This is a genomic window from Streptomyces xingningensis, from assembly GCF_054957865.1.
Genome location: NZ_JBDJPF010000055.1, coordinates 1 through 49,758 on the forward strand (window position 1 = coordinate 1; position 49,758 = coordinate 49,758).

Sequence of the window (49,758 nt, forward strand, 5' to 3'; positions counted from 1 at the left end):
CCCACGGCGCGAGCCGTAGGAATCCCCCTCGTTTACGAGGGGGAGGATGTCAACGCCATCTTCTACGGCATCCAGATCATCTGGGAGCGGGACGCGGGCGTGCTCACCAAGTTGCTGGTCACCCCCACCCCGAGGGCGGCCCTGGTGACGGGCAAGGCATTCGCCGCGGGGGTGCGGGCGCTGGCCCAGGCGGTGGTCGTCCTGGTCCTGTCGGCCCTGCTGGGGGTGGGGCTGACCGCCAACCCGCTGAACCTGCTCGGGGTGGCGGCCGTCCTCCTGCTGGGTGCGGCGTTCTTCTCCTGTCTGTCGATGACGATCGCGGGACTCGTGCTGACCCGCGACCGGCTGATGGGCATCGGGCAGGCGATCACCATGCCGCTGTTCTTCGGCTCCAACGCCCTCTATCCGATCGAGCTGATGCCGCACTGGCTCCAGGCGATCAGCCGGGGCAATCCGCTCAGCTACGAAGTGGACGCCCTGCGCGGCCTGTTGATCGGCACACCGGCCCATCTGGGCCTGGACTTCGCCGTTCTCATCGCCGCGGTGGCGGTCGGTGTCACCACCGCCTCGGCCCTGCTGGGGCGGCTGGCCCGGTGACGGTCAGATGCCCTGGGAGGCCATTTCGATGGCGGACCGGTAGTTGAGCGCGGTCGCCACCACACAGGCGCGGTACGTCCGGTCCGTCTTGACCACCAGGTAGTAGTCCCGCAGCTGCTTCCAGTAGCTCACCAGATAGCCCAGTCCCGGAAGGAACTTCGGAGGTCTGGGCACCAGCGCGAACGCCTCCGAGCACTTGAGGATCTCGCCGGTGGCCTGCGACAGGACACCGGCCACATCGCCGTTCATATTCCAGCCCGCGGCCAGCTCCGGCGTCCAGATGGCGCCTGCCACCTCGCGCAGCCGGGTCTGTTCCTCGGATGTCGGGTCGCCGTCCGACACCACGATCCTGGCGGCGTCCCGGACGGTCGCACCCTGGCTCGCCCGGGCCGTACCCATCGGGCCGACGACCAGCATGGCCCCGGCGAGGACGGCCGCCGTCGCCGACAACACTCGCTTCACCGAACTCCCCCTTCGGTCACGCGAGTCCGGGGGGACCCGCCTGTGCCTGAAGCTGGCATGACAGGGTTGCCCCGTCAACGGGACGGACGGTGCCGGTCCGGACGGTCAGCGGCCCGGCCGCCGGTAACGGGCCACCGTCAGCGGGAAGAAGACCGCGTCCGCACGAGGACCACCGCGGCCAGCGCTCCGGCCATGGCCACCCCGGCCGCGACCAGCGTGAGCTGGTTGAGTCCGGCCACGAAGTCGGCACGCGCCGCCCGGGCGACGGGTCCATGCGTCCGGGCCTGGAGCAGGGCACCGTAGACGGCGGTGGCGATCGTCATTCCGGCCTGGCTCGCCGTGGTGTTGACGCCGGCGGCCATGCCGAGCCGGCGGTCATCGGCGAGGTCCATCGCCAGGGATCCCAGGGCGGGCAGGGTGAGGCCGAGGCCGAACCCGGTGATGGCCATCCCGGGGGCCAGTTCCCGCCAGCCGGATGCGGGAGTGAGCCCGTGCATCACCACCAGCCCCGCCGCGACGAGGAAGAGCCCGGTGGAGGGCAGCAGCCGGGCGGGCAGCCGGTCCATGAATGTGCCGGCCAGTGGACTCACCAGCAGAATCGGCACATTGACCGCGAGGAAGCACAGACCGGCCTTCATCGGCGAGTAGCCGAGCTGGTCCTGGAAGTACAGCGAGAGGTAGAAGAGCAGCCCGAAGAAGCCGCCGTTGGCGCACAGGGTGGCGATCTGGGTGCCGGTGAAAGAGCCGCGACGGAAGAGCGACAGGTCGAGCATGGGGTCCGGATGCCGCTTCTCGACGGCCGGGAAGGCCACCAGCGCCGCCCCCGCCCCGGCGAACAGCAGGAGCGATCCGGTGCTCGTCCAGCCGTGGTCACCACCACGGAGGAGGGCGAGGGTCAGCAGCAGCAGCCCGGCGGTGAGGGTGAACAGGCCGCCCAGGTCCATACGTTGGCCGGTACGGAGTTCGGCCTGGCGCGGGATCTTCACCCGGGCGACGGCCAGCACGAAGAGCACCACGGGCACATTGACGAAGAAGATCCATCGCCAGCTCAGCCCCGAGACCAGGGCTCCGCCCAGCAGCGGGCTGAGCACCACCACTGCTCCCGCCACGGCGCCCCGGATCCCGAACGCCGCGCCCCTGGCCTTGCCCTGGTAGCACTGGGCGATCAGCGCCAGTGTCATGGCGAAGATCACCGCACCGGCGGCGCCCTGCACCGCACGCGCGGCGATCAGGAAGCCCGGCGTGGTCGCGAGACCGCAGGCCACCGAAGCCGCGCCGAAGACCAGCACTCCCCCGGTGAACATCCGCCGCCTGCCGAACCGGTCCCCCAGGAAGCCCGCGACCAGTTGGAAACAGGCCAGGGGAAGGGTGAAGGCATTGAGCACCCACTGGGCGTCGACCAGCTTCGCCCCCAGGTCCTGCCGCAGGTCCGGCAGCGCGACCACCACCACCACCGTGCCATCGAGCATCAGCATCGCGACGGCCGCCACAATCGCGGCCAGCGGCCACCAGTCCGGGGTGACCCGCGGCTGTCCGGCGGTCGGCGCCGGAGGGGAGACGGTCGATGGGTCTCGCATAGTCATGGGCAGCATCCTCCATGCATCAACTAGCAATGATAGAGAAGAATCTAGCGTTGCTAGACACTATCTGGCAATGCTAGGGAGCACTCTGGACAGGGAGGGGGTGCCGTCATGACCAAAACGTCACCACGGATCAACTGCCGCAGGGTCTACGAGGAGTCCTCGCCCGAGGACGGCACGCGGGTGCTGGTCGATCGCATCTGGCCCCGCGGCATGCGCAAGGAGGACGCGCACCTCGACGAGTGGCTGCGCGAGGTCGCCCCGTCCACCGAACTGCGCCACTGGTACGGCCATGAGCCCGGCCGCTTCGCCGAGTTCCGCCGTCGGTACCTCGATGAACTGCGGGACCCCCGGCGGCGGCAAGCACTGGGGCGGCTGCGCGAGCTGGCCGCCCAGGACCGGCTCACGCTGCTGACGGCCACCCGCGATGTCACGCACAGCCAGGCCGCGGTGCTCGCGGAGCGGCTGGCGTCGGCGCGTCATTGAGTCGGCGCGTCATTGAGCAGGGTGCCGCCGTCGGCGGCCGCGAAAATCCGGTGGCCCGCGCCCGGCGACCGGGATAGCGTCCGGGGCATGTACTTCTCTCAGATCTGCCACTGACACGGCCGAGGGCGGCATCGCCGCTCCCTCATCGGATCCGGCGCTCCTCATATCACGGAGCGCTTCCTCGTCGTGCCCCTTTCACTGCAGATCTGAAAGAGAGTGATCTCCCTTGTCCCGTCGCCGTGCCCATATCGCGATGGTCGGCATCCCCGCCGTCAGTCATGTCCTGCCCGGACTTGAGGTCATCCGGGAGCTGGTGGCCCGTGGCCACCGGGTGACCTATGCCAATGACCCGGTGGCGGCCGAGCTGGTGACCTCCACCGGCGCCGAGTTCACGGCCTGTTCCTCCACTCTGCCGGTCGCCGACAACTGCTGGCCGGAGGACCCCGTCGCCGCGATGGGTCTCTTCCTCGACGACGCCATCCAGGCGCTGCCGCAGCTGAAGGCCGCCTATGACCGCGATCCGGCCGATCTGTATCTGTACGACATCGGCGCCTATGGCGCTCGCGCCCTGGCCGAGGCGCAGGGCCGCCCGCTGGTCCAGTTGTCACCGACGTTTGTGTACTGGGAGAACGCCGAGGCCGAGTTCGCGGGACCGCTGAGGCAGCTGCCCGGTTTCGCCGACTACCAGGCGAAGTTCGGGGCCTGGCTGGCCCGTTGCGGAGCCACCACCACGGGTGTGGACGCCTTCTCCGGGCGGCCACCGCGGGCTCTGGCGCTGATCGCCGAGGCCATGCAGCCGCATGCGGACCGGGTCGACCGCGAGGTGGCGACCTTTGTCGGCCCCTGTCTCGGCGAGCGGGCGGTGCAGGGTGGCTGGACCCGGCCGGCCGGCGCCGGGAAGGTCCTGCTGGTCTCCCTCGGCTCGGCCTACACCCGGCAACCGGAGTTCTACCGCCGGATCCTGGCGGCCTTCGGGGATCTGCCGGGGTGGCAGGTGGTGCTGCAGATCGGGAAGCACACCGACCTCGCAACGCTGGGCGAGATCCCGTCCAACGTCGAAGTGCACTCCTGGGTACCGCAGTTGGCCATCCTGGAGCAGGCCGATGCCTTTGTCACCCATGCGGGGATGGGCGGTTGCGGCGAAGGGCTGTACACCGGCGTACCCATGATCGCCGTCCCGCAGGCGGCCGAGCAGTTCATCAACGCCGACCGGCTGGCCGAACTGGGCGTGGCCCGCCGCATCGACACCGCGGACGCTACGCCCGAACTGCTGCGCACGGCCCTGGCCGAGCTCACCGGCGACCCGGAGGTGGCCCGCCGTTCGGCGCTGCTGCGGGCACAGACCCGGGCCGCGGGCGGCGCCGTGCGCGCCGCGGACCTCATCGAGGGCATGCTGGGCTGAGCCCAAAAGCCGGACGGCCCGGGAGGAGATTTCTCCTCCCGGGCCGTCCGGGCGTCAGGCGGGTGCCGTTACTTCAGCGCGCTGCGCTGCTGCCACTGGGGCCAGGTCTCCTGCCAGACCTCGAGGCCGTTGCCGACATCGGTCTTGTTCGGGTTGGCGGTGTTCTTGACCTCGACGGTGGAGCCGACGGGCAGGAAGTCGTAGACCGTCTTGGCGTCCTCGGTGGTCATGCCGAAGCAGCCGTGGCTGTTGTTCTCCACGCCGACCGACTGGTTCCAGGGGGCGGAGTGCAGGAAGGTCCCGGAGGCGGTCATATGGGTGACCCACTGCGAGTCCAGCATCCACTCGTTGCCGTGGCCGATGGTGGAGGAGTCCATGGTCTCGGCCGCGTTCTTGCTGCGCACCGTGTGGATGCCGCCGCGGGTGGGGTCGTCCGGGGAGCCGGCCGAACCCTTGACGCTGCCGACCGCCTTACCGTCCTCGTACATGGTGAGGGTGTGCGAGGGGACGTCGATGACGGCCTTGTGGTCGGCGCCGATGGTGAAGCCGAAGTCGTAGTCCCGGACGAACCAGCCGCCCTCGCCGGAGTCGATCCCGGCCAGCGAGCCCTTCACGGAGACCTTGGTCCCGGTGGGCCAGTAGGTCTTGGGCCGCCAGTCGATGCGGTCCGCGCCCGAGTAGTCGGTGACCCAGCCCCAGGCACCCTCGACCTTGGTCGAGGTGGTGACCTTCAGGGCCTTCTCGATCTCGGCGCGCTTGCTCTTGTCGATCTTGTGATCGAAGAGGATCGAGACCGGCATGCCGGTGCCGACGGTCTGCCCGTTCTCCGGGGTGTTGGTGAGCTTGTTGACGCTCGGGGCCTGCTGGGTGCGGAAGGACGAGGTTCCGGAGGACTTGCGGCCCTTGTCCGACTCGGTGGCGGTCTTCACGGTGTAGGTGGTCTGCGGTCTGACCTTGCCGTCCGACTTCCACGAGGCACCGTCGCCGGCCAGCTGCCCGGCGATCTTCTGCCCCTTGTCGTCCTTGACCTCGACGGAGGTGAGCTTGCCGCCGGTCGCCTGCACCGAGATCGGCGAGCCGAGCCTGGCCTCCTTGCCGGCGGCGGCCGGGCTGACGGTGACCTTGGCCTCCGGCCCCGGGTCGGCGGCCTTGTCGGAACCCCCCGACGAACACGCGGTCAGCACCAGGGAGCCCATCAGGGCGGATATCAACAGGACGGGGCGACGGCCCAACCTGGCGTGCACGTGAGCAACCTCCAAAACAGCGACTCGATCGATGACGGGCCCGGCTTCGCCGCCGGTGCATGCGCGGGCGAAGCAGCCCCCCGCCACCCTTTACAGATGATCCGAACGCCATTTCGGTTCCCGAAGTTCCTGATGAAAGCGGATATTTGTCCAGCTGACTGGATGTGCGCGGCGAACCCCTGAACTTTCGCCGCGCACATGTCAAAGCCGTTCCGTCGTGTGCGGACCCCGGCCGGTCAGACGAGGACCATGCCGCCGTCCACCGTGAGGACCGTTCCGGTGGCGAACGGCTGGGTGAGCAGGAACAGGTACGCCTGGGCGAGATCCGCGGCCTCGCCGACGCGTCCCGTCGGGTTGGTCGCGGCAGCCGAGGCGTACAGCTGTTCCCGGTCGGCGTCGCTCAGGGCCGCCGACCACATCGGGGTCCGTACGACGCCGGCGGAGACGGCATTGACCCTCAGCGGGGCGAGTTCGACCGCCAGGGCGCGGGTCAGGGCGTCGACGGCGCCGCTGACACCTGCGGCAACCGTCCAGCCCGGCGCGGGCCGATCCTTGGCGGTGCCGGTGGTCAGCGTGATCGAGCCGCCGGCCCGCAGGTGCGGCCGGGCGGCCCGGACAGCGGACAGGGCGCCGAAGAAGCGGAGCGAGAACAGGCCTTTGGCCGCGTCGGGGTCCAGCCCCTCGAGGGGGGCGAACCTCGGCGGTTCCCCGGCGGTGAACACCAGATGGTCGAAGTCGCCCAGGTCGTCGAACAGGGCCTCGACCGACGGTGCGTCGGTGAGGTCGGCGACCCGGCCCCGCGAGCCCGGCGGCAGGGTGGCCAGGGCTCGTTCGACGCTGGTCTTCCTGCTGGAGACGACCGTGACCTCCGCGCCCTGTGCGGCAACCGCCCCGGCGGTGGCCAGTCCGATGCCCGAGGTACCGCCCAGCACGACGACCCGCTGTCCGTGCAGTTTCATGAAGACTCTCCGGAGAAGAAAGGTGGCTGAATCGATGCGTCCACGATGGGGCCGGGCAGCCACCCCGGTCCAAGACCTCTTTCCGCCGCTGTCATACCTTGAGGGCATCAGAGGTGAGGTGGAGCGCTGATGGATCTGGATCTGCGCAAGCTGCGGTATTTCATGGCCGTCGCCGAACAGTTGCATTTCGGCCGCGCCGCCGCGGCGCTGCACATCGCGCAGCCCGTCCTCTCCCGCCAGATCAGGGCGCTCGAGGAGGACTTGAAGGTCCAGCTGTTCGTGCGCACCAAGCGGGCCACCGAGCTGACTCCGGCAGGCACCCAACTGCTCGCGGACGCCGCCCCGTTGCTGGCGAATGCCCAGGCGCTGCGCCGCCGTGTCGCCCGTGCCGCCCGCGGGCCCCGGGTGTTCACGGTCGGGTTCGCTCCCGGGCTCATCGTCACCGCCGCGGTCCAGGCTCTGCGTGAGCGCCATCCCGGGGTGACGGTGGACGTGGTGCGCAGCGGCTGGGACGACCAGGCCGACGCGATCCGCGACGGCCGGGTCGATATCGGCTATGTCCGCATGCCCCTCGACCAACGGGGTTTGCGCGTCCGGCCGTTGCTGGCCGAACCGCGCGTGGCGGTGCTGCCTGCCGGTCACCGTCTCGCCGGGAAGGGCGCGATCGGGATCGCCGACCTTGCCGACGAGCATCTGTTGCAGCACCCGGACGTCGTGCCGGAGTGGCGGGACATCGCGTCGGCGTCACACGCCCGGGGCCGCCGGGCGTTGCCCCTCATGCGCACGGTCGAGGAGAAGCTGGAGCACGTCGCCGCCGGTCACGGTGTCGTCGTCCTTCCGCTGTCCGTGGCGTCGTCCTACACGCGTCCGGACATCGTTCACGTCACCGTGGACGGCATCGGGCCCAACCAGGTGTGCCTGGCCTGGGACAGCGCCCGGCGCAGCCCGCTGGTGCAGGAGTTCGCCGCCATTGCCATGGCGCTCCAGGGCGGCGGGTGAGGGTCAGTGCACGGTCACCGTCACCGTGCGCGAGACGGTCTTGCCGTGCGCCACCCGCAGGTGTTCGGTTCCCTTCTTGTTGAGCTTGACGTCGGTGCTGTAGCCGCCACCGCGCTTGACCTTGGTGCTGGCGTGGAGGGTGGTCCACTTCTTGCCGAGCTGGTGCTGGACGGTGAGCTTGGCGTCCTTGGGGATGTTGGTGGTCTTACCGGCGAGGGTGACCTTTTCGCCGACCTTGACCGACTTCTTATTGGCCTTAACCGTTATGGACTCCTTCTTGGCCTTATAGGGCATCGACAGCTCTATGCCCGTGGCCGCGTGGGTGTCGGACGCCACCGTCGAGGCGGCGGCGATTCCACCGGCACCGCCCGCCAGCAGGGCGGCACAGGCGGTCCCGATCAGGGCGGCCCGGAGCCGGTACGGTCTCATGGAGGCATTCACTCGATCTCACCCCACTGTTCGCACAGATCCCCCCTTCGGGGTCGGCCGCTCAAGGCGGCACATTTCCAGTAAACGCCTCTTATCCGTGCGGGACGACCGCGACCGGACAAGCGGCGCGATGCAGTGCGACATGGCTGACCCGGCCGAGCTGGAAGCCCAGCACGCGCTGCCGCCGGGTGGCACCGACGACCAGCAGATCCGCGGTGGCCGACGCCTCGACGAGCACTCGGTGCGCGGGGCCCTCGGGCGTCACGCCGTGCACGGTGACGTCCGGGTGCTCGGCCCGTGGTCCGCTCAGCAGCTCGGTCAGCTCCCGCGCGCACTGTTCCTCGTGGTCGACGGCGTCCTCGGCGGGCAGCGGATAGTGGTCGACCGACTGCCGCGCGGGGTACCGCCAGGCGCGTACGGCCTGGACCTCGCAGCCGCGGACGGCCGCCTCGCGGAGGGCGAACCGCACGGCGGCCCCGGCCTCCGCGGCATCGCCGACCCCGACCACGATGCGCCCGTACTCGCCCCGGACATTACGCTCCTCGCCCCGGACCACGATCACCGGGCAGTGGGCGCGGCCCGCCACCGAGAGGCTCACCGACCCCAGCAGCAGCCCGGTGATCGTGCCCCGCCCGGACGGGCCGGTGACCAGCGCGGCCGCGTGGTGCCCCTCGTCCAGCAGGGCGTTCACCGCCTCCACGGGCAGCACCTCCGCGCCCGCCGCCAGTGCCGGGTTGCGCTCCCGGGCCCGCCGCAGGGCGACGGCGACGATGCGTTCCTCCGCCAGCACCTCGGCGGAGGGGACGCCCTCGGGGGCCGGGAGCCTGCCCTCATAGCGCTCCCACAGCGAGGCATAGACCAGCCGCAGCCTGGTGCCGTGGCGGGCCGCCTCGTCCACGGCCCAGTCCAGCGCCAGCAGGCTGCCGGGGGACCCGTCAACGCCCACGACCAGGGGGAGATCCATCGCTCCCAGCTCCTCACGCCGAGTAGGGCCACTGCTCGCACCTTCGCACCGCCGGCGCCGGTCATCATGCGCTGAGGGGCCGTTCGGCCGAGTCGACGCCGTCGCGCAGGACATGGATCATGGGTGTCATGACCGACACCCGGCGGACCCTGCTCGCCCGGCACGGCGAAGCGCTCGGCCTGTTCACCGACCGGGTGCACGCCGTCCGGCCCGGGCAGTGGGACCTGGCGACGCCGTGTACCGAATGGACCGTGCGCGACCTGGTGAACCACCTCACGGTGGAACAGCTGTGGGTGCCACCGCTGTTGGACGGCGCCGCCATCGAGGATCTCGGCGGTTCCCTGGACGGGGATCTGCTCGGCGACGATCCCGTCGCCGCCTGGGACCGGGCGGCCGGTGCCGCCCGTGAGGCGTTCGCCGCGCGCGGGGCCCTCGGCCGGGCCGTCCGGCTGTCCTACGGCCCCACCACCGCCGACGCGTACTGTTCGCAGATGACGGCCGACGCGATCGTGCACTCCTGGGACCTGTCCCGGGCGATCGGCGCGGAGGAACGCCCCTCGCGGGCGCTGGTCTCCTTCGCGGTGCGCGAATTCGGGCCGTACGCGGCGGACTTGTCGGCTACCGGGCTGTTCGCGGAGCCGGTCCCGGCGCCGTCCGGCGCCGACGCCTGGACCGACCTCCTGGCCGGGCTGGGACGACGCCCCTGACGGCGGTCACAAAGCACTCCGGCCGGCGCAGTTCCATGACGGGGGATGCCAACCGCGTTGATCCGGGCGGAGCGCGGCAACAGCCGGTAGGGTCCGTCCCTCTGACGCACACCCGGTGAAGGGTTCGGGAATGCACGCGGTCCTGCACGCTCTGTCGATGGCCGGGGCCATGGCCTGGGAGATCGGCTGGGCGCTGATCCTGGGCTTCGGGCTGTCGGCCGTGGTCCAGTCCGTCGTCCGCAGGTCCACCGTTGTCGGCGCGCTGGGGGACGACCGCCCGCGGACCCTGGCGCTCGCCGCCGCGCTGGGCGCCGCGTCCTCGTCCTGCTCCTACGCCGCCGTCGCGCTCGCGCGCTCCCTGTTCCGCAAGGGCGCGCACTTCACCGCCGCGATGGCCTTCGAGATCGCTTCGACCAATCTGGTCGTCGAACTCGGCGTCATCCTGGCCCTGTTGATGGGCTGGCAGTTCACCCTCGCCGAGTTCACCGGCGGCCCGCTGATGATCGTCGTGCTGGCGGTGCTGTTCCGGCGTCTGCTGGGCGAGGAGCTGCTGCGTGAGGCGCGCGCGCAGGCCGGGCGGGGGCTGGCCGGGGCGATGGAGGGGCATGCCGCGATGGACATGTCCGTCCGGGGCGAGGGCTCGTTCGTCCGGCGGCTGTTCTCGCCCGCGGGCTTCACCGCCACGGCGCATGTCTTCGTCATGGAGTGGGCGGCGATTCTGCGGGACCTGGTGCTGGGGCTGCTGATCGCGGGGGCGATCGCCGCCTGGGTGCCGGACTTCTTCTGGCGGGCCTTCTTCTTCCACGGCCATCCGCTGGCCGCCAGGTTGTGGGGGCCGCTGGTCGGCCCGCTGGTCGCGATGGCCTCGTTCGTCTGCTCGATCGGCAATGTGCCGCTGGCGGTGGTGCTGTGGAAGGGCGGCATCAGCTTCGGCGGGGTGGTGGCGTTCATCTTCGCCGACCTGCTCATCCTGCCGATCCTCGCGATCTACCGGCGGTACTACGGGGCGCGGATGGCGGTCTTTCTGCTGGGCACCTGCTATGTGGCGATGGTCGTCGCGGGGTGCGTGGTGGAGTTGGCGTTCGGCGCACTGGGGCTGGTCCCCGACCGGGCCTCCGCGACGGTGCCCGCGGGCGGGGTGTCCTGGAACCACACCACCTGGCTCAACATCGCCTTCCTGACGGCGGCCGCCGCCCTGGTGGTGCGCTTTCTGCGCACCGGTGGGGCGGGGATGCTCCGCATGATGGGCGGCCCGCCGCCGGGCTAGGGGGTTGAAGGGTTCCTTGCCCCCTACGCCTGGCTGCTGCGTACCCGGGCGAGGACCAGGGTTCCGCCCGCCACCAGCGCCACCCCGGCCAGCTCCGGAATCAGCCACCACCCGGCGCGTACGTGCTCCCCGTACAGCGTGATGCCCAGCGACAGGCTGACCAGCGCGTCGCCCAGGGTGAGCGCGGGCTGGGAGGCCACCAGGGGGCCCGACGCCATGGCGTTGGACAGCAGGAACAGGGCGAACGCCCCGACCGCAAAGAAGCCATAGGTCTGCCAGGCCGTGCCGAAGGCGCCGGCGCCATGGCGATCGAAGGTGGTGGTCGCGGATTTCATCAGCGCGGCGGTCAGCGCGTACGAGATGGCCGCCGCGCTGCCGAACAGGGCTGCCCGGACCCGGCCCGGAGGGTGTTTCAGGGCGCCGCCCACGCACAGTCCGACCACTGTGCCGGTGCAGACCAGCACCGCCACCCACAGTCCGAGGGAGACCGGCGGGTGCCCGCCGGACGGTGCCGCCGCGGCCAGCGCCAGGCCGACCCCGGCGGCGACCGCGACCACCGCGGCCCAGCCCTGGCCCGGAAGCCGGCGTCGCAGTACGACGCACCCGATCAACAGGGCGAATGGCAGTTCGGTGACAAAGATCGGCTGGACCAGCGCCAGCGATCCCCAGGTGAGGGCCAGTGCCTGGCAGACCGCTGCGCAGATCACCGCCGCGATCCCGCCGAACCACGCGGGACGGCGCATCAGATCGAGCATCAGCCGCAGGCGCAGCCCATCGGTGCCCGGCACGGTGCGGGCGGCCTTGCGCTGCAGGACCGTGGCCGTGGCGTTGCTGACCGCCGTCAGCACCGCGAACACCACGGTCAGCAGCACGGTCATGGGTGTCTCGCAATCCGTTGTCGCCCTACGCCCCCAGCCCCGCGTCACGGGCCGGCGGCGCGGCCTGCACCCGGTTACCGCACTCCAGCTTGGCGAGTATCCGGCTGACGTATGTCTTCACTGTGACCCCGCTCGTACGCATCCGCCGCCCGGCGGCGGCCGCGCGCACGGCGCCTGTCAGCTCGCCGGGCGCCGAGTCCTTCAGCAGGAAACCCGCCCCGTCGTGCCGGCTCCAGCGCCTCGCATCCGTCCGCCGCCGTCGAGGCCCGGGTGTGAACTGAGAACCGCGCGGAATACGGCGATGCCTCAGAGGCTCAACCGCACGAGTGGGACGTTCCTGCCGCACCGCATTTGCGCCCGCCTGTCGTGTAAGTCAGCTGAGGTTTCCATATCACTTACCACTCGTTCGGATGGAGTGATTCACTGCAAAGCTTGGCGAGTTGGCATCTGGGCAGCCCCGGGGCGCGGTAAAAAACCCCGCACCGCATGAGGAGGAAGCCACCGAAAGAGGAACCCCCATGGAACAGCAAGAATTCTACGAGCCTCCTGTCGTGGCGGAGCTCGGCGACTTCGCCGAACTGACCCGCGGGATCATCACCTACGACCACACCGACCTGTACGGCGGCTACTACACGATCGTACGAGGCTGAACACCCGTGGCTGGCGAGGTGTGGTTCGCGGTTCTGCCGGACGGTGAAGCGGGCCTCGCCGCGGCTCGAGCGTTGCTTCCCCGGGTCTCCCGGGTGATCCCGCACGCATCGGGACGACCGTGGCTGCTGGGCGACTGGCCGGACGGTCAGGTGACCATCGCAGCAGCAGGGGAGGCGCGGCTGGCGGTGATCGGGCGCTGCCCGGTCACCGCCGGTGCGCTGGCGGCACGTGCACGGCGGGTGCGGGAGGTCGCGGACGTGGAAGATGCTGTCCGCGGTCTGGCGGGCAGCTACCACGTGGCGGCCTCGGCCGCCGGCCGGGTCCGCGTGCGCGGCAGCGCTTCCGCGGTGCGACGGGTGTTCCACACCCGGGTGCACGGCGTGACGGTGGCGGCCGGCAGTCCGTACAGGCTCGCATCGCTGACCGGTGCGGGGATGGACGAGGCGGTGCTGGCGCTCTCCCTGCTGTCCGTGCCGGTCTTCCATCCCCTGGATGCCTTGTGCGTGTGGCGGGGAGTCCAGGCGCTGAGCCCCGACCAGTGCCTGTTGATCGAACCGGATGGCCGGGCGCGCGCCGGCAGATGGTGGCAGCCGCCGGAACCGGAAGTCCCGCGCACCGAAGGCGCGGAAGCGGTGCGCCGGGCACTGGTCGACGCCGTGGAGAGCTGCACCGCGGACGGCGGCACGATCAGCGCGGACCTCTCCGGCGGTATGGACTCCACCAGTCTGTGCTTCCTCGCCGCCCGGGGCCGGGCACGGCTCGTCACGCTGCACTTGGACGGCGCCGACCCGGACAACGACGACACCATGTGGGCCACACGTGCCGCTGCCGCATTGCCGGACAGCGAGCATCTGAGGCCGGAGCGCGCCCAGTTGCCCGCGTGGCTCGCGGGGCTGGACAGCCTGGACGTCCCCACCGACGAGCCCGGCGGCTGGGTGCGGGACGTCGGCAGATACGCGGCCCTCATCCCCCTGCTGACCGGCCGGGGTTCACGACTGCACCTCGTCGGCATCGGCGGGGACGAGATGTTCTGTGCGCTCCCCCCGCACCTGCACGACTACATCAGGAGTCACCCGCTGGCGGCCGCCGGCCGGATCCAGCGGCAACGGGCAGCGCAGTCGGCGCCGTTGTGGCCCGTAGTGCGCGAGCTTGCGGACCGAAGTACGTACGCGCGGTGGCTGGCCACTGCGACGGAACAGCTCACCGAACCGCCGCCGCCCGCGCGCGGACGCGAGCTCCCCTCCCTGGCCTGGGGACCCGAACTTCGCATGCCCCCATGGGCAAGCCCCGAAGCCGTCGACCTGGTGCACCGCCTCCTCCGCGAGGCCGCCGACGGAGCCGAGCCGCTCGCACCGCAGCGAGGGCAGCACGCCGCCCTCACCCACCTCCAGGCGGGCGGGCGCGGTATCCGGCACATGAGCCAGGTGACCACCGGCCTCGGCCTGGAGTACGCCGCCCCCTACCTCGACGACAACGTCATCGAAGCCGCACTCTCCGTCCGCGTCCACGAGCGCAACACGCCGCACCGCTTCAAGCCGGTCCTCACCACCGCGTTGCGCGGCATCGTGCCCGGTCCCCTGCTGGAACGCTCCACCAAGGGCGACTTCACCGTCGACTACCACGCCGGGCTGCGCGCAAACCGGACCACCCTCCTGCGGCTCTTCGACGACTCCCGGCTCGCCCGGGCGGGACTGATCGATGCCGACGCCGTCCGAGCGAGCCTGCTCGGCCCGCAGACCGGGCCGGACGGGCAGCGCCTCCTGGAGCCCACCCTGGCCTGTGAGACCTGGCTCCGCTCCCGCCCCGACCCCATCGCACCACCGTGCGCCGCCGTCCCCACGGGAGAATGCTCATGACCCTCACCCTGCGTGCCGACGTCTCCGCGACCGACACCGACGACGGCATGGTGCTGCTCGACGAGGCCAACGGCCGCTACTGGCAGCTCAATACGACCGCCGCGCTCATCCTGCGCGCCCTCCTCGGCGGAGCAACGCCCCAGCAGACAGCGCACCGGCTCGGTGAACGCTACCCACAGCTCGCCGCCGAGCGCAGAGACCAGGACGTCACCGCCCTCGTACGCTCACTGCTCGACGCACGCCTGGTGGTGCGGGCATGAGCCAGCAGATGGTCACCACAGCCCGGGAGAGCGTTCCCCTGCTCCACCGCCCGCCCGTGCTCCTCTCCGTCGCGACCGCCCGGCTGCTCATCCGGCTCTCCCCCCGCCACCTGCGCCGCGTGCTCGGGCTGGCACGGCGCGGCGCCGGTCCGGCCACCGCCGACCAGGCCCTCGCTGCCCGGCGCGCCGTCGTCGCGGTCAGCGCCCGCTGCGCCGGAGAGGGCTGTCTCCAGCGCTCCGTGGCCACCGCGCTGCTGTGCAGGCTGCGTGGCACCTGGCCGGACTGGTGCACGGGGGTGCGCACGGGCCCGTTCCGCGCCCATGCCTGGGTCGAGGTGGACGGGCAGCCGGTCGGCGAGCCGCACGCCGCCGGGGCGTACCGCACGCTGATGACCGTGCCGAGCCTGCCGCGCACCCGCTCGTGACCGGCGACCGGCCGACCTCGTCAGGGGCCGTCCCGCCGGGCCCGTCCGGCCGATGCCAGCAGCCAGGCCACTCCGGTCAGGGCGACGACCAGCAGCCCGCCATCGGAGAACACCGTGTAGAGATGCTTCTGTTCATTAGTGGGACGGGGCAGATAGCCGTACTCGAACAGGCTGCGCTGGGTGCCGGTCGCCGTCAGCCGGTACACCAGCCAGACGGCGATGCCGTTCATCGAGTCCCACAGCGCGTGCAGCACCGATACGCCCAGATATGTGACGGCCACCCGGCCGTTGAGGTGGTAGCGGCCGTCCCGGCGGCAGGCGAGCAGTGCCCCGCCGAGGATCGCGGTCCACAGGCCGTGGCCGAACGGGGCCAGCAGCCCGCGCAGGATCTCCGTCTCGATCAGCCCGCGCAGCGACAGGCCCCGGACCGTGAGCAGCGCGTTGAAGGCGTACCCGGAGCTCTCGAAGGCGGCGAAGCCGAAGCCGACCGCTCCGCCGAGCACCATGCCCGCGCGCAGGCCCTGGATGCGCGGATGCCGTCGCAGCAGCAGGATCAGGGCGAGGGCCTTGACCGCCTCCTCGATGAGGCCGACGCCGAGGAAGAGGGTGACCGAGGGGTGCAGCAGGTAGTACTCCAGCACCGAGGCGCCCAGCACCCCGAGCACCCCGCCGACGACAAAACAGCTGATCAGCAGCCCGAGGCCATATTCCAGGCCATGTTTTTCATAGGCCCACAGGGCGAAGCAGCCGGGGACCAGGAAGCTGCCGAGCAGGATCAGGGTCGGCAGCAGATTGGTGTTCTCGGTGGCATAGGTGACCAGGACGGTCAGTACCCATAGCGCCAGGCCGCCGCCGAGGCAGCGCAGCCACAGCCCCGGCCGGAGGCCGGTGGGCGGCGCGGGGCCGGTGGGCGGTGGGGTGGGCACGCCTGCATCACAGCACCGTCGGCCGGGGCCCGCTCGCGCGGTGCGCCGTCCGGGTGAACCGTTCAGTGCCCCAGCAGGCCGTACACGTGCAGTGCCCCGGAGAAGGTGGCCAGATACACCTTGCCGTTGGCGACCGTCGGGGGGACGAACTTGGCGAACAGCCCGACGTCGTCACGGGCGGCGTTCATCCTGCTGTTCCACACCTCCTTGGTCAGGTCGGTCGCCCGGTAGGCCCGCAGGACGCCCGCCACCACCTGCTGGTTGGCGTCCTGGCGGTAGGGATGGGAGCCCCACAGTAGTCCGGTCGCGGGGTCGGCGCCGTGTGCGGACAGGGACAGCAGGCCGCCCGGCATACCCGGTGCTCCGCCGGGCACCCCCGTGGGGTCGGTGGTGGTGCTGGTCGACACGGGGGTCGTCTCGAACAGCCCGCCGGTGAACCGGTAGGCGCGCAGCGCGGCGTTCTCGGGCCATACGTACACCCATGGCCCGTCACCGAAGTCCCAGTGGACCGGGCCGCCGTGGATGTGGTGGGTGTGCGCGTCCGGTGCCACCACCTGGAAGCTCTGCACGATCTGGCTGTCCGAACCGGTGTGGAAATGGCCCATGTTCATGGTGTCCAGCAGATAGAACCTGCTCGACTTGCCGCCGCCGAGCAGCAGTTTGGTGCCGGGCAGAAGCAGCGGACCGGCCGAGCCGAGATCGGCGTCGGTGGCGTTCAGGACCGCGTTGTCGAACGGTGAGAACCAGTCGGCGAGCCTGAGGTCGGGGGTGAGTTTGACGATGCTGTCGCCGAGGTTCGAACCGTCCGGGTGGAAGCCGCCGTTGCCGGTCATGAAGTACAGGCCGCCGTGGTCGTCGACGGCGAGTCCCTGGCCGGCCTGCCAGATGCCGCCGAGCCCGGTGTCGGGCGTGGTGAGGTACACCCCCCTTCGCCGGAGGGTGCCGGCGTCGAAGGCGAACACCCAGCCGTGGTACGGGCTTCGGTCCCCGTACGAGGCGAAGGCCACCTGGATCCGGCCGTTCGCCAGGGTCAGCGCGGCGCGCTGGAGCTGGCGTTCGCTGGTGAAGGTGAGCCGGCCGGACACGCTGCCGTCGCCGTTTCCCGGCACCGTGGCGGTGATCCGGACCGGGCCGCCGAGGGTCTCCCGGCCGGTGTCCAGGTCCAGGGCGTGCAGCGTGTGGTGGTATCCGTCGGGCTCCTTGGTGAAGGCGACCGCATAGAGCACCCGCCGCCCCGCATCGATGACCGGTGTGCTGACCACACCGACCTCGACGGCGATGTCACGGTATCCGGAGGGGCCGATGTGCGGGTCGGGCAGCGGGGCCGAGGGGCCCAACGAGGCGTGCCACAGCGGGGCTTGGGCCTGTGGGTCGTCCCCGTCGAAGGCATACACGCTGTTGTGCATGGTGGCCGCGTAGACGACGGTGCGCCCGCCCTGAGCGGGCAGGCAGAGCGGCTGGGCGTAGATCTCGCCGTCGACCGCGCGGGAGAAGAGCCTGCCGAAGGTCAGCGGGCCGACGCTGTCCGGGCGCAGTGCCGTCTCCAGCAGATTGGCCCCGGTGCGCCGGTTGTCGTTGTGCTGGGTGGTGACCGATGCCGGGGAGTTCGTCACCGTGTCCTCCAGGTGTTCCGGGCGGGCGGGGTGCGCGCTTCCCGGACGGCCCCGGTCACCAGTGCGTGGTGCGGGGAGAACCGGCAGGCGGGGTCGGTGGCGGCGGGGTCGCCGGTCAGCTGGAAGGCCTGGCAGCGGCAGCCGCCGTGGTCGAGTTCCTTGCGCGGGCAGCTCCGGCAGGGTTCGGCCATCCAGTCCGTGCCGCGGAACCGGTTGAACGCCGCGGAGCCGAACCAGATGTCGGCCAGCGAGGCGTCCTTGACGTTCGGCACATCGAGGCCGGGGATCTGGGCCGCCGCGGGGCAGGGCAGCACATCGCCCCGGGGGGTGACGGTGAGCTGGCGGCTGCCCCAGCCGTACATGCAGGGCTTCGGCAGGCCGTCGTGGTAGTCGGCCGTCACATAGACGATCTCCAGCCGGCCGGCCAGCCGGTGGCGCTCGGCGCGCACCAGCGGTTCGGCGGCGTCGAGCTGGGCGCGGGTGGGCAGCAGGGCGCGACGGTTGAGCAACGCCCAGCCGTAGTACTGGGCGTTGGCGAGTTCGAGGCGGTCGGCGCCCAGCCGCTCGGCGAGTTCGATCAGGGCCTTGGTGTGCGCGATATTGGCGCGGTGCAGGACGACATTGAGCGTCAGCGGCAGGCCCGCCTCCTTGACCCGGGCCGCGGCGGCCAGCTTGCGCCGGTGTGCCGGGCGGCCCGCGATGGTGTCGGCCGCCAGGGCCGTGGCGTCCTGCAGGCTGAGTTGGAGGTGGTCGAGGCCGGCGGCGGTCAGGCCGGCCAGCCGCGCGGTGGTCAGGGTCTGGCCGCCGGTGATGACGCTGGTGTAGAGGCCGAGGTCATGGGCGTGCGCCACGAGGTCCGCGAGGTCGCGGCGCAGCAGCGGCTCCCCGCCCGAGAAGTGGGTCTGGAGCACCCCGAGTTCCTGGGCCTCGCCGAGGACCCGGCACCACTGGGCGCGGGTCAGCTCGCCGGAACGGGCCTCGAGGGCGACCGGGTTGGAGCAGTAGGGGCAGCGCAGGGGGCAGCGGTGGGTCAGCTCGGCGAGCATGCCCAGCGGCCTACTCATCGGAGGGCTCGGGTGCATCGGCGTGCTCCGCGTCGGCGATGGCCGCCGGTTCGATGAGGCGGCGCTCGGCGAGCCCGGCCAGGAAGGACCGGACGTCCTGGGCTTCCACACAGGTGTACGCCCTGGACAGCGCGGCCGTGACGCCGGTGACATCGGTGGCGCCGTCGCAGAGCTTGAGGACCGCCGCGGCGGTCTCGTTGAGCAGGAGGACGCCTTCCGGGTGCAGCAGCACTCCGGTGTTCCGTACCGCGTCGTGGGTGAGCCGGACGCCGCCGCGCAGCCGCCATCGGATCCCGTCCGCCATGGTCACTCCGCCCGGGCCGCGTGCTCGAGGGCGTCGAGCATGCTCCAGAGCACATCGCACTTGAACGCCAGGGCATCGAGTGCCGCGGTGCGCTGTGGTGGCGTGGTGCAGTAGGTGGTGACCAGGTGGAGGGCGTGCTCCGCGTCGGCGGCGGCCGCGTCGGGGCGGTCGGTGAAGTAGCCGTGGCCGGTGGGGGCGATCCATGGGTAGTGGGTGCGCAGGGCGGTGAGGCGCTCGCGCATCAGGCCGGGTGAGAACAGCTCGGTGAGCGAGGCGGCGACGGCTTCGGTCCACGGCCGGGTGCGGGCGAAGTTCACATAGGCGTCGGTGGCGAACCGGACGGCGGGCAGCACATGGCGTTCGTCGAGGACTTCGGTGCGGGTGAGGCCGGCGGCTTCGGCGAGGGCGAGCCACTGGGCGTGGCCGCCGCGGCCGTCGGCGGTGCCGTCCTGGTAGGTGATCCGGCGGGTCCAGCGGCGACGGACCTCCGCCACGGGGCAGTTGGCGACGATGGCGGCGTCCTTCTGCGGGAGGCACTTCTGGTAGTACCACCGGTTGGCGATCCACTGCCGCAGCTCCGCGTGGCTGAGTTCGCCGCGGTGCAGCCGGAGGTGGACGGGGTGCCGGTGCCAGTACCGCTCGGCGTGCGCGTGCAGCGCGGCGGTGAAGCCCTCGGTGTCGGCCGTCGCCTGCCCGTCCGTCGCCTGCTCGGTCATGGGGTGCCCCCGCCCGGTGCCGCCGTGGCTACCACTGTCCGGAGTAGGCGGTGACCTCGGCGGCGAGCTCGACGGCGGTGAAGGCGGGGGCGAGCCAGGCGGAGCGCCTCGGGCCGGGCCGCTCCCCGGCGGGGAGTTCACGGGCGTGGGGCGGCGTGGACGGCTCGGCTGCCGGGGGCGCTGAGGCCACCAGCGGTGGGTTCGTCATGGGTTCCCCTCCTCTGCATGGGCGCCGACCGGTTTGGCGGGGGCGCTCTGCCTGGGTTCCAGGGTCGGTCAGTGGGCGCGGAGCGACAATCACTGGATCGGGTGACGTGGCCGGGTCGTCGTCAACGCCGCCGCGAAGGGATCGTCCACCCGGTGCGGGTGGTGCTCGAGTCGTGCCGACCCCGGGGTGTCATTCCGCGAAGCCGACGTGCACATGGTCGTGATGGGTGTCGTCGGAGAAGAACTGGTTGGCGGTGGCCCCGCCGGCCGGTCGCACCGGGCCTCCCACGTTGTAGGACCCGGCGGCCGCGGCATCGCGCATAAAGGCCTCGACGAGGTCGCGGGGCGTCGTCCGGTCCACCACCGCACGGTCGTTGATCCGCCAGACGTCGAAGGCCCGGCCGAACGGATGGTCGCTGGGCCTGCGGGTGCCGAACACCTGGAGCGGGTGCCCCGACCGCACCACGCTGATGTCCATGCGGTAGCCGCCCGCCAGCCGGAGCAGCGCCCGCAGGGCGCTGGGATGCACGGCGCCGCCGCGGACATCGGCCTCGGCGGCGGGCGGCAGCCGGATCCGCGGGTCGGCGAGCACCGCGCGGGCCGCCGCGGAGGGCGGCCGGGCCGCAGGCCCCGGGCTGCCCGGGCGCAGCGCGGTCACCGTCCAGCGGGGCCGGGCCCGGGACAGGCGTACGTCCACGGTCGTACCGCCCGCGTGGACGGGCCCGCCCGGGGTGTGCGTCCACTGCCGGCAGACGACGAGGACGCTGGCGGAGTCGGCCAGCAGGCCACCGTACTGGGCGCAGATCACCTCGAGCGCGGCCTGGTCCGCGGCGGGCCGCAGCGCTCCGGCCTGTCCGGCGAGGGAGGCGGGCAGGCCGAGCGCGGCCACCCGGTCGCGGGCCGGTGCCGCTCCCCCGCCGCCGGGCGGCCAGCCGCCGAGGGCCTGGACGAGCCGGACGGCGCGCAGCTTCACCTCGGGGTCGAGGTCGGCCGGGTCGGGCCGCCAGGCCGGGGTGGCGGGCAGGCCGCCGGAGGAGGTGGCCGCCGTGCCGGGAGCGCCGGGTGACCCGGTGTGCGCGCATCCGGCCGTACTCAGGACGATGCCCGCCGCGCCGCACAGGATGGCCCGGCGTCCGGCTCCCCCGGCGTCACCCATCTATCTCCGGTCTCCGGCGTCCGTGCGCACCGCCGCGGCGAGCAGGACGAACCACACTCCCACGAGCAGCAGATGCGCTCGCTGTGGAATCCCGTGCCAGCCGGGGTGGCCGAACAGCGGCCCGACCGTGGCCACCGCGGTCACCAGGGCGCCGGCCGGCAGCCAGGGGGTCCAGCGGCGGATCAGCGGCCAGCGCGGCCGGCCGGCCCGGGCGGCGACGGTGAACAGGGCCATGGTGCTGAACAGCGCGGCATGGACCAGTGCGCTGGTCGCCGTGTGCCAGGGGTTGACCGCCTCGCAACCGGGTTCCACCGAGGGGGCGCAGCGCATCGGCACGATGGCGTCGGCGGCGGAGGCGATGCCGAAGGCGGCCAGGCACCAGCATCCGGCCGTGGCCCAACGGCCGGCCGGGCGGGACCGGGCCAGCCAGGCGCCCGCCGTCACCAGGGCGGCGGCGATGAGCTCGATGACGCCGAACGGGATGCGGAAGCGCTGGTCGGCGGCGTAGAGCTCGCTGACGTAGGAGTGTCTGGGGTCGAGTCCGGTGGGCAGCAGGAACTCCAGCACCCAGTCGTTGTAGATCACCGCCGCCGTGGTCAGCAGCAGCGGCGCCCAGAGCCGTCGTGTCCTCGGCGGGCGGGCCGCGCACTCCGCCCGCCGGTGGTCACGGGCACCGGCGGGCGGGGGCGCGCCGCGTGGCAGGCCCGGGGCGACGACGGCCTGCCGGAAGGCGGAGGACGGTTCGGACGGCACGGCCCTCCTCCTTGGCTCGCGGCTTCCTGCACCTTTGCAGGCATTAATCACTTTTCATCTCATCTGCGCTCATTGTGTGTCTCAACCCCCTGCGGCCCGCAAGCGGGAGGGTGTCCTCCGAGCGACCTCACGGACGGGTGGCACGGCGTGCAGGGGCTTAGGTTGACCGCGTGGGTCAGTCGCTCAGGTCCTGGGGGGACGCTCTGGCCACCGTGGTCGCCGCGGTGGCCGCCATGCTCGTGGTCGCCGCGCTCGGCCTCTGGGCGGCGGGCGCCGACGAGCTGCCCTCCGGGGCGTTCCCGGCCGTGGTGGCGGCCACCGTGGTCGCCGCGGTCGGCGGATCGGTGGAGCTGACGGGTGGTGCGGGCTTCCTCGGCCGTACGGGTGCCGGCCTGACCGTGGTGCCGCTGTCGGTGACTCTCACCGGGGCGTCGGTGATCGCCGTGCTGTTCCTGCGGCGGGCGGCACGGAGCGGGCCGGAGCTGCTCGGCCGGGCCGCCCGGACGGCCGTGCTGTGGCTGCCGGCGCTGTGGTCGACCGCCCTGGCGGCCCGGCACAGCTTCCGGATCAGCCTGGGCACGTCGGTGCTCAACGACATCGGTGCGGCGTTGGGCGCGACGCCCACCATCGGCTTCCGGGCGGCCGTGGCCCCCACGCTCGGCTTTGGCCTGCTGTGGCTGCTGGTGCTGCTGGCCGTGGTCGTGCCGGCGTCCCGCCGGACACCGCTGTCCGGGCGGCTGGGACGGCTGCGGGACGCGGCCCGGCCCGCCGTCCTCGCGCTGGTGACGGTGCTGCTGGGCTATGTGGCGGTGGGCCTGGTGGTGGGTGTGGTCGGCATCTTCCGGCACGGCCATCCGGCGGAGACGCTCGCGGTGCTGCTGCTCGGCACGCCCAATCTCGCCTGGCTCGCCTTCGGTGTCGGGCTCGGCGGCTCCTGGCAGGGGCAGGTGCCGCAGGGCATCGGGCTGCCGATGCCCGAGGCACCGGCGGCGGTGCTGCGGGGGCACGGCGGCCGGGCCGCCACCGTGGATCTGTCCTCGCTCGGCGAACAGGACGGCCGGGCCTGGGTGTTGGCGCTCCTCGCGGCGCTCGCGCTGCTGGCCGCCGGGTGGCTGACGGCCGTACGCTCCCCCGCCCGCACCCGGCTCTGGCAGCAGGCCGTCCGGCTCGCGGTGACCCTGGCGGTCGCCCTGTTCGTGATCGGCCGGCTCACCCAGGTCTCGGCCCGCTACGGCCTGTCACTGATCGGGATCGGTGAACTGGGCTCCTTCGGCGGCGAGGTCTGGCTGCGCGCGCGAATGCTGCCCCTGACGGGGCTCGGCGTGCTGTGGGGACTGGCCGCCGGCGTGCTGGGCGGGCTGCTCGCCCGGGCCCTGCGGCGGGGCCGCACCGGAGCGAACTGACCTTCCTCGCTGGTGCGTTCGGCGCTTAGGGTTGCTGCCGACTCACTGCCCGGCGATGGATGGGAGCCGAGATGCCCACGGACCCCGGGCAGTTGCCCGTTTTCGTGTACGGCACGCTGCGTCCCGGGCAGCGCAATTACGACGGGTTCCTGCGCGGCCTGACGGCGGCCGAACAACCCGCCCGGCTGCGGGGCGCGATGCTCTACGAGGGGCCCGGCCACCCCTATGCCGTGGCCACGCCGGACGGCGAGATCCGCGGCGAGCTGATCACCCTCGGCCCGGCGGACTACGACACCGTCCTCGACGCCCTGGACACCCTGGAGGGCTGCGCTCCCGGCGGATCCGGCGATCTCTACGAGCGGGTCGAGCGCGGCGTGTCGCTGGACGGCGGCGGTACGGCACGCGCCTGGGTGTACCTCGCCGGGGGCCGGCTGTCCGCGCGGCTGCGGGCCGTGGGCACACCGGTTCCGGGCGGCGACTGGCCGCACAAGTGACGGCGTCCACGCACCGGGTGACGCCCCGTCTCACCTGGTGAGCAATCCCCGGACTCCGGCAACCCGCCCGCGGCTCGCTCCGCCCTGATCGCCAAGTGGACAGGGTGTCGCACCCGGTTCACCTTGTGTTGGGCCAAGGTCACGAGTTGCTCAATCACGGTTAACTCCTTGTTAACAGTCTTTTCATGCACATGCCAATCCAGGCACAGTCTGCGCGGGACCACGGGGTCCCGCGGTGCACCAGTGACAGCACCGCCCCTGCGACCAAGGGCGTCGAACTGTGCGTACATCCCCCACATCCTTCGCAACTCCCGGACGAATACTGGCTGTCGCCGTCGCGGTGGCAGCGGCGGCGACCATGGCCACGGTGGCCACGGCGGCCCCGTCCCGGCCGGTGAGCGAAGCCGCCGTCTCCGCCACGGCCTCCCGGGCCGCGGGCGCGGACGTGGTGAAGGCGGCCCGCTCCGCCGCCGCCGGCCACGCCAAGGACACCGGCGTCGGCAAGCAGGAGACCCTGATCGTCAAGGACGCGCTCATCGATCCCGAGGGCAAGCGCCATGTCCGCTTCGAGCGGGCGTACCGGGGCGTGCCGGTCATCGGCGGCGACCTGGTCGTCCATCTCGGCGCCAAGCAGCAGTACCTGGGTGCGACCAGGGCGATACACCATCAGGTGTCCGTCCCCTCGGTCACCCCCGAGCTGACGAAGGGTCAGGCCGCTGCCAAGGCCGCCCAGTCGGCCGCCGGCACCGCCGGTGCGGCCCGGCTGGTGGTGGACGCCACGGGCGGCAAGGCCGTCCTGGCCTACCGGGTGACCGTGCTGGGCGGCCATGCGGCCGAGAAGGGCGCCATCCGCACCGTGACCGTGGACGCCACCTCGGGCAAGGTCCTGGGCAGCACCCCGCTCAACGACGCGTTCATCTCCCCCAGGCTCAAGGCCACGCTGCGCGAGCAGGGACGGACGGCCGCCCCGCGGCTCGGCGCGGCGAGGACCCCCGGGAAGGCCGGCGCCAGGACCGCCGGCGGCTTCCCGGCCCAAGCCGCCGGAACCGGCGCCGCGATCTTCGACGGCAGCGTCCCGCTCACCACCACCCAGACCGCGCAGAACTCCTTCACCCTCAAGGACCCGAGCCGCGGACAGGCGGAGACCAGGAACGCGGGCGGGCAGGAACTCGGCACCTTCGACGCCGGAAAGGCCTTCACCAACAGCACCAACCGCTGGGGCAACGGCACTTCCGACGACCCGAGCAGCGCGGCGGTGGACGCGCAGTTCGGCGTCACCAGCACCTTCGACTACTACAAGAGCACCTTCGGCCGGAACGGCATCAGGAACGACGGGGCCGGCCCGCATGCCATGGTGCACTTCGGCGCAAAGGTGGGCAATGCGTTCTGGTCCCCCGACTGCTCCTGCATGCTGTACGGCGACGGTGACGGGGAAACGTTCAAGCAGCCGCTGGTGGCACTGGACGTCACCGGCCATGAGCTGACCCACGGCGTGGTCGAGGCGACCGCCAACTTCCAGCCGACCAGAGTGGATTCCCAGCAGAACCAGTTCGGCGAGGCAGGCTCGCTCAATGAGTCGTTCGAGGACATCTTCGGCACCGCGGTCGAGTTCAGGGCCAACAACCCCGGCAATCCGCCGAACTATCTGATCGGTGAGAAGCTCGGCCTGGACCAGGGCTTCCTGCGCCGCCTGGACCAGCCCTCGCAGGACAAGCTCGAGGGCACCGTCGACTACTGGGACTCCGGCTCCTACGACCGTGAGGTGCACGCGGGCTCCGGGGTCTCCTCGCACGCCTTCTACCTGCTGGCCGAGGGCAGCGGCAAGAAGACGATCGGGAGCTTCTCCTATGACTCCCCGACCCATGACGGCTCGGCGGTGACCGGCATCGGCCGGGACAAGGCGGAGCAGATCTTCTACCGGGCGCTCACCCGCTACATGGTCTCTACCACCGACTTCCACGACGCCCGTTCGGCCACCCTGCAGGCCGCCGCGGACATCTACGGCGCGGACGGCACCGAGTACCAGACGGTCGACAAGGCCTGGGCGGCGGTCAATGTGACCGCGGACAACGCCCCGTCGGCGAAGCACTGATGACGACCGCCGGGCGGGCCGGATCCCCGGGGCCCGCCCGGCGCCTCAGTCCGCCGGGGTGAGCGGCTGCTCCGCCCAGATGGTCTTGCCGCCGTCGGCCGTGAACCGGGTGCCCCACCGCCTGCTGAGCTGGGCCACCAGCAGCAGACCCCGCCCGCCCTCGTCAAAGGCGCGGGCCCGGCGCATGCGCGGGGAGGTGCTGCTCCCGTCCGACACCTCGCAGATCAGCGAGCTGTCCCGGATCAGCCGCAGCCGGATGGGCGGTTCGGCGTGCCGGATCGCATTGGTGACGAGCTCGCTGACCACCAGCTCGGTGGTGAAGGACAGCTCCTCCAGACCCCAGTCCTCCAGCCGCCCCACCACTCCCCTGCGGGCGTCGGCCACGGTGGCCGGGTCGTCCGACAGCTCCCAGCTGGCGACCTGCCACGGGTGCAGGGCACGGGTGCGGGCCAGCAGCAGCGCGATGTCGTCGGCGGGCCGCCCGTGCAGCAGCGTCCCCAGCACATCGTCACAGGTCTGGTCCAGCGAGTCGGCGGGCCGGGCCAGGCACTCCCGGAGCTTTTCCAGTCCCTCGTTGATGTCCTGGCCGTGCCCCTCGACCAGGCCGTCGGTGTAGAGGGCGAGCAGGCTGCCCTCGGGAAGCTCCAGTTCATAGGATTCGAAGGGGAGTCCGCCCAGGCCCAGCGGCGGCCCGCTGGGCAGCTCCAGGAAGGCTGCCGTGCCATCGGAGGTCACCAGCACCGGGGCCGGATGGCCGGCCCGGGCCAGCACACAGCGCCGGGACACCGGGTCATAGACCGCGTACAGGCAGGACGCGCCCATCTCGCGCGCCCCCGCCGGGTCGTCCCCCGCCTCCGCGGCCCGGTCCTGGGTGAGCTGGATGACGAGGTCGTCGAGGTGGGTGAGGAGCTCGTCCGGGGGCAGGTCGATGTCGGCGAGCGTACGGACGGCCGCGCGCAGCCTGCCCATGGTGGCGGACGCCTGGAGACCGTGGCCGACGACATCGCCGACGACCAGCGCCACCCGGGCGCCGGACAGCGGGATGACGTCGTACCAGTCACCTCCCACGCCCGCCTGTGAACTGGCGGGCAGATAGCGGGTGGTGACCTCCACCGCGGCCTGGTGCGGCAGCCGGCCGGGCAGCAGGCTGCGCTGGAGGGTGAGGGCGACCTTGCGCTCGCGGGCATAGCGGCGGGCGTTGTCGATGCAGATCGCCGCCCGGGCGGCGATCTCCTCGGCGAGCAGCAGGTCATGGTCGTCAAAGGACTCGGTCGTCCCATGGCGTACGAAGAGCACCAGGCCGATGGGGGTGTCGCGGGCGTTCAGCGGTACGACGATCACGGAGTGGACGCCATGGTCGCGGACGCTCGGGGGCAGTGCCGGGGTGCTGGCCGCCCACTGGAGTACGTCCGGATCGCCGGTCCGGTACAGGGCCGCCTCGTCGGCGGTGAGGGCCCGGGCGGGTGGTGAGAGCGGCGGGTAGAAGTGGGTGTCCCCGGGGCTGATGGCCGTCTCGGAGCCATCGCCGGTCACGGACAGCTGCGCGGCGCGGCGCAGCGTGACCGCGGCGCCGGTCGCCCCCGGCTGCGGGGGTTCGCCCTGGAGCGCGGTCTCCAGCAGGTCGACGCAGGCGAAGTCGGCGAACCGGCCGACGGTCGCCTCCGTCAGCTCGGCGGCGGTGCGGTTCACATCCAGGGTGGTGCCGATGCGGGCGCCCACGTCGTTCACCAGGGCCAGCCGCTGCTGGGCCCGGTATTCCTCCGTGACGTCCAGGGCGGCGATGGACACGCCCTGGGCCCGGCCGGAGTCGTCCTTCAGCGGGGTGAAGAAGCTGGCCCAGACGCGCTCCCGGCCGTCGCCGGGCACCACGATGCTGTTGTCGACGCGTATGGGCTCACCGGTCCTCTTGACCTGGTCCATCAGCCTGGTGAATTCATCGAACGGCGAGCCGAGCTGGAAGTCGGAGAAGCGCCGCCCCCGTATCTCGTCCTCGATGAAGCCGGTGATGCGGAGCATCTCGTCATTGGCCCGCACCAGCCGGTTGTCCTGGTCGTAGACCGCGATCGCGATCGGGAACTGGGCGAATGCCCAGTCCCTGAGCACCGACATCTGGCTCCGGGCGCCCGGAGCGGCCGGGGCGGCATTGGTTTCCATGGGGTTCTTGGGATCCATCCCGTTCTCCGTGCGTGGCTCAGGCGGCTCCCCCCGCCCACACAATTCGGGCTTCTTTGATTGTTCCCGCCCACCTCGGCGATTAAGCGTCCGCTTTGGATATCGGTCTTTCCGCCGATCGGTGGAGGCCATGTCCCCTGGCGGGCCCACCAATTACCGGATACGGCGGCGCGGGCTTGCTTTCTAGCCTTGATGTGCATTCCGCATTGCGGATTTCTCGCCGGACTTTGCCAACTCTCCCGGAGGAGACATGAGTTCTTCCGCTGATTCCGCTGATTCCGCCGACCGCCCCGCGGCTGCCGGGACTTTCCGTTCCTGTGCCAATCCCGGCCGGACCAGGGTGACCGGTTCAGGACGCATCGAGGTGCGCTTCATCTCTCATCTCCGCGTTCCCGGTGGGCCGTTGGCCCGTCCGGTGCCGGCTCCGCCGCCCGAGCGTCCGCTCCCGGGGTGACGGTCCGTGTCCGACAGGGGAACCTCGCCGCCCCGGATGGTCCTGGCGATCTGCTGCCTGGCGGTCTTCATGGTGGGCCTCGACTCCACCGCCCTCAATGTCGCCCTGCCCGCCATCCAGCGGGAGCTGCACGCCTCCGTTTCCGGGCTGCAGTGGACCATCGACGCCTACAACCTGCTGGTGGCATCGCTGATGGTGCTGGCCGGTGCCACGGCCGACCGGATCGGGCGGCGGCGTGTCTTCCTGGCCGGGTTTCTGGTGTTCACGGCGGGTTCGGTGCTGTGCGGTCTGGCGTCCACGGTGGGCCAGCTGGTCGCCTGCCGGGCGGTCCAGGCCTTGGGCGGCGCGATCCTCGGCCCGGTCTGCCTGTCGATCATCACCCATGCCGTCCCCGATGAGCTGCGACGGGCTCATGCGATCGGCGTGTGGACCAGCGCGTTCGCCATGGGAATGGCGGCGGGGCCGCTGCTCGGCGGCGCGCTGGTGTCCGGCGCGGGCTGGCGCTCCGTCTTCTGGATCAACCTGCCGGTGGGGCTGGCCGCGCTGGCGCTCGCCGCCCGGTATGTCCCCGAGTCACGCGCCGAGGTGTCCCGCCGGTTCGATGTGATCGGCCAGCTGCTGGTCGTCGCCCTGCTGGGGCCCCTCACCTTTGCGATCACCGATGCCCCGCACCGGGGCCTGTTCACTGCGCCGGTGCTCGTCTGCGGCACGGTTGCGCTGGCCGCGCTCGCCGGGCTGCTGGGGTACGAGCGCCGCCTCGCGGAACCGCTGATCGATCTGCGGTTCTTCCGCAGCGCCCCGTTCAGCGGTTCGGTGGCCATCTCCCTGTGCGCCTTCGCGACGCTGGGCGGCTTCCTCTTCCTGAGCACGCTCGACCTGCAGAACGCCCGCGGGTTCTCCCCGCTGGCCGCCGGGCTCCGGGTGCTGCCGATGCCGGTGATGACCGTGATCTGCGCGCCGCTCTCGGGGTGGCTGGTCAGCCGCCGGGGGCCCCGGACGCCGCTGCTGCTCGCGGGGGCGGCACTGACCGCGGGCGGGCTGGTGTTCGCGCTGTGCGGTACGGAGTGCCGTGGCGCCCTGCCGGTGCTGGGGTATGTGTGCTTCGGCGCCGGGATCGGCCTGGCCGACGTGCCCGCCACCGGCCTCGCGGTCTCGGGGATGCCGCGGGCCCGGGCCGGGGTGGCGTCGGCGATCACCACGGCGAGCTGCCGGGTGGGTGTCTCGCTGGGGGTCGCGGTGACCGGCGCGGTCCTGGCGGCGGGGCTGCCCGACCCGGCGCACCCCGGCCCGGCCGCTTTCGCGGCCGCGGCCAGGCCCGCCTGGTGGATCATCGCCGGGTGCGGTGCGGCCGTGCTCCTGCTCGGCGCCCTGGTCACCGGCGCCTGGGCCCGGGGCACGGCGCTACGGGCCGCGGCGCTGCAGACGGCTCTGCCGGGGCGCGGTGCCGGCGCAGGCCGCGGGACTAGGAGTGCGAGGTGACGTCCGGCCGTGGCTGCTCGGCGCAGCAGTGCCGGCATCTGAGGGCGGCGGCCGGGAGGTCCTCGGACAGGCATGCCGGGCAGGTCTTGAGCGGGCCGGGGTCGTCGAAGACGACCATGCCCCGCCGCGCCTGGACGTGCTTGTAGGGCACGATGACCAGGAAGTAGACGACGGCCATGAAGATGAGGAAGTAAATGGCTGCTGAAATGAAGGAACCGATGTCGAGATAGGTGGCCTTGTTGCCCGCCCGGCCGAGCTGCCAGCCCAGCCCCAGTGAACGGCCGCCCTGGGCACGGGCAATGATGGGGTTGATCACGAAATCCGTGAACGCCTTGATGAGAGTGCTGAAGGCCAGCGCGATGATCAGGCCCACGGCGACGGTGATGAGATCGCCGCGCATGAGGAAGTTCTTGAATCCCTTGAGCATGGCTGTTCCTGACGTCCGGGTATTTCGAATGGGTCGCGCAGCACGCTACCTTTCCCGTCCCCGAAAATGTCCCGGAAAACGTCGGAGCCGCCCGGAAATTCCGGGCGGCTCCGACGCCGGGTGCCGTTGGCGGCCGACTACTTTCCGCGAATCGCGAAGGGCAGCTGCCGGGAGAAGAAGGACTGGTCGTCATTGACCACCGACAACCCGCTCTCCGCATGGGTCACATCACGGGGAGCGGTCCCCGCGACCGACAGCCGCAGCCGGAAGACGGCGGTGGCGCCGGGGGCCAGTGGGGGCTTGGCGGTGGGACGCAGCATGGCGCCCATGCCCGGGTCACAGCCGCCGGCGATCAGCGGGACGGTCGTCCAGCCCCGGCCGGGCCGGTACTGCTGCAGGACCAGGTCCTTGGGCGTCAGGGTGTGCTGCTTGCCCTCGCCATAGGCGAAGTAGGCCGCGCCCAGCGCCGGGTAGGGCCGGTTGGTGGTGTTCTTCACGGTGAGCGTGAAGGCATGGGCCGGGCCGCCGCGCACCAGTGCGGTGCCGGACCGCCAGCCGCTGACCGTGGCCTCGGGCCGGGTGGCGGTCGCGGTGTGGGGCCGGTCACGGTAGGTGTGGCCATGGCCGTCCTTGACGGACGCGGTGACGGTGAGCCTGCCGGGGCGGTCGAGGTCCTGGAGGCGCAGGGCCACGGTGTGCGGCCGGGCGGGGCTCGCCGTCGCGGTGAGCGGGAAGGTGAAGACCCCGTGGTGCGGCCACCTGGTGTTGCCCGGGCTTGTGTTGAGGTCGATCCAGCGGTGGCTCTGGGGCACATAGCGCTGGATCGTCACCGAGTCGGTGCTGAAGCCCCGGCTGCTGACGTCGAGTCGGACGGTGCCCTGGGAAACGGGGGTGCGCAGGGTGACGCCGGCGGGTGACCAGAGCCCGATGGGCAGCTGGGCGGGTGCCTTGAAGGCGACCTTCTGGCCGGCGGCCCCGACGGGGGCGGCGGACACCGGCTCGGCCGCCCGGTTCGCCATCGGCGCAGCCGGGCCCTTCAGGGCGCCACAGCCCGGCTTCGCCGGGCCGGCACCGGTGGCGGGCGCGGCCTGGGCCGGCCATGCCGTGCCCGCGAGCAGCAGTCCGGCCGTCAGCGCCACCGCGGCCCTCACGGCGGCCTTCCGTGCGTGTGGCGATCGCCGCTGTGTGACTCTTCCTGTCATCAACTGCCCCGCATTCGGGTTGTGTTCGCATCGTGTACGTTTCGGCCTCTGAGAGGCGGTTCCTCAGCTCATGGTTCCCTTCCGCACGGGAAATCGCACGTGCTCCGGGAACAGGCGCGGGAAAGGGTGAACGCATGTGGTTCCGGCCGCCGTTCGGGGACCGGCTGCGGTCCGCATTGGGCGTTCCCGACGGCCGGGCCACCGCTCGGTGTCGTCGCCCGCACCGCCGCCGACGACGCTCGGCTGAGCGGACCGGCCCGGCCCGGGCCTATCCGCGGTGCGCCGCCGCGCCGGGCGCGGCCGGCACGTTCGCGGAGGCGGCCGGGTCGCCGCCCCGCGGCGAGCGCATCAGCAACAGCACCGCCACCGCCATGGCGGCCAGCGCCCCCGCCCCCACCAGCATCGCCAGGTGCAGCCCGGTGACAAAGGCACCGGTGACCGCGTGCCCGACCGGCGACGGCACGCTGCCACCCCGGTCGAGTCCACGACCGCCACCGGCCGTGACGGAGTGCGCCAGCGCACCGGCGTCCACACCGCTGCCCGATGGCAGCCGTTCGCGCAGTGCCGCGCCGAACCGCGTGGTGAGCACCACGCCCATCACGGCGACCCCGGCCACCCCGCCGACCTCGCGGAACATATTGACGGTGGCCGACGCCATGCCTGCCCTGGCCGCCGGTACCGCGCCCATGACCGCGATCGAGATGGGCGCGAAGGTCAGGCCGAGCCCGGCGCCGATGACGGGCATGAGCCAGCCGAACTGCGCATAGCGCGCACCGGGCCCGTAGCACGCGAAGAGCGCGAGGCCGGCGCCGAGCAGCGTCAGTCCGGTGGCGAGCGGCACCCGCGGGCCGAAGGCGGCGCACAGCCGCCCGGCTCCGATGGCGGTGGCCATGGTGACCAGAGTGGCGGGCAGCATGGCCCAGCCCGCCTCGCTGGGGGTGAGGCCGAGGACGTACTGGAGATGGAGGTTGAGGAAGACCCCGAGGCCGAAGAACCCGAAGCTGGCGGTGAATCCGGCCCAGGCGGCGGTGCCGGTGACCCGGTGGGTCAGCAGCCGCAGGTCCAGCATGGGCGTGGACACGCGCAGTTCGACCACGGTGAAGGCGAGCAGCAGGAGGGCCGCCGCTGCACCGCCGCCCAGCACCAGTGGGTCGCCCCAGCCGCGCACCGGCCCTTCGATCAGGGTGTACACCAGCGCGGCGAGCCCCAGCACGACGGTGAGCTGCCCGGCCGGGTCGGGTCGCGACCCGCTCCTGGGCATCCGCGGCAACACCCGTGTGGCCAGGGCCAGTCCGGCCAGGCCGACCGGCACATTGATCCAGAACACACTGGCCCAGCCGAAGTGGTCGACCAGCGGGCCGCCGAGCGCCGGGCCGATGGCCAGCCCGGAGCCGGAGACGCCGCTCCAGATGCCGATCGCCTTGGCCCGCTCGCGTTCGTCGGTGAAGACATGCCGCAGGATGGACAGCGAGCCCGGGGTGAGCAGCGCGGCGCCTACCCCCTGGACGCCCCGTCCGGCGATCAGCGAGCCCATGCCCCCGGCCAGTGCGCACAGCACGGACCCGGCGGTGAACAGCCCCAGTCCGGCGAGGTAGACCGGGCGCCGCCCCCAGCGGTCGCCGAGTGCGCCGCCGGTCAGCAGCAGCGCCGCGTAGACCAGGCTGTACGCCTCGACCACCCACTGCAGTCCGGATGTTCCCGCATGCAGCCTCCGGCCGATGTCCGGGAGGGCGGTGCCCACCACCAGGTTGTCGAGCATCGCCATGAACAGCCCTGAGCACAGGGTCAGCAGAACGAGCCGTTTGCGGCCCGGTGAGTATGTCTCCACACCACTCCCCTAACAACGTTAGACGAATCCCTAACGACGTTAGCTTCCAACTAACGGTGTTAGATTGCAAGCGGCATGGTGGACGGCGATCGGAGAGGCGGTGCCATGGCGGCTCGGCAGACGACCGGACGAACCGGCCTGACCAGGGAAGAACTGGCCGATGCGACCCTGCGGCTGCTGGAGCGGGAGGGCCCCAAGGGGCTGTCCATGCGCAAGCTCGCCGCCGAGGTCGGGGTACAGGCGGCATCGTTGTACTGGCACGTACAGAACAAGGAAGAGCTGCTGGACCTCGCCGGCGACGCCCTGTGGGACGGTTTCGACCTGCGCCCGGTCGCCGGGGAGCCGGACGCCGGGGAATGGCGGGAGAGCGTCACCGAGGCGAGCCACCGGCTCCGGGCCCATCTGCTGGCCCACCGGAGCGCAGTCCGGGTGCTGGCCGGCCGCTTCGCTCCCGGCCCGCGCACGCTGGCCCCGATGGAGCGGCTGCTGAGCCTGCTGCGCCGGGCCGGCTTCAGCGGGCCCGACGCGGCCAACGCAGCCTATGCGCTGGCCACTTGGGTGCAGGGCTTCGTCATCCAGGAAGCCGTGCCGATGTCCGCCGCCGAGGAGCTCGGGGCGTCGCCCCAGGAGGCGGTCGCCGAGGCGCGGGAACAGCTGGCCGCCCTGCCCGCCGACCGCTACCCCCATCTCGTGGAGCTGGCCGGAGAGATCGCCGGGCCGAGCATGGACAGCCGCTTCGCGTTCGGCCTGGCCCGGCTGCTCGACGGCCTGGAGCCGCTGAGGAACCGGGCCCGGGGGTGATCAGATGCCGAGCTTGTCCAGGGCGGTGGTCCAGTCGGTGGCGATGGCGCTGCGCGCGGCGTCGAGGGTCACCCGGCCGCCACAGACGGCGACCTTGAGCTTGTTCTCGATCTTGTCCTTGTCCTGGGCGGGCTGGTCACCGTAGCGGGGCTCCGGCCACAGGTTCTTCGGGTCCTTGGGCGCGCCGCCCAGTTCGAGCGGGACCAGGTGGTCCTCCTCGTAGTCCGACATGTTCTTGTCGCTGTAGCCGTACTCGGCGATCTGCTGCTTCTTCAGCCGGTTGGTGTAGGAGACCGGCGGGCGGACGGTCTTGGTCCAGCCGGGCACGCAGATGGTGTCGTCGATGGTGTCCTGGGTGACATCGGGGTTGTATGCGCCGGGCTGGCACGATGGGTCGGGCAGCGGCAGATAGGACTGACTGCACTTCGACTTGAGGGGTGCGGCGTGTGCCGTGGTGCCGGTGGCCGCCACCAGACCGGCCGTTGCCAGCACGAGCGATGCCGCCGCGGCGGTGAGACGGCGGCGCTGCGGACGTATGGATTTCGGAGTCAAGAAGGACTCTCCCCGCGTCGGGCCCGGAGCCGATTCCGAGCATCATGAGCATGACACCACTGAACGCGGCATCGATGGAGAGCAGTTCGATGAACAGTGGGTGACCGCCGTATTTCTTTACCGCCGATTGACAACCGCTTTGGGAACCGCTTGATGTCTGTGATGTGCTGTGGCGTCCGAATTGTTGAACTCGCACGCCGAGAGGGCACCACCGCATGGCCGACATACCGATACCGCAAGCACCGTCACAGGCCCAGCGCGCCTCCAAGACCGCCGCGGCATCGGACGGCCCGCATGCCGCACGGCGGCGGTCGCCCTCCCTCCGTCCCGCGTTCCCCCGGTCCTTCTCGCTGAGCGCCTCCGACCGGGCGGTGCTGGGTCTGTATGTGCTGACCCGGATCGGTGTGTGGATCACCGCCTACTGCACCGCCTGGCTGTTCACCTCGGACCCCGACGCCAAGCACGCGCCCTCCTTCCTCTCCCTGTGGGACCGCTGGGACTGGGACTTCTTCCGGCGCATAGCCGAGCACGGCTACTTCGGCGGGGACGGAGCCGTCGGCTCGGCCCGGCCCGACAACCGCGAGGCGTTCTTCCCCGGCCTCTCGCTGACCTTGCGGGCCGTCCACTTCGTGGTCCCCAGCTGGACCCTGGCCGGCCTGCTGATCTCGTTCGCCGCGGGCGCGGTGGCCGTGTCGGCGCTCGCGCGGATCGCCCGGCTGCACTTCCCCCAGGAGCAGGTGGGACCGCGCGCGGCGCTCTTCCTGCTGGTGTCGCCCTGTGCAGTGTTCCTGGCCGCCGGTTACACCGAGTCTCTCTTCCTGGCCTGCGCCCTGCCCGCCTGGCTCGCCGCCAAGCGGGGCAACTGGCCCCTCGCGGCCACCCTGGCCGCGCTCGCCACCTCGGTCAGAATCAGCGGCCTCTTCCTCGCGGCGGCACTGGTCGTGCAGTTCCTGGTGTCGCGCCAGCCGGGGTTTGCCCCAAAGGGAGCGGCGTCCGGTGCGTGCTCTCGGCGTGCCGGCCGGAAGGCTCGTACTGGACGTACTTGGACGTACTTGGGCTTTCGGCCGGTGCGGCGAAGGGGGTACCTCCCTGCTCAATGGGGTATCCCCTGCTCGAGCGAAGCCGAGAGCTTGGGGAAGAAGCCGAGAGCTTGGGGGCGCGTGCCGGGCGTCGCGACGGGGCAAACCCCGGCTGGCGCGGCACCAGCCATCGACCGCGAGCGCGGCCCCTGGCGTTCGGCTCCCTGGCTCGCGCTTCCGGCGGTGCCCGCTCTGGCCTACGCCTGGTATCTCAAGGCGGGCACCGGTGACTGGATGGCCTGGCAGCACGCGCAGGAGCGGGGCTGGTACCGGCAGTTCCACACTCCGTGGGAGGCCTGGCGCAACACCTGGGACGGGGCCTTCGGCCATGCCCAGACCACCGGCCATGCCGCGATGTTCCAGGCCGAGCTGCTCGCCATGGTGATCGGCGTGCTGCTGCTGGCCGTGCTCGTCGCCCGGCGCCAATGGCCGGAAGCCGTCTACATCGCCCTCAATCTGTGGGCGCTGGGCACCTCCTACTGGTACATGTCCGTCCCCCGGGCCTCGCTGCTGTGGTGGCCGCTGTGGATCAGCCTCGCGGTCTGGAGCATGCGGCGGCCATGGCTGAAGTACGCCTATCTCTGCGTGGCCGCGCCGTTGATGACCGTCCTCACCCTGGTCTTCACCTCGGGCCGGTGGGCCGGCTGAGCCCCCTCCCGTGCGGTGCTAGGTTGTGCCCGGACGCGCAGCCGAGGGGGATGTGAGGAAACGCATGACAGACCGAGCCGCCGACGGCCCGCTGCCCCCGCGGCCACGCCGCCGCGCCTCCCGGGACGAGACGAGGACAGAACCCCGGCTGAGCCGCGGCGAGATCGTGCGCGCCTCGCTCGATCTGCTGGCGGAACACGGGTACGAGGCATTCAGCATGCGCCGGCTGGCCACCGCGCTGGACGTCAAGAACCCCTCGCTCTACTGGCACGTCCAGCACAAGGAGGAGCTCTTCGACCTGATCGCGGACGCGATCGTGGGCGAGTGCCCGCTCCCGGAGCCGGACGGACCCGCCGACTGGTCACCGCGGCTCGCGGAGGTGGCACGTGGCCTGCGCCGGGCGATGCTCGCCCATGCCGCCGCCGTGCCGCTGCTCTCCGGCCGGCCCTTCCTCGGCCCGAACGGCCTGCGGCTCGCCGACCATGTGGTCGGCACGCTGCGCCGCGCCGGATTCGACGACCGGACGGCCGGATACGGCTATCTGCTGCTGCTCTACTACGTCGTCGGCTTCGTCGGCCAGGAGACCGCCTTCGGCCCCGGTGAGAGCGGCGAAACCCGCCTGGGCGCGATGCGGGAGGCGCTCGCCGACCTCAGCGACGACGCCTATCCGAACCTCGTCGCCATCCGCGAGGCGCTGACCGAGCGGGGGCTGGACGAACGCTTCGAACTGGGGTTGCGGGGGCTGCTGAAGGGCTTCGCGGAAGAGCCGCGCCGTCCCGGGGCGCAGATCAGCCGGTAATCCGCGGTGCAGGGTCCGGGGCGCGGCCCGTCAGCGCCCGCCGACGGCCGCGCCGTCCCGTGCGGCCGGGGCCCCCGGAACAGCCGCTGCCCATCGCGCCGTTCGCGCTGATCACCCAGCGCAGGCCCATCGCCGCTTCGATGCTCGATCCGACCCCGGCCGGACCGGCCGGTCACGCCTCCCAGGCCCGCGCCAGCTGGGCCCGCAGCAGCGGAAGCGGGCTGTCGTCCGAGCCGTACAGCCGGTCGGCGAGGCGCAGCAGGGTGTCGAGGCGGGCGAGGGCGATGCCGCAGGTGCCCGTATCGCGGTCGTATCCGGCGGCGGACGCGACGCGTGCGGCGGCCGGGGCGCCGATGGAGATGGCGAGTCCGGCGACGTCCTCGGCGGGATCGCCGATCATCGCGTCCGTCCAGTCGAGCACCCCGAGCACCCGGCCCTCGGCGTCCACCATCAGGTGCTCGCCCTTGAGGTCGCCGTGCACCAGGACGCGTTCCGCGCCCGGCGGGGTGGGCCCGGGGAGCGGCGCCCCGTCGAACTCGCCGTCGGCGGCGAGCCGTTCGGCCGCCGCCCGGGCGGTGTCGCGCAGGTCGGTCAGGGAGCGGGGTTCGCACCGGGGCAGGCCGAGGGCGGCCGCCTCGGCCGTGGGCACCGAGCGCAGCCCGGCCAGCAGCCGGGCCAGGTCCGCCGCACCGGCCGCGGTGACCGGCCGGTGCTCGCCGGATTCGCCGGGCAGGCGGGTGTCGACGGTGAAGGTGAGTCCGCTTGCCCACTCGCCGGTCGCGATGCTCGCCGGCACCTCGACGCCGAGGTGTGGGCGGACCAGCTCGCGCAGCGCGATCTCCCGGCGCTGGCGGCGCGCACCGGCCTCGTCCAGGGCGAACCGCACTATCCGGTGGGTACCGGCCCACCAGGTGGAGTGCTCGCCGCCCTCGTCGACGGGCCGGACGTCGGGCGGGTGTTCGCCGCCCAGTGCCGCATGGGCCAGGCGGCGGACGAGGGCGGCGGACGGCGGTGTGGTCTGCGGCATGCAGGTGATCGTGTCAGGTGCCCGGAGGGCTCGCGAGCGAATATCCGCGGCCCGGGCAACGGAAAACCCGGGCAACGGAAAAGCGGCCCCCGGAAGACACGGAAGGGGTCTGTCCGGGGGCCACACCTGCGCGGGTGCGTCAGGGGATGGTGGCTCCGAACGCCTGGAGGGCGTCGGTGACCGGCTGGAAGAAGGTTTCTCCGCCGTTGGTGCAGTCGCCGCTGCCGCCGGAGGTGATGCCGATCGCGGCGTCGTTGTCGAAGAGGGGACCGCCGCTGTCGCCCGGCTCGGCGCAGACGGAGGTGTCTATCATCCCGGTGACCGTGCCCTCTTGGTAGTTGACGGTGGCGTTGAGGCCGGTGACCGAGCCGCCGTGGACCTGGGTGGTGCTGCCGCTGCGCTGCACCTGCTCGCCGACGGTGGCCTCGGCGGCCCTGCTGATGTTCTGCAGGCTGCCGTTGTAGAGGTCCACGGCGCTGGGGTGGTCGATGTTGCTGGTGTAGCGCACCAGGGCGTAGTCATGGCCCGGGAAGGTGGAGCTCTCCGTCTGGCCTATCTCGCTACCGCCCTGGCTGTCCGACCAGGTGTTGGAGATGTTGCCGCAGTGGCCCGCGGTGATGAAGTACGGCTGTCCGCCCTTGGTGACGTTGAAGCCCAGCGAACAGCGCGCGGTGGGTGCCCAGATGGCGTCGCCGCCCGCGATGTTCGGCCGGAACGTGCCCGCCGTGTGCTTGACGGTGACCTTGTCGCCGAGGGACGCGACGACCTTGTTCAGCCGGTCCAGCTTGGCGCCGCGGACCGTGCTGTCGGCGGTGACGGAGACCTTGTTGGTCTTGGGGTCGACCGACCAGGCGGTGCCCGGGATGGTGGCCTTGGCGGCGAGCTCCCGTCTGGCCGAGGCGAGTTCGGCCGCCGAGTGCCGTACCGTCCTCGGCTCGGCCCCGGCTTGGCGCACCCGGTCCGCGGTCCGCTGGTCGAGGACGTTGACGACCAGCTTCTTGGCCTTGGCGTCGTAGTACGAGCCTGCGGTGTCCGATCCCAGGCGGGCGTCTATCGTGTGGGCGAGCCGCCCGGCCTGAGCCGGTGTCAGGGTCGCCGGGAGCGGCGAGGGGCCCGCGTTGGCGCTCTGCATGCCGAGGGTGGTGGCCGCCAGGATCACGGCGCCGGCCCCGGCCAGGGCCGCCCGCCGCCTGGGTATCCGTGCTGGTTTCACTCGTGCCTCCTGCGATGGGGGGTGTGCCCGGCGCGGGGTCCGCGGCCGGGCCCGGAGGACGCGACGGCAGGGGCGCGACCTCACCAAGGCGTCGCGTTCATGCCAAATCGCCGGACGAGTATCCCGACCGGACGAGCCGGCGCACAAGACCGCACCCGGCCGCACAGAAGGGATCAGCAAGAAATCGACACCCCGTCCGCACCACCCGTACCCCGCCGATAAGCGGACGTCAATGTGCGCAGTGCGCACGGCACTTCAACGGCGGAGGTCCCGAGCCCGCGCAAGCCCGCGGCACAGACCTCCGGCAGGCGCCGCCCGCATGGGATGTTCCGGCATAAATGGCCGGGACGGGACCCTGCCCGTCGGCCGCCGGACCACCGGAGGCTACCGTCGGCCGGAGCGTTCGGCGGGGCAGCGGGCAGCCCGGCGGCGGCGCACGTCCTCGCTGCCTCTACAGTTGCGCGGGCGTGCAACCTTTCGGGGGTCCTGGACCTCTTTCAGTCGGGTACCGGCCGCATCGCGGCAGCTCCCGGGCGCAAGGTTGGCCGGACGACGGCTCAGAGGAAGACCGAGGGATACATGGGTGTGGGAGGACGGGCCGCGGCCCGGATGGCACAGAGGGTTCCGGGGAGGGGGCGCAATCCGGAGCTGTTGATGCTGGGATTCGCGGTGGTGCTCACCTTGTTCGGCTATGCCTGCGTGGGACTGGCCGTGGACGGCAAGGTGTCGGGGTCACTGGTCGGGTACGGTCTCGGGTTCGCGGCGGTCGCGGGGCTGGCACATCTGGGGGTGCGCAAGTTCGCGCCGCATGCCGACCCCTTGATCCTGCCGATCGCCGTCGGACTGAGCGGCCTGGGCCTGGTGCTGATCCACCGGCTCGACATCTCCTACGCCGCCCGGTGGCACGCCGCCCCCAACGAGTCCAACCAGCTGATGTGGAGTGCCATCGGCCTCGCCGTCTGCATCGGCATCCTGGTACTGCTCAAGGATCACCGCCATCTCCAGCGCTATACATACCTCATGGTGTTCGGCGCCCTGGTGCTGCTGATCGCCCCGGTGTTCTTCGGTGAGGACTCCTACGGCGCCAAGCGGTGGCTCAAACTGGGGGCGCTGTCCTTCCAGCCCGGGGAGTTTGTCAAGATCGGCATCGCGGTGTTCTTCGCGGGCTATCTGACGATGCACAAGGACGCGCTCGCGCTGGCCAGTCGGCGGGTGATGGGCTTCTACCTGCCGCGCGGCCGCCAGTTCGGCCCGATCGCGGCGGTCTGGGTGCTGAGCCTGTTCGTCCTCATCTTCGAGCGGGACCTCGGTACCGCTCTGATCTTCTTCGGGCTGTTCGTGATCATGCTCTACGCCGCCACCGAACGCGGCAGCTGGGCGCTGTCGGGGGTGCTCATGTTCGCCGTCGGGGCGGGAGTGGTGGGCTCCTTCGAGCCGCATGTGAAGGGCCGGGTCTTCGCCTGGCTGCACCCGATGTCCATCTACAACAATCCCCCGCCACCGCAGATGAAGTCCAACCAGGCCGCCGAGGCGCTGTTCAGCTTCGGCAGCGGCGGCGTGATGGGCACCGGCCTGGGCAAAGGACACTCCGACCTCATCAAGTTCGCCGGGCGCAGCGACTTCATCCTCACCACGGTCGGCGAGGAGCTCGGGCTGGCGGGCATGATGGCCGTCCTGGTGCTGTACGCGCTGCTCGTCGAGCGGGGCCTGCGGGCGGGGCTGGACGCCCGTGACGCCTTCGGCAAGCTGCTGGCCACCGGACTGTCAAGCGCCCTGGCCCTCCAGGTCTTTGTGGTCGCCGGCGGTGTCACCGGGCTGATTCCGCTCACCGGCAAGGCCCTGCCCTTCCTCGCCTCGGGCGGTTCCTCCCAGGTCGCCACCTGGGTGCTCATCGGACTGCTGATCAAGATCAGCGATTCCGCGCGGCGTCCCGATCCGGGGCCGGCCCCCAACACGGACGAGCAGGCCACCCAGCTGATACGGCCCTGACCGCACCCTCAGCACCGGCGGCCGACCCCATCGGGTCCGGCCGCCGTCGCGTCCCTCGATCTCGCGAAGCCGGATTTCGGCGACCCGGTGCGGCTCGGCCCGGTGACCGGTGCGGGGTCACCGGTCGGTGAGCGGGGACTCCCCGATGCGCGGCCCCAGCTCCCGGGCCAGCGCCAGCGCCAGGGCGCGGAAGATCCTGACCTCGGGGTCCCGGTCGGCCGCCCGGACGGCCAGGTAGCTGCTCTCCCAGGGGGCGTCCAGCACCGGCACGAAGACCGCGCCGGGCCAGGCGTAGTAGCGCGCGAAGGACTTCAGCCCGGAACCGGCCGCCCGCCCGGTGACCACGCCGGTGAGTACGTCCTGCGGGGTCAGCGCGAAGTCGGGGCCGCGGCGCCCCACCTCGTTGCCGAAGTAGAGGTAGTCGGTGAAGACACGGGGCGTGTGGTGCGGCACCCGGACGTACGGCAGGTCGGCGACATCGGCCAGGTGTGCTCCGGCCCGGCGGGCGTCGGCGAGCGGGGAGGTCTCCGGCACCGCGACGATGCGCTGCTCGGTGGTGAGCACATCGGTGGTGATGCGCTCGTCGTCGGGGGCGGGCCGGACGAACGCGACATCCACCCGGTCCCCGAGCAGCGCGCTGATGTGCTCGGTGTAGTCGAGCTGCCGCACCTCGACCGGGACTTCCGGGCGGGCGCGCCGGAAGGCGTTGATCGCGGCGGGGGTGAGCTCCGCCGAGCCATGGCCCATGATGCCGACCCGCAACGGCCTCGGGGTGTCGGGGCGGGCCGCCGCGACCTCCGCCAGATCGTCCAGCGCGGCATTGGCGGCGGCGAGCAGCGTACGGGCGTGACCGGCCAGCCGCTCCCCGGCGGGCGTGGGGGAGACCGGGTTGCGGTTGAGCAGGCGGGTGCCCAGTTCACTCTCCAGCCGCCGGATGTGCTGGGTGACGGCGGGCGGGGAGAGGAAGAGCCGCGCCGCGGCCCGGCCGAAGTGCTCTTCCTCGACCACCGCGAGGAAGGACGACAGCAGACGGAGATCCATGGCATCCAGCCTAAACACGCCCGGGAAGCGGGCCGTGGCCGCGTTCACAAGTCGTGAACGCGGGCAGTCCGGGCGGGCCGGTGCCTCGTACAACTGCCGTCATGAGCACAACGGCCCAACAGAGCACCCTGTCCACGCTCCCCCGGTCCGGTCCCCGCTTCGGGCTGCGGGCGGCCTGGATGATGACCGCGTCCGGGTGGAGCGCCAACCAGTTCTCCTCGCTGCTCGGCGCCTACCGGTCCGAGCTCGGCCTGACCGAGTCGGCCGCCACCGGTCTGGTGGCGGTGTATGTGGCCGGGCTGATACCCGGCCTGCTGATCGGCGGTCCACTGGCCGACCGGTACGGCCGCCGCCCGGTCGCACTGACCGCCCTGGCCGTCAACCTGCTGTCCACCTGCGTTCTGATGGCGGGGTCGGCCGCCACCTGGTGGCTGGCGCCCGGCCGGGTGCTGACCGGGGTGGGCGCGGGGGCACTGCTGGCCGCGGGAACCGCCTGGGTCAAGGAGCTGTCCTCGCCCCCGTTCACCCCGGACGTGGATCCGGGCACCGCGGCCCGCCGCGCCGGGCTGTTCGTCTCGCTGGGCTTCGCCTCCGGCGGGCTGGTGGCCTCGCTGATCGCCCAGTGGGCCCCGCACCCCATGGTGACCGCCTACCTGCCGCATCTGGTCCTGGCGGTGGCGGCCCTGCTGGCGGCCGGCGGTGCGCCGGAGACCCGGCCGGTGCGGCCGGCCTCGGCGGCGGTACCGGCCGTCGGGGTGGACTGGTCGCGCTTCCGGCGCGCCCTGCTGCCCCTGGCCCCCTGGGTCTTCGCCGCCCCCACCATCGGCTTTGTCACCCTGCCCGGCCTGGTCCACGGGCTGACCGGCTGGCGGACGGTCTACGCCGGGATCGCCACCGCCGTGGTCCCGGGTGCGGGGCTGCTCGTCCTGCCGCTGGCCCGGCGCCTGGTGGCCCGGCACCGGCCGGCCGCCGCGGTCTCCGGTCCGGCCGTGATCGTGGTGGGTTTCGCCGTCGCGGTCCCCGCCGCGGCGTCCGGTCAGCCGGTGCCGGCCCTGATCGCGGCGGCCGTGTTCGGTGTCGGCTACGGCCTGGCGCTGGCCTTCGGCCTGACCGAGGTCGCCGCGATCGCCCCGCCGGCCCGGCTGGCCCGGCTCACCTCGCTGTTCTGGACGACGGCCTATCTGGGCATGCTCGCGCCCTATGTGGTCACCCTGCTGTCCGGCACCTTCGGCACCCCGGTGCTGTTCGTGGCGGGTGCGGTGCTGGCGGCGCTGACCTGCGCGGCCCTGGGGGCGCTGAACCGGGACGGGCGCTGACCTCCGGTCCGCGGGAGCAGCTGCCGCCCCCGCGGCTCGAGGAGAGGCAACTGCTCCGGGCCGGGCCCGGCCGGACGGGGCACGACGAGACGACCCCGGGCGTCAGCCGGTGGCCACCGGGGCGTCCAGCAGAGCGGCGTGGTGGCGCCGGGCAACGGCGGGATGCGCCCGCAGCCAGCCCTTGATCTCATTGCGCCCGTACTCGGCGAACAGCGGGTTGGCCGCGTCCTGGGTGACGCCGGGGGCGTGGTGGGCGTGCGGGAAGGGAACGGGCTCGATGCGCGCGTCCAGCCGCGGGTTGTAGAAGAACGGGACGGAGTAGCGCTCCCGGCTGCCGGGCGGGCTGACCACCCGGTGATTGGTGGCCTTCAGATAGCCGTTGGTCGCCACTTCCAGCAGCTCGCCGAGGTTGACCACAAATGCGCCCGGCAGCGGCGGCACATCGAGGAACGACCCGTCGGGGGCCTCCACTTGGAGCCCGCCGACCTCGTCCTGCAGCAGCAGGGTCAGGAAGCCGTAGTCCTTGTGGGCACCCACCCCCTGGCCGGCTCCGTCGGGGGCGCTGCCGGGGTAGCGGACGAGCTTGAGGTGCAGATGCGGGCGGTCGGCGAAGGCGTCGTCATAGAAGTCCTCGGGGGCGCCGATCGCGGCGAGCAGTTCATGCAGCAGCAGCCGGGCCACCGAGCTCAGCCGCTCGATCCAGTGCAGTGCGGTGGTGCGCAACTCGGGAAGCGCGGCGGGCCACTGGTTGGGGCCCTCCAGCCACCAGTAGCCGGGCTCGCCGGGGGCGGGGATGCGTGGCGCGCGTTCGGCGCCTATGTCCATCTGGTCCCGCCAGTCCCGGCTGCCGCCGGTGCGCTCGTCGCCGATGCGGGTGTAGCCGCGGAAGTGCGGCGAGTTGAGATTGCTGATGGCCAGCCGGTCGGCTTCCGGCAGGGCGAAGAAGGCCCGGAGGGTGCGCATCAGCCCGGCGGTCTCGGCGGGGGTGATGCCGTGGCCCGTCAGATGGAAGAAGCCCACCTCGCGGGCGGCGGTGTGCAGTGCGTCATGGAAGCGGGCACGGGCATCGGGGCCGCCCGCGGCGGCGGAGAGATCGATGACGGGAAGCTCGTTGATCATGAGATGTCCACAGCGTGAGGGCCCGGACGCGCCCGGCGGTGGCCGGGTGGCCCGCGGCGCCGTCGCAGGGTGTGCGGACGGGGCGGGGCCGGGCGATGGGTGATAAGAGGAAAGCGAAGAGTTCGCCCCGGCCCGGAGAGCTCAACGGACGGCCGGAGCGAGGGTCAGCCGTGAGGGCGACAGGACATGCTCGTGACGCGCAGATAGTCCACGTGGCGTCGCTTTACCAACAGATTCACACCGTCGAGGGTATACGACCCGGTAACCTCCCGGGTCGGGCGGCGTCCGCCGTCAGGCCCGGCGCTTGTCCACCACCAGCGTGCGCTCGTAGTGCTTCATCTCCTCGATGTCGGCCGCATACGGCCTGATTTCGGCGAGGAACGGCGGGAAATGCGGGCCCTTGCGGAAGCCCTGCTCATGATCCTCGACCGAGGACCACTCGATCCGCAGGACGTAGCGGTCCGGTTCCTCCACGCCGCGCGCCAGCTCGTACCCGAGGCACTGGGGGGCCGCATACAGCTGCTCCACCGCGGTGGCATAGGCCTTCTCGAATGCCTTGCGCCGGTCCGGGTCGGCAATGCGGTAACGGACGTATTCAACGGTCACGTGACCTCCTCGGTCCACGCGCCAAGAGCCCGCCCGGACGCGTCGTGTGGGGGCGCCGTCCGAGCGGGCCGACGGCTGAGAAACCCGCCGTATTCCGCACGCTACCAGCCGGATCGGCACCGATTCGGCGCCGTCACTCACATGCGTATCCGCTCTCCGGGCGCCATCCGGACAATGCGGCGGCCATGCCGCATTCGTCCGCCTTGCGGCCCGGATTCGGCAATGGCTCGAATGAGTGAAATCCCGGAACTTCCCAAAAGGGTCAGAGTTACTCAGTTCGCTTCCCGACGGGAAACCTCTTCGATCGAAAGGCATGGACGTGCTCAAGAAGGCAATCACCACGGCTGTCTTGACGGCATCCGCGGTCGGCGCCGTCGCCGCCCCCGCGATGGCGATCGGCAACGACGACGACGTAGCCAACGCGAACGGCTCGAAGACCGGCTACGGCAACACCTCGACCGGTGGCCAGGAGAGTCCGCAGATGAGCCTGATCCAGGGCACGCTCAACAAGCTGTGCCTCGGCATCGGGAAGGTCAACGCCCAGTCGCTCATCGCGCTTCTCAACATCGGCCTCCAGGACATTCCGGTGCTCAGCTCCGAGCAGCAGCAGCAGTGCACCGACAACTCCACGATCGACAACGGCGACGACCCGGCATCGCACATCCTCAGCGAGATTCCGGTGCTGTCGGGCAACGGCTCGGCCAACGGCTGACCGGTCGGCGACGGTTCGGCGAAAAGCCCTCTGTTCCGGGTCAACACCTGGGGAACAGGGGGCTTTTACCTGCCCGCATTTCGCGCCGGAACCCTTGACGCCGCATTGGTCCAGGCCAACTATGTTCACCGCGCAACCGCCTCCACCCCGTGCACATCCCAGCCACCGGGAGCATTCGTGAGACGACGCATATCGCTGCGCACCATGGCAACCGCCCTGACCACGCTGGCCGCGAGCGCGGGGCTCGCGCTGGGCGGCGGCGGGACGGCCACCGCCGCGACACCGCTGCCACCGCGGGTCTTCGCGCCCTACTTTGAGACCTATGGCCCGGACAGCCCGGCCGCCCTGTCCGCCCAGTCGGGGGCGAAGCACCTGACGATGGCCTTCCTCCAGACCCAGGCGCGGGGTTCCTGTACTCCGTACTGGAACGGCGACACCAACAAGCCCGTCGCATCATCGGTGTTCGGCAGCGACATTGCGACGATCCGGTCCAACGGCGGCGATGTCATCCCGTCCTTCGGCGGCTATGCCGCGGACAACGGCGGTACCGAGATCGCCGACAGCTGTACGGACGTCAATCAGATAGCCGCCGCCTATGAGAACGTCATCACCACCTATGATGTGACCCGCCTCGACCTGGACATCGAGGACAACTCCCTCACCAACAGCGCCGGAGTGGACCGCCGCAACCAGGCGATCAAGCAGGTGCAGGACTGGGCGGCGAGCACCGGCCGCACCGTACAGTTCTCGTACACCCTGCCGACGACCACCACGGGCCTGGCCGACAGCGGACTCGCCGTGCTGCGCAGCGCGGTCGCCAACGGCGCCCGGGTCGATGTGGTCAACATCATGACGTTTGACTACTACAACGGCGCTCAGCACGACATGGCCGCCGACACCATAACCGCCGCCGAAGGCCTGCACGGCCAACTGGCGCAGCTGTACCCGGCGAAGACCTCCGCCGAGCTGTGGGCCATGACCGGCATCACCGAAATGCCCGGCATCGACGACTACGGTCCCGCGGAGACCTTCACCACCCAGGACGCGGTCAAGGTCTACGACTGGGCCGTCGCCAAGGGCATCAACACCCTCTCCTTCTGGGCGCTCCAGCGCGACAACGGCGGCTGCCCCGGAACCAAGGGCTCCGACACCTGCTCCGGTATCGCCCAGGACACCTGGTACTTCAGCCACACCTTTGCGCCGTTCACCACGGGCACGGCCCGCGGCCGCTGACACCTCTCGCCGTCCGGGGCGGCGACGGCCGCCGCCCCGGACGGTTATTTGCGGATAAGTGCAGCAAGCGGCAGACTTCTCGCGGCGCGGCCCACGGTGGGGCCGCCCACACCGACAACCACCCATCGAACCGCATCACCGAGCACGGCCGGGCGGCAGCATCGTGCCCCCTGGGGGCCGGAGGTCTTTAGTGATGCCGTTCCGGACGAGCCGCCCGGGGCCACGCCTCGGGGTGGAAGTGGCGGCCGCCGCGGCCGTCCTGGTGCTGTTCCATCTGGCCCTCCACCTGGGCCAGGGCACCACCATCCGGTTCGCAACGGGCCAGGCGGTGCAGGCCGGCACCGATCCGGCGCGGTTGCCCTACGACGCGCTGCGCAGCCTGCTGCGGATGTTCGCCGCGCTCGCCGCGTCCACCGTCTTCGCCCTCGGCTATGCCTGTGCCGCGGCCCGCAGCCGCCGCCTGGAACGGATCCTGATCCCCGCCCTGGACATTCTCCAGTCGGTTCCGGTGCTCGGCTTCCTCACCGTCGCGGTGACCGGTTTCACCGCACTGCTGCCCGGCTCCACGCTCGGTCTGGAGTGTGCGTCCATCTTCGCGATCTTCACCTCGCAGGCCTGGAACATGGCCTTCGGCCTCTACCAGTCGCTCATCTCGCTCCCCCGTGAACTCGACGAGCTCTCCCGCTCGTTCGGCTTCACCCGGTGGATGCGCTTCTGGAAGGTGGAGCTGCCCTCCGGGGCCATCGGCCTGGTCTGGAACGGGATGATGAGCTTCGGCGGCGGCTGGTTCTTCCTGGTCGCCTCCGAGGCGATCAGCGTCGGCGGTACGGGCCGCGCACTGCCCGGTGTCGGCTCCTACGCGGGGGCCGCCGTCATCGACGGCGACCTGGGCCGGGTCGGCTGGGCGATCCTCACCATGGCCGTCCTGGTCGTCGGGGTGAACTTCCTGTTCTGGCGGCCGCTCACGGCCTGGGCGGAGAAGTTCAAGAACGAACAGGCCGAGGCGAGCGAGGTGCAGCGCTCCTACGTTCTCCAACTGCTGCGCCGCTCGGGCCTGTCCCGGCTGCCGGGCCGGGCGCTGCGGCCCGTGGGGCACTCGCTCGCCAGGGCGGGCCGGGTCTTCGGACGCGACGACCGCCCGCTGGCCGTGGACGCGCGGCGGCGGCGCGCGGGCGACGCCGTCTTCGCGGCGGCCGCGGGCGCCCTGATCCTGTGGGGACTCCTCGACCTGGGCCGCTATGTGTATCTGCGGAACGGGCCGGGGATCTTCGGGGAGCCCCTGCTGCTGGGCCTGGCCACCCTCGCCCGGGTCACGGTGGTCGTGGTGGTGGCCACGGTGGTGTGGGTGCCGGTCGGGGTGCGGATCGGCTTCTCGCCCCGGCTGACCCGCTTCGCCCAGCCGCTGGTGCAGGTGGCGGCGAGCTTTCCGGCCAACTTCCTCTTCCCGCTGGCCGTCTGGCTCTTCCTGCGGACCGGCCTGTCCCTGGACATCGGCGGCGTCCTGCTGATGGCGCTCGGCGCCCAGTGGTACATCCTCTTCAACACCATCGCCGGCGCCATGGCCATCCCCACCGATCTGCGGGAGGCGATGGACGACCTCGGGGTGCGCGGGGTCCGGCGCTGGCGGCGCCTGATCGTTCCCGGCATCCTGCCCTCCTATGTCACCGGCGGAGTCACCGCGTCGGGCGGCGCGTGGAACGCCTCGATCGTCTCCGAGGTGGTCGCCTTCGGCGGCACCACGCTCACCGCCACCGGCCTCGGCAGCTATATCGCCCGGGCCACCGCCGACGGCGACCTGCCGCGCCTGATCACCGGGGTCGCGGTGATGACCCTGTATGTGGTGACCGTCAACCGCCTGGTGTGGCGGCGTCTTTACCGGCTCGCGGAAACCCGCTACGCCCTCTGAGCAACCCCGATGGAGCCCCCACATGGTGCTGAGCGCCCTCCGCAAGCTGCGTGCCGCCCGCGCGACGGCCGAGGCCCCGCCGCCCCGGGACGGCGAGGTGCTGCTCGCCGCGGACGGGCTGACCAAGTCCTATGCGGGCGCCGACGGCGAACTGCCCGTCCTCGCCGGGGTGGACCTGCGGGTGCGTGCCGGGGAGATAGTCGCCGTGCTCGGCCGCTCCGGCTCCGGCAAGTCCACCCTGCTGCGCTGTCTGGCCGGACT

At 71.7% G+C, this 49,758-nt stretch carries 47 protein-coding genes and 2 pseudogenes; 23 read left to right on the forward strand and 26 right to left on the reverse strand.

Annotation, left to right across the window (positions count from 1 at the left end; all coding sequences use genetic code 11):
* A partial coding sequence (locus ABCR83_RS24615; protein WP_462697354.1) for an ABC transporter permease occupies nucleotides 1–597 on the forward strand: 597 nt, incomplete at its 5' end.
* 3 nt (nucleotides 598–600) lie between these two features.
* Here the strand turns inward: ABCR83_RS24615 and ABCR83_RS24620 are convergent.
* Complete coding sequence (locus ABCR83_RS24620; protein ID WP_462697355.1) at nucleotides 601–1,059, reverse strand: hypothetical protein; 459 nt, start codon at nucleotides 1,057–1,059, stop codon at nucleotides 601–603.
* 137 nt (nucleotides 1,060–1,196) lie between these two features.
* Nucleotides 1,197–2,642: an MFS transporter gene (locus ABCR83_RS24625; RefSeq protein WP_462697356.1), complete on the reverse strand. Its 1,446-nt coding sequence runs from the start codon at nucleotides 2,640–2,642 to the stop codon at nucleotides 1,197–1,199.
* Between the two features lie 108 nt (nucleotides 2,643–2,750).
* On the opposite strand from ABCR83_RS24625, the gene ABCR83_RS24630 reads away from it, so the two are divergent.
* Together ABCR83_RS24630 and ABCR83_RS24635 are read left to right on the forward strand one after the other, a co-directional pair.
* A complete protein-coding gene (locus ABCR83_RS24630; protein ID WP_462697357.1) occupies nucleotides 2,751–3,125 on the forward strand; it encodes a DUF488 domain-containing protein in 375 nt (124 codons plus the stop codon).
* A gap of 253 nt (nucleotides 3,126–3,378) precedes the next feature.
* A complete protein-coding gene (locus ABCR83_RS24635) occupies nucleotides 3,379–4,527 on the forward strand; it encodes a macrolide family glycosyltransferase (protein ID WP_462697398.1) in 1,149 nt (382 codons plus the stop codon).
* 68 nt (nucleotides 4,528–4,595) lie between these two features.
* Here the strand turns inward: ABCR83_RS24635 and ABCR83_RS24640 are convergent, their stop codons facing one another.
* On the reverse strand, nucleotides 4,596–5,771 hold the full coding sequence (locus ABCR83_RS24640; RefSeq protein WP_462697358.1) for a L,D-transpeptidase family protein: 1,176 nt from the start codon (nucleotides 5,769–5,771) through the stop codon (nucleotides 4,596–4,598).
* 236 nt (nucleotides 5,772–6,007) lie between these two features.
* Nucleotides 6,008–6,730: an SDR family oxidoreductase gene (locus tag ABCR83_RS24645; RefSeq protein WP_462697359.1), complete on the reverse strand. Its 723-nt coding sequence runs from the start codon at nucleotides 6,728–6,730 to the stop codon at nucleotides 6,008–6,010.
* 129 nt (nucleotides 6,731–6,859) lie between these two features.
* On the opposite strand from ABCR83_RS24645, the gene ABCR83_RS24650 reads away from it, so the two are divergent.
* A complete protein-coding gene (locus ABCR83_RS24650; protein ID WP_462697360.1) occupies nucleotides 6,860–7,729 on the forward strand; it encodes a LysR family transcriptional regulator in 870 nt (289 codons plus the stop codon).
* 3 nt (nucleotides 7,730–7,732) lie between these two features.
* Here the strand turns inward: ABCR83_RS24650 and ABCR83_RS24655 are convergent, their stop codons facing one another.
* A complete protein-coding gene (locus tag ABCR83_RS24655) occupies nucleotides 7,733–8,158 on the reverse strand; it encodes a hypothetical protein (protein ID WP_462697361.1) in 426 nt (141 codons plus the stop codon).
* Nucleotides 8,159–8,249: 91 nt separating this feature from the next.
* The gene (locus ABCR83_RS24660) at nucleotides 8,250–9,122 is read right to left on the reverse strand and encodes a universal stress protein (RefSeq protein WP_462697362.1); all 873 of its coding nucleotides are present in this window, start codon (nucleotides 9,120–9,122) and stop codon (nucleotides 8,250–8,252) included.
* A gap of 128 nt (nucleotides 9,123–9,250) precedes the next feature.
* Between ABCR83_RS24660 and ABCR83_RS24665 the strand changes: the two genes are divergently transcribed.
* Nucleotides 9,251–9,829 carry a TIGR03086 family metal-binding protein gene (locus ABCR83_RS24665; protein WP_462697363.1) on the forward strand — a complete coding sequence of 193 codons (579 nt, stop codon included), beginning with the start codon at nucleotides 9,251–9,253 and terminating at the stop codon, nucleotides 9,827–9,829.
* A 130-nt stretch (nucleotides 9,830–9,959) separates the two neighbouring features.
* Nucleotides 9,960–11,096, forward strand: coding sequence for a permease (locus tag ABCR83_RS24670; RefSeq protein ID WP_462697364.1), 1,137 nt, complete (start codon nucleotides 9,960–9,962; stop codon nucleotides 11,094–11,096).
* 23 nt (nucleotides 11,097–11,119) lie between these two features.
* Here the strand turns inward: ABCR83_RS24670 and ABCR83_RS24675 are convergent, their stop codons facing one another.
* Both ABCR83_RS24675 and ABCR83_RS24680 read right to left on the reverse strand, forming a co-directional pair.
* Nucleotides 11,120–11,974: a DMT family transporter gene (locus ABCR83_RS24675; RefSeq protein ID WP_462697365.1), complete on the reverse strand. Its 855-nt coding sequence runs from the start codon at nucleotides 11,972–11,974 to the stop codon at nucleotides 11,120–11,122.
* Between the two features lie 25 nt (nucleotides 11,975–11,999).
* Nucleotides 12,000–12,227, reverse strand: a pseudogene (locus ABCR83_RS24680) (LuxR C-terminal-related transcriptional regulator); the annotation flags it as partial.
* A gap of 265 nt (nucleotides 12,228–12,492) precedes the next feature.
* Here ABCR83_RS24680 and ABCR83_RS24685 point away from each other — a divergent pair.
* The 4 genes from ABCR83_RS24685 to ABCR83_RS24700 are packed head-to-tail and all read left to right on the forward strand — an operon-like array spanning nucleotide 12,493 to nucleotide 15,166.
* A complete protein-coding gene (locus ABCR83_RS24685; RefSeq protein ID WP_462697366.1) occupies nucleotides 12,493–12,624 on the forward strand; it encodes a lasso RiPP family leader peptide-containing protein in 132 nt (43 codons plus the stop codon).
* A 6-nt stretch (nucleotides 12,625–12,630) separates the two neighbouring features.
* Nucleotides 12,631–14,481: an asparagine synthase-related protein gene (locus ABCR83_RS24690; protein WP_462697367.1), complete on the forward strand. Its 1,851-nt coding sequence runs from the start codon at nucleotides 12,631–12,633 to the stop codon at nucleotides 14,479–14,481.
* Nucleotides 14,478–14,741, forward strand: coding sequence for a lasso peptide biosynthesis PqqD family chaperone (locus ABCR83_RS24695; protein WP_462697368.1), 264 nt, complete (start codon nucleotides 14,478–14,480; stop codon nucleotides 14,739–14,741). The genes ABCR83_RS24690 and ABCR83_RS24695 overlap by 4 nt, the downstream gene beginning before the upstream one ends.
* Nucleotides 14,738–15,166 (forward strand): lasso peptide biosynthesis B2 protein, encoded by a 429-nt coding sequence (locus ABCR83_RS24700; protein WP_462697369.1) that lies wholly within the window; start codon nucleotides 14,738–14,740, stop codon nucleotides 15,164–15,166. Before ABCR83_RS24695 ends, ABCR83_RS24700 begins: the two co-directional genes overlap by 4 nt.
* A 20-nt stretch (nucleotides 15,167–15,186) precedes the next feature.
* Here the strand turns inward: ABCR83_RS24700 and ABCR83_RS24705 are convergent, their stop codons facing one another.
* From ABCR83_RS24705 to ABCR83_RS24740, 8 genes are all read right to left on the reverse strand, one after another.
* Nucleotides 15,187–16,092 carry a PrsW family intramembrane metalloprotease gene (locus ABCR83_RS24705; RefSeq protein WP_462697370.1) on the reverse strand — a complete coding sequence of 302 codons (906 nt, stop codon included), beginning with the start codon at nucleotides 16,090–16,092 and terminating at the stop codon, nucleotides 15,187–15,189.
* Between the two features lie 62 nt (nucleotides 16,093–16,154).
* Complete coding sequence (locus tag ABCR83_RS24710; RefSeq protein ID WP_462697371.1) at nucleotides 16,155–17,705, reverse strand: hypothetical protein; 1,551 nt, start codon at nucleotides 17,703–17,705, stop codon at nucleotides 16,155–16,157.
* A complete protein-coding gene (gene pqqE / locus ABCR83_RS24715) occupies nucleotides 17,702–18,769 on the reverse strand; it encodes a pyrroloquinoline quinone biosynthesis protein PqqE (RefSeq protein ID WP_462697372.1) in 1,068 nt (355 codons plus the stop codon). The genes ABCR83_RS24710 and pqqE overlap by 4 nt, the downstream gene beginning before the upstream one ends.
* Nucleotides 18,762–19,073: a pyrroloquinoline quinone biosynthesis peptide chaperone PqqD gene (gene pqqD / locus ABCR83_RS24720; RefSeq protein WP_462697373.1), complete on the reverse strand. Its 312-nt coding sequence runs from the start codon at nucleotides 19,071–19,073 to the stop codon at nucleotides 18,762–18,764. The genes pqqE and pqqD overlap by 8 nt, the downstream gene beginning before the upstream one ends.
* A 2-nt stretch (nucleotides 19,074–19,075) precedes the next feature.
* Nucleotides 19,076–19,789 (reverse strand): pyrroloquinoline-quinone synthase PqqC, encoded by a 714-nt coding sequence (gene pqqC, locus ABCR83_RS24725; protein ID WP_462697374.1) that lies wholly within the window; start codon nucleotides 19,787–19,789, stop codon nucleotides 19,076–19,078.
* A gap of 28 nt (nucleotides 19,790–19,817) precedes the next feature.
* The gene (gene pqqA, locus ABCR83_RS24730) at nucleotides 19,818–19,997 is read right to left on the reverse strand and encodes a pyrroloquinoline quinone precursor peptide PqqA (RefSeq protein ID WP_462697375.1); all 180 of its coding nucleotides are present in this window, start codon (nucleotides 19,995–19,997) and stop codon (nucleotides 19,818–19,820) included.
* Between the two features lie 189 nt (nucleotides 19,998–20,186).
* Nucleotides 20,187–21,152, reverse strand: a complete 966-nt coding sequence (locus tag ABCR83_RS24735; RefSeq protein ID WP_462697376.1) for a hypothetical protein — start codon at nucleotides 21,150–21,152, stop codon at nucleotides 20,187–20,189.
* Entirely contained in the window at nucleotides 21,153–21,905 is a 753-nt protein-coding gene (locus ABCR83_RS24740) for a DUF998 domain-containing protein (RefSeq protein WP_462697377.1), read from the reverse strand.
* Between the two features lie 170 nt (nucleotides 21,906–22,075).
* Between ABCR83_RS24740 and ABCR83_RS24745 the strand changes: the two genes are divergently transcribed.
* From ABCR83_RS24745 to ABCR83_RS24755, 3 genes are all read left to right on the forward strand, one after another.
* Nucleotides 22,076–23,308: a streptophobe family protein gene (locus tag ABCR83_RS24745; RefSeq protein WP_462697378.1), complete on the forward strand. Its 1,233-nt coding sequence runs from the start codon at nucleotides 22,076–22,078 to the stop codon at nucleotides 23,306–23,308.
* A 71-nt stretch (nucleotides 23,309–23,379) separates the two neighbouring features.
* Nucleotides 23,380–23,802, forward strand: a complete 423-nt coding sequence (locus ABCR83_RS24750; RefSeq protein WP_462697379.1) for a gamma-glutamylcyclotransferase family protein — start codon at nucleotides 23,380–23,382, stop codon at nucleotides 23,800–23,802.
* A gap of 358 nt (nucleotides 23,803–24,160) precedes the next feature.
* Nucleotides 24,161–25,894, forward strand: a complete 1,734-nt coding sequence (locus ABCR83_RS24755; RefSeq protein WP_462697399.1) for a M4 family metallopeptidase — start codon at nucleotides 24,161–24,163, stop codon at nucleotides 25,892–25,894.
* Nucleotides 25,895–25,939: 45 nt separating this feature from the next.
* On the opposite strand, the gene ABCR83_RS24760 is transcribed toward ABCR83_RS24755, so the two are convergent.
* On the reverse strand, nucleotides 25,940–28,066 hold the full coding sequence (locus ABCR83_RS24760; RefSeq protein WP_462697380.1) for a SpoIIE family protein phosphatase: 2,127 nt from the start codon (nucleotides 28,064–28,066) through the stop codon (nucleotides 25,940–25,942).
* A 490-nt stretch (nucleotides 28,067–28,556) separates the two neighbouring features.
* Between ABCR83_RS24760 and ABCR83_RS24765 the strand changes: the two genes are divergently transcribed.
* Nucleotides 28,557–29,999 carry an MFS transporter gene (locus ABCR83_RS24765; protein ID WP_462697400.1) on the forward strand — a complete coding sequence of 481 codons (1,443 nt, stop codon included), beginning with the start codon at nucleotides 28,557–28,559 and terminating at the stop codon, nucleotides 29,997–29,999.
* On the opposite strand, the gene ABCR83_RS24770 is transcribed toward ABCR83_RS24765, so the two are convergent.
* From ABCR83_RS24770 to ABCR83_RS24780, 3 genes are all read right to left on the reverse strand, one after another.
* Nucleotides 29,983–30,426, reverse strand: a complete 444-nt coding sequence (locus tag ABCR83_RS24770; RefSeq protein WP_462697381.1) for a large conductance mechanosensitive channel protein MscL — start codon at nucleotides 30,424–30,426, stop codon at nucleotides 29,983–29,985. The genes ABCR83_RS24765 and ABCR83_RS24770 overlap by 17 nt on opposite strands.
* Nucleotides 30,427–30,563: 137 nt before the next feature.
* A complete protein-coding gene (locus ABCR83_RS24775) occupies nucleotides 30,564–31,577 on the reverse strand; it encodes a hypothetical protein (protein ID WP_462697382.1) in 1,014 nt (337 codons plus the stop codon).
* Nucleotides 31,578–31,896: 319 nt separating this feature from the next.
* A complete protein-coding gene (locus tag ABCR83_RS24780) occupies nucleotides 31,897–33,456 on the reverse strand; it encodes an MFS transporter (RefSeq protein ID WP_462697383.1) in 1,560 nt (519 codons plus the stop codon).
* 105 nt (nucleotides 33,457–33,561) lie between these two features.
* On the opposite strand from ABCR83_RS24780, the gene ABCR83_RS24785 reads away from it, so the two are divergent.
* Nucleotides 33,562–34,257 (forward strand): TetR/AcrR family transcriptional regulator, encoded by a 696-nt coding sequence (locus ABCR83_RS24785; RefSeq protein ID WP_462697384.1) that lies wholly within the window; start codon nucleotides 33,562–33,564, stop codon nucleotides 34,255–34,257.
* Here ABCR83_RS24785 and ABCR83_RS24790 read toward each other — a convergent pair whose 3' ends face one another.
* Entirely contained in the window at nucleotides 34,258–34,809 is a 552-nt protein-coding gene (locus ABCR83_RS24790; protein ID WP_462697385.1) for a hypothetical protein, read from the reverse strand. It abuts the gene before it with no gap.
* A 215-nt stretch (nucleotides 34,810–35,024) separates the two neighbouring features.
* On the opposite strand from ABCR83_RS24790, the gene ABCR83_RS24795 reads away from it, so the two are divergent.
* Nucleotides 35,025–36,536, forward strand: a complete 1,512-nt coding sequence (locus ABCR83_RS24795; protein WP_462697386.1) for a mannosyltransferase family protein — start codon at nucleotides 35,025–35,027, stop codon at nucleotides 36,534–36,536.
* 64 nt (nucleotides 36,537–36,600) lie between these two features.
* Complete coding sequence (locus tag ABCR83_RS24800) at nucleotides 36,601–37,335, forward strand: TetR/AcrR family transcriptional regulator C-terminal domain-containing protein (RefSeq protein ID WP_462697387.1); 735 nt, start codon at nucleotides 36,601–36,603, stop codon at nucleotides 37,333–37,335.
* Between the two features lie 172 nt (nucleotides 37,336–37,507).
* Here ABCR83_RS24800 and ABCR83_RS24805 read toward each other — a convergent pair whose 3' ends face one another.
* Nucleotides 37,508–38,362 (reverse strand): phosphotransferase family protein, encoded by an 855-nt coding sequence (locus tag ABCR83_RS24805; protein WP_462697388.1) that lies wholly within the window; start codon nucleotides 38,360–38,362, stop codon nucleotides 37,508–37,510.
* A gap of 139 nt (nucleotides 38,363–38,501) precedes the next feature.
* Nucleotides 38,502–39,575 carry a S1 family peptidase gene (locus ABCR83_RS24810; protein WP_462697390.1) on the reverse strand — a complete coding sequence of 358 codons (1,074 nt, stop codon included), beginning with the start codon at nucleotides 39,573–39,575 and terminating at the stop codon, nucleotides 38,502–38,504.
* Between the two features lie 654 nt (nucleotides 39,576–40,229).
* On the opposite strand from ABCR83_RS24810, the gene ABCR83_RS24815 reads away from it, so the two are divergent.
* Nucleotides 40,230–41,564 carry an FtsW/RodA/SpoVE family cell cycle protein gene (locus ABCR83_RS24815; protein ID WP_462697391.1) on the forward strand — a complete coding sequence of 445 codons (1,335 nt, stop codon included), beginning with the start codon at nucleotides 40,230–40,232 and terminating at the stop codon, nucleotides 41,562–41,564.
* A 117-nt stretch (nucleotides 41,565–41,681) separates the two neighbouring features.
* Here ABCR83_RS24815 and ABCR83_RS24820 read toward each other — a convergent pair whose 3' ends face one another.
* The gene (locus ABCR83_RS24820; RefSeq protein WP_462697392.1) at nucleotides 41,682–42,605 is read right to left on the reverse strand and encodes a LysR family transcriptional regulator; all 924 of its coding nucleotides are present in this window, start codon (nucleotides 42,603–42,605) and stop codon (nucleotides 41,682–41,684) included.
* Nucleotides 42,606–42,706: 101 nt separating this feature from the next.
* Between ABCR83_RS24820 and ABCR83_RS24825 the strand changes: the two genes are divergently transcribed.
* Entirely contained in the window at nucleotides 42,707–43,921 is a 1,215-nt protein-coding gene (locus ABCR83_RS24825; RefSeq protein WP_462697393.1) for an MFS transporter, read from the forward strand.
* Nucleotides 43,922–44,023: 102 nt separating this feature from the next.
* Here the strand turns inward: ABCR83_RS24825 and ABCR83_RS24830 are convergent, their stop codons facing one another.
* Together ABCR83_RS24830 and ABCR83_RS24835 are read right to left on the reverse strand one after the other, a co-directional pair.
* Nucleotides 44,024–45,040: an isopenicillin N synthase family dioxygenase gene (locus tag ABCR83_RS24830; protein ID WP_462697394.1), complete on the reverse strand. Its 1,017-nt coding sequence runs from the start codon at nucleotides 45,038–45,040 to the stop codon at nucleotides 44,024–44,026.
* Nucleotides 45,041–45,331: 291 nt separating this feature from the next.
* Nucleotides 45,332–45,646, reverse strand: a complete 315-nt coding sequence (locus ABCR83_RS24835; RefSeq protein WP_462697395.1) for a putative quinol monooxygenase — start codon at nucleotides 45,644–45,646, stop codon at nucleotides 45,332–45,334.
* 319 nt (nucleotides 45,647–45,965) lie between these two features.
* Here ABCR83_RS24835 and ABCR83_RS24840 point away from each other — a divergent pair, with 319 nt between their 5' ends.
* The 4 genes and pseudogenes from ABCR83_RS24840 to ABCR83_RS24855 form a co-directional block, all read left to right on the forward strand.
* Nucleotides 45,966–46,358: a rodlin gene (locus ABCR83_RS24840; RefSeq protein WP_462697401.1), complete on the forward strand. Its 393-nt coding sequence runs from the start codon at nucleotides 45,966–45,968 to the stop codon at nucleotides 46,356–46,358.
* A 204-nt stretch (nucleotides 46,359–46,562) separates the two neighbouring features.
* Nucleotides 46,563–47,573: pseudogene (locus ABCR83_RS24845) on the forward strand (chitinase); the annotation flags it as partial.
* 211 nt (nucleotides 47,574–47,784) lie between these two features.
* On the forward strand, nucleotides 47,785–49,497 hold the full coding sequence (locus ABCR83_RS24850; RefSeq protein ID WP_462697396.1) for an ABC transporter permease: 1,713 nt from the start codon (nucleotides 47,785–47,787) through the stop codon (nucleotides 49,495–49,497).
* A gap of 22 nt (nucleotides 49,498–49,519) precedes the next feature.
* Nucleotides 49,520–49,758: ATP-binding cassette domain-containing protein (locus ABCR83_RS24855; RefSeq protein ID WP_462697397.1), on the forward strand; the 239-nt coding region annotated here is incomplete at its 3' end.

Excerpts from the sequence above, each read along its gene's own strand:
- pqqA (WP_462697375.1), bottom strand. The coding sequence starts at position 19,997 with ATGACGAACCCACCGCTGGTGGCCTCAGCGCCCCCGGCAGCCGAGCCG.
- pqqC (WP_462697374.1), bottom strand. The coding sequence starts at position 19,789 with ATGACCGAGCAGGCGACGGACGGGCAGGCGACGGCCGACACCGAGGGC.
- ABCR83_RS24695 (WP_462697368.1), top strand. The coding sequence starts at position 14,478 with ATGACCCTCACCCTGCGTGCCGACGTCTCCGCGACCGACACCGACGAC.
- ABCR83_RS24800 (WP_462697387.1), top strand. The coding sequence starts at position 36,601 with ATGACAGACCGAGCCGCCGACGGCCCGCTGCCCCCGCGGCCACGCCGC.
- ABCR83_RS24665 (WP_462697363.1), top strand. The coding sequence starts at position 9,251 with ATGACCGACACCCGGCGGACCCTGCTCGCCCGGCACGGCGAAGCGCTC.
- ABCR83_RS24655 (WP_462697361.1), bottom strand. The coding sequence starts at position 8,158 with ATGAGACCGTACCGGCTCCGGGCCGCCCTGATCGGGACCGCCTGTGCC.
- pqqD (WP_462697373.1), bottom strand. The coding sequence starts at position 19,073 with ATGGCGGACGGGATCCGATGGCGGCTGCGCGGCGGCGTCCGGCTCACC.
- ABCR83_RS24770 (WP_462697381.1), bottom strand. The coding sequence starts at position 30,426 with ATGCTCAAGGGATTCAAGAACTTCCTCATGCGCGGCGATCTCATCACC.
- ABCR83_RS24635 (WP_462697398.1), top strand. The coding sequence starts at position 3,379 with ATGGTCGGCATCCCCGCCGTCAGTCATGTCCTGCCCGGACTTGAGGTC.
- ABCR83_RS24820 (WP_462697392.1), bottom strand. The coding sequence starts at position 42,605 with ATGGATCTCCGTCTGCTGTCGTCCTTCCTCGCGGTGGTCGAGGAAGAG.
- ABCR83_RS24700 (WP_462697369.1), top strand. The coding sequence starts at position 14,738 with ATGAGCCAGCAGATGGTCACCACAGCCCGGGAGAGCGTTCCCCTGCTC.
- pqqE (WP_462697372.1), bottom strand. The coding sequence starts at position 18,769 with ATGAGTAGGCCGCTGGGCATGCTCGCCGAGCTGACCCACCGCTGCCCC.
- ABCR83_RS24795 (WP_462697386.1), top strand. The coding sequence starts at position 35,025 with ATGGCCGACATACCGATACCGCAAGCACCGTCACAGGCCCAGCGCGCC.
- ABCR83_RS24650 (WP_462697360.1), top strand. The coding sequence starts at position 6,860 with ATGGATCTGGATCTGCGCAAGCTGCGGTATTTCATGGCCGTCGCCGAA.
- ABCR83_RS24685 (WP_462697366.1), top strand. The coding sequence starts at position 12,493 with ATGGAACAGCAAGAATTCTACGAGCCTCCTGTCGTGGCGGAGCTCGGC.
- ABCR83_RS24670 (WP_462697364.1), top strand. The coding sequence starts at position 9,960 with ATGCACGCGGTCCTGCACGCTCTGTCGATGGCCGGGGCCATGGCCTGG.
- ABCR83_RS24625 (WP_462697356.1), bottom strand. The coding sequence starts at position 2,642 with ATGACTATGCGAGACCCATCGACCGTCTCCCCTCCGGCGCCGACCGCC.
- ABCR83_RS24785 (WP_462697384.1), top strand. The coding sequence starts at position 33,562 with ATGGCGGCTCGGCAGACGACCGGACGAACCGGCCTGACCAGGGAAGAA.
- ABCR83_RS24830 (WP_462697394.1), bottom strand. The coding sequence starts at position 45,040 with ATGATCAACGAGCTTCCCGTCATCGATCTCTCCGCCGCCGCGGGCGGC.
- ABCR83_RS24755 (WP_462697399.1), top strand. The coding sequence starts at position 24,161 with ATGGCCACGGTGGCCACGGCGGCCCCGTCCCGGCCGGTGAGCGAAGCC.
- ABCR83_RS24645 (WP_462697359.1), bottom strand. The coding sequence starts at position 6,730 with ATGAAACTGCACGGACAGCGGGTCGTCGTGCTGGGCGGTACCTCGGGC.
- ABCR83_RS24630 (WP_462697357.1), top strand. The coding sequence starts at position 2,751 with ATGACCAAAACGTCACCACGGATCAACTGCCGCAGGGTCTACGAGGAG.
- ABCR83_RS24660 (WP_462697362.1), bottom strand. The coding sequence starts at position 9,122 with ATGGATCTCCCCCTGGTCGTGGGCGTTGACGGGTCCCCCGGCAGCCTG.
- ABCR83_RS24765 (WP_462697400.1), top strand. The coding sequence starts at position 28,557 with ATGGTCCTGGCGATCTGCTGCCTGGCGGTCTTCATGGTGGGCCTCGAC.
- ABCR83_RS24735 (WP_462697376.1), bottom strand. The coding sequence starts at position 21,152 with ATGGGTGACGCCGGGGGAGCCGGACGCCGGGCCATCCTGTGCGGCGCG.
- ABCR83_RS24825 (WP_462697393.1), top strand. The coding sequence starts at position 42,707 with ATGAGCACAACGGCCCAACAGAGCACCCTGTCCACGCTCCCCCGGTCC.
- ABCR83_RS24815 (WP_462697391.1), top strand. The coding sequence starts at position 40,230 with ATGCTGGGATTCGCGGTGGTGCTCACCTTGTTCGGCTATGCCTGCGTG.
- ABCR83_RS24805 (WP_462697388.1), bottom strand. The coding sequence starts at position 38,362 with ATGCCGCAGACCACACCGCCGTCCGCCGCCCTCGTCCGCCGCCTGGCC.
- ABCR83_RS24760 (WP_462697380.1), bottom strand. The coding sequence starts at position 28,066 with ATGGATCCCAAGAACCCCATGGAAACCAATGCCGCCCCGGCCGCTCCG.
- ABCR83_RS24750 (WP_462697379.1), top strand. The coding sequence starts at position 23,380 with ATGCCCACGGACCCCGGGCAGTTGCCCGTTTTCGTGTACGGCACGCTG.
- ABCR83_RS24850 (WP_462697396.1), top strand. The coding sequence starts at position 47,785 with ATGCCGTTCCGGACGAGCCGCCCGGGGCCACGCCTCGGGGTGGAAGTG.
- ABCR83_RS24675 (WP_462697365.1), bottom strand. The coding sequence starts at position 11,974 with ATGACCGTGCTGCTGACCGTGGTGTTCGCGGTGCTGACGGCGGTCAGC.